At 52.0% G+C, this 57,671-nt stretch carries 52 protein-coding genes, 1 tRNA gene and 2 pseudogenes (2 of these 55 only partly in view); 31 read left to right on the forward strand and 24 right to left on the reverse strand.

Going from position 1 to position 57,671, the window contains the following annotated elements:
• The 4 genes in view from lsrB to lsrA are tightly spaced (at most 42 nt apart) and all read right to left on the reverse strand, a layout consistent with a single transcriptional unit that may run on beyond the window.
• Positions 1-938 carry the 5' portion of an autoinducer 2 ABC transporter substrate-binding protein LsrB gene (lsrB, locus tag IMQ33_RS10540; RefSeq protein ID WP_196062303.1) on the reverse strand. It extends 85 nt beyond the left edge of the window, so 938 of the gene's 1,023 nt are visible here — the first part of the coding sequence; its start codon is at positions 936-938; its stop codon lies beyond the left edge, outside the window.
• A gap of 42 nt (positions 939-980) precedes the next feature.
• Entirely contained in the window at positions 981-1,982 is a 1,002-nt protein-coding gene (lsrD, locus tag IMQ33_RS10545; RefSeq protein ID WP_196062304.1) for an autoinducer 2 ABC transporter permease LsrD, read from the reverse strand.
• On the reverse strand, positions 1,979-3,028 hold the full coding sequence (lsrC, locus tag IMQ33_RS10550; protein WP_196062305.1) for an autoinducer 2 ABC transporter permease LsrC: 1,050 nt from the start codon (positions 3,026-3,028) through the stop codon (positions 1,979-1,981). Before lsrC ends, lsrD begins: the two co-directional genes overlap by 4 nt.
• Entirely contained in the window at positions 3,022-4,587 is a 1,566-nt protein-coding gene (gene lsrA / locus IMQ33_RS10555; protein ID WP_196062306.1) for an autoinducer 2 ABC transporter ATP-binding protein LsrA, read from the reverse strand. The genes lsrC and lsrA overlap by 7 nt, the downstream gene beginning before the upstream one ends.
• Before the next feature lie 249 nt (positions 4,588-4,836).
• On the opposite strand from lsrA, the gene lsrR reads away from it, so the two are divergent.
• The 4 genes and pseudogenes from lsrR (at position 4,837) to IMQ33_RS10570 (ending at position 8,708) form a co-directional block, all read left to right on the forward strand.
• The gene (gene lsrR, locus IMQ33_RS10560) at positions 4,837-5,802 is read left to right on the forward strand and encodes a transcriptional regulator LsrR (protein ID WP_161713778.1); all 966 of its coding nucleotides are present in this window, start codon (positions 4,837-4,839) and stop codon (positions 5,800-5,802) included.
• 69 nt (positions 5,803-5,871) lie between these two features.
• The gene (gene lsrK / locus IMQ33_RS10565; protein ID WP_065685622.1) at positions 5,872-7,464 is read left to right on the forward strand and encodes an autoinducer-2 kinase; all 1,593 of its coding nucleotides are present in this window, start codon (positions 5,872-5,874) and stop codon (positions 7,462-7,464) included.
• 12 nt (positions 7,465-7,476) lie between these two features.
• Positions 7,477-7,584 (forward strand): annotated as a pseudogene (locus IMQ33_RS26160) (cupin domain-containing protein); the annotation flags it as partial.
• Between the two features lie 113 nt (positions 7,585-7,697).
• Positions 7,698-8,708: an AI-2E family transporter gene (locus tag IMQ33_RS10570; protein WP_065685623.1), complete on the forward strand. Its 1,011-nt coding sequence runs from the start codon at positions 7,698-7,700 to the stop codon at positions 8,706-8,708.
• A 106-nt stretch (positions 8,709-8,814) separates the two neighbouring features.
• Here IMQ33_RS10570 and IMQ33_RS10575 read toward each other — a convergent pair.
• Positions 8,815-8,904, reverse strand: a tRNA-Ser gene (locus IMQ33_RS10575).
• Between the two features lie 225 nt (positions 8,905-9,129).
• Between IMQ33_RS10575 and ghrA the strand changes: the two genes are divergently transcribed.
• The 3 genes from ghrA to IMQ33_RS10590 all read left to right on the forward strand — a co-directional run bounded on the left by ghrA (position 9,130) and on the right by IMQ33_RS10590 (position 11,531).
• Positions 9,130-10,071, forward strand: coding sequence for a glyoxylate/hydroxypyruvate reductase GhrA (ghrA, locus tag IMQ33_RS10580; RefSeq protein ID WP_196062307.1), 942 nt, complete (start codon positions 9,130-9,132; stop codon positions 10,069-10,071).
• Between the two features lie 105 nt (positions 10,072-10,176).
• Positions 10,177-10,914 (forward strand): phosphatase, encoded by a 738-nt coding sequence (locus IMQ33_RS10585; RefSeq protein WP_065685625.1) that lies wholly within the window; start codon positions 10,177-10,179, stop codon positions 10,912-10,914.
• Between the two features lie 38 nt (positions 10,915-10,952).
• Positions 10,953-11,531: a molecular chaperone gene (locus IMQ33_RS10590; RefSeq protein ID WP_065685626.1), complete on the forward strand. Its 579-nt coding sequence runs from the start codon at positions 10,953-10,955 to the stop codon at positions 11,529-11,531.
• A 37-nt stretch (positions 11,532-11,568) separates the two neighbouring features.
• Here IMQ33_RS10590 and IMQ33_RS10595 read toward each other — a convergent pair whose 3' ends face one another.
• The 4 genes from IMQ33_RS10595 to mdtH all read right to left on the reverse strand — a co-directional run bounded on the left by IMQ33_RS10595 (position 11,569) and on the right by mdtH (position 15,953).
• A complete protein-coding gene (locus IMQ33_RS10595; protein WP_024530478.1) occupies positions 11,569-12,132 on the reverse strand; it encodes a lipoprotein in 564 nt (187 codons plus the stop codon).
• 144 nt (positions 12,133-12,276) lie between these two features.
• Positions 12,277-13,917, reverse strand: a complete 1,641-nt coding sequence (locus IMQ33_RS10600) for an AarF/ABC1/UbiB kinase family protein (RefSeq protein ID WP_196062308.1) — start codon at positions 13,915-13,917, stop codon at positions 12,277-12,279.
• A 31-nt stretch (positions 13,918-13,948) separates the two neighbouring features.
• A complete protein-coding gene (grxB, locus tag IMQ33_RS10605) occupies positions 13,949-14,596 on the reverse strand; it encodes a glutaredoxin 2 (protein ID WP_065685628.1) in 648 nt (215 codons plus the stop codon).
• A 151-nt stretch (positions 14,597-14,747) separates the two neighbouring features.
• Positions 14,748-15,953: a multidrug efflux MFS transporter MdtH gene (gene mdtH / locus IMQ33_RS10610; RefSeq protein ID WP_196062309.1), complete on the reverse strand. Its 1,206-nt coding sequence runs from the start codon at positions 15,951-15,953 to the stop codon at positions 14,748-14,750.
• Between the two features lie 334 nt (positions 15,954-16,287).
• On the opposite strand from mdtH, the gene rimJ reads away from it, so the two are divergent.
• The 4 genes from rimJ to murJ all read left to right on the forward strand — a co-directional run bounded on the left by rimJ (position 16,288) and on the right by murJ (position 20,092).
• Entirely contained in the window at positions 16,288-16,872 is a 585-nt protein-coding gene (gene rimJ / locus IMQ33_RS10615; protein WP_021181129.1) for a ribosomal protein S5-alanine N-acetyltransferase, read from the forward strand.
• A gap of 10 nt (positions 16,873-16,882) precedes the next feature.
• A complete protein-coding gene (locus IMQ33_RS10620; RefSeq protein ID WP_196062310.1) occupies positions 16,883-17,527 on the forward strand; it encodes a YceH family protein in 645 nt (214 codons plus the stop codon).
• Entirely contained in the window at positions 17,520-18,437 is a 918-nt protein-coding gene (locus IMQ33_RS10625; RefSeq protein ID WP_098930865.1) for a Gfo/Idh/MocA family protein, read from the forward strand. Before IMQ33_RS10620 ends, IMQ33_RS10625 begins: the two co-directional genes overlap by 8 nt.
• 119 nt (positions 18,438-18,556) lie before the next feature.
• The gene (gene murJ, locus IMQ33_RS10630) at positions 18,557-20,092 is read left to right on the forward strand and encodes a murein biosynthesis integral membrane protein MurJ (RefSeq protein WP_024530484.1); all 1,536 of its coding nucleotides are present in this window, start codon (positions 18,557-18,559) and stop codon (positions 20,090-20,092) included.
• 235 nt (positions 20,093-20,327) lie between these two features.
• On the opposite strand, the pseudogene IMQ33_RS10635 reads toward murJ, so the two are convergent.
• Positions 20,328-21,083: pseudogene (locus tag IMQ33_RS10635) on the reverse strand (transposase); the annotation flags it as partial.
• Positions 21,084-21,630: 547 nt separating this feature from the next.
• Between IMQ33_RS10635 and IMQ33_RS10640 the strand changes: the two are divergent.
• From IMQ33_RS10640 to IMQ33_RS10650, 3 genes are read left to right on the forward strand one after another with little or no spacing between them, the layout of a single operon-like run.
• Positions 21,631-22,797 carry a glycosyltransferase gene (locus tag IMQ33_RS10640; protein ID WP_196062311.1) on the forward strand — a complete coding sequence of 389 codons (1,167 nt, stop codon included), beginning with the start codon at positions 21,631-21,633 and terminating at the stop codon, positions 22,795-22,797.
• Entirely contained in the window at positions 22,787-23,149 is a 363-nt protein-coding gene (locus tag IMQ33_RS10645) for a nitrogen fixation protein NifS (RefSeq protein ID WP_186579993.1), read from the forward strand. The genes IMQ33_RS10640 and IMQ33_RS10645 overlap by 11 nt, the downstream gene beginning before the upstream one ends.
• Entirely contained in the window at positions 23,142-23,396 is a 255-nt protein-coding gene (locus IMQ33_RS10650; protein WP_139102415.1) for a hypothetical protein, read from the forward strand. Before IMQ33_RS10645 ends, IMQ33_RS10650 begins: the two co-directional genes overlap by 8 nt.
• A gap of 503 nt (positions 23,397-23,899) precedes the next feature.
• On the opposite strand, the gene argS is transcribed toward IMQ33_RS10650, so the two are convergent.
• Complete coding sequence (gene argS / locus IMQ33_RS10655; RefSeq protein WP_196062312.1) at positions 23,900-25,630, reverse strand: arginine--tRNA ligase; 1,731 nt, start codon at positions 25,628-25,630, stop codon at positions 23,900-23,902.
• Between the two features lie 859 nt (positions 25,631-26,489).
• Between argS and IMQ33_RS10660 the strand changes: the two genes are divergently transcribed.
• The 3 genes from IMQ33_RS10660 (at position 26,490) to IMQ33_RS10670 (ending at position 29,305) form a co-directional block, all read left to right on the forward strand.
• Positions 26,490-27,059 (forward strand): VOC family protein, encoded by a 570-nt coding sequence (locus tag IMQ33_RS10660; protein ID WP_065685635.1) that lies wholly within the window; start codon positions 26,490-26,492, stop codon positions 27,057-27,059.
• Between the two features lie 234 nt (positions 27,060-27,293).
• Positions 27,294-28,040, forward strand: coding sequence for a copper homeostasis protein CutC (gene cutC, locus IMQ33_RS10665; RefSeq protein WP_065685636.1), 747 nt, complete (start codon positions 27,294-27,296; stop codon positions 28,038-28,040).
• A gap of 767 nt (positions 28,041-28,807) precedes the next feature.
• The gene (locus IMQ33_RS10670; RefSeq protein WP_196062313.1) at positions 28,808-29,305 is read left to right on the forward strand and encodes a hypothetical protein; all 498 of its coding nucleotides are present in this window, start codon (positions 28,808-28,810) and stop codon (positions 29,303-29,305) included.
• A 58-nt stretch (positions 29,306-29,363) separates the two neighbouring features.
• Here the strand turns inward: IMQ33_RS10670 and cmoB are convergent, their stop codons facing one another.
• The 5 genes from cmoB to IMQ33_RS10695 all read right to left on the reverse strand — a co-directional run bounded on the left by cmoB (position 29,364) and on the right by IMQ33_RS10695 (position 33,133).
• Positions 29,364-30,335 carry a tRNA 5-methoxyuridine(34)/uridine 5-oxyacetic acid(34) synthase CmoB gene (cmoB, locus tag IMQ33_RS10675; RefSeq protein WP_098930871.1) on the reverse strand — a complete coding sequence of 324 codons (972 nt, stop codon included), beginning with the start codon at positions 30,333-30,335 and terminating at the stop codon, positions 29,364-29,366.
• The gene (gene cmoA, locus IMQ33_RS10680) at positions 30,332-31,075 is read right to left on the reverse strand and encodes a carboxy-S-adenosyl-L-methionine synthase CmoA (protein WP_021806664.1); all 744 of its coding nucleotides are present in this window, start codon (positions 31,073-31,075) and stop codon (positions 30,332-30,334) included. Before cmoA ends, cmoB begins: the two co-directional genes overlap by 4 nt.
• 95 nt (positions 31,076-31,170) lie before the next feature.
• Complete coding sequence (locus IMQ33_RS10685; RefSeq protein ID WP_196062314.1) at positions 31,171-31,566, reverse strand: MAPEG family protein; 396 nt, start codon at positions 31,564-31,566, stop codon at positions 31,171-31,173.
• Positions 31,567-31,667: 101 nt separating this feature from the next.
• On the reverse strand, positions 31,668-32,483 hold the full coding sequence (locus IMQ33_RS10690; protein WP_196062319.1) for a DUF72 domain-containing protein: 816 nt from the start codon (positions 32,481-32,483) through the stop codon (positions 31,668-31,670).
• A 77-nt stretch (positions 32,484-32,560) separates the two neighbouring features.
• Positions 32,561-33,133 carry a hydrolase gene (locus tag IMQ33_RS10695; RefSeq protein WP_065685641.1) on the reverse strand — a complete coding sequence of 191 codons (573 nt, stop codon included), beginning with the start codon at positions 33,131-33,133 and terminating at the stop codon, positions 32,561-32,563.
• 240 nt (positions 33,134-33,373) lie between these two features.
• On the opposite strand from IMQ33_RS10695, the gene IMQ33_RS10700 reads away from it, so the two are divergent.
• The 7 genes from IMQ33_RS10700 (at position 33,374) to ruvB (ending at position 39,032) form a co-directional block, all read left to right on the forward strand.
• The gene (locus tag IMQ33_RS10700; protein ID WP_196062320.1) at positions 33,374-33,565 is read left to right on the forward strand and encodes an FmdB family zinc ribbon protein; all 192 of its coding nucleotides are present in this window, start codon (positions 33,374-33,376) and stop codon (positions 33,563-33,565) included.
• Between the two features lie 82 nt (positions 33,566-33,647).
• Positions 33,648-35,432 (forward strand): aspartate--tRNA ligase, encoded by a 1,785-nt coding sequence (gene aspS, locus IMQ33_RS10705; RefSeq protein ID WP_024528729.1) that lies wholly within the window; start codon positions 33,648-33,650, stop codon positions 35,430-35,432.
• Positions 35,432-35,878 carry a dihydroneopterin triphosphate diphosphatase gene (gene nudB / locus IMQ33_RS10710; protein ID WP_065685642.1) on the forward strand — a complete coding sequence of 149 codons (447 nt, stop codon included), beginning with the start codon at positions 35,432-35,434 and terminating at the stop codon, positions 35,876-35,878. The genes aspS and nudB overlap by 1 nt, the downstream gene beginning before the upstream one ends.
• A 21-nt stretch (positions 35,879-35,899) precedes the next feature.
• The gene (locus tag IMQ33_RS10715) at positions 35,900-36,643 is read left to right on the forward strand and encodes a YebC/PmpR family DNA-binding transcriptional regulator (protein ID WP_021181145.1); all 744 of its coding nucleotides are present in this window, start codon (positions 35,900-35,902) and stop codon (positions 36,641-36,643) included.
• 67 nt (positions 36,644-36,710) lie between these two features.
• Positions 36,711-37,232, forward strand: coding sequence for a crossover junction endodeoxyribonuclease RuvC (gene ruvC / locus IMQ33_RS10720; protein WP_021181146.1), 522 nt, complete (start codon positions 36,711-36,713; stop codon positions 37,230-37,232).
• 159 nt (positions 37,233-37,391) lie between these two features.
• The gene (ruvA, locus tag IMQ33_RS10725) at positions 37,392-38,006 is read left to right on the forward strand and encodes a Holliday junction branch migration protein RuvA (protein ID WP_021806658.1); all 615 of its coding nucleotides are present in this window, start codon (positions 37,392-37,394) and stop codon (positions 38,004-38,006) included.
• Between the two features lie 18 nt (positions 38,007-38,024).
• The gene (gene ruvB, locus IMQ33_RS10730) at positions 38,025-39,032 is read left to right on the forward strand and encodes a Holliday junction branch migration DNA helicase RuvB (RefSeq protein ID WP_024486543.1); all 1,008 of its coding nucleotides are present in this window, start codon (positions 38,025-38,027) and stop codon (positions 39,030-39,032) included.
• A gap of 42 nt (positions 39,033-39,074) precedes the next feature.
• Here ruvB and znuB read toward each other — a convergent pair whose 3' ends face one another.
• Entirely contained in the window at positions 39,075-39,860 is a 786-nt protein-coding gene (gene znuB / locus IMQ33_RS10735) for a zinc ABC transporter permease subunit ZnuB (protein WP_065685643.1), read from the reverse strand.
• Positions 39,857-40,615, reverse strand: a complete 759-nt coding sequence (gene znuC, locus IMQ33_RS10740; RefSeq protein WP_024528731.1) for a zinc ABC transporter ATP-binding protein ZnuC — start codon at positions 40,613-40,615, stop codon at positions 39,857-39,859. The genes znuB and znuC overlap by 4 nt, the downstream gene beginning before the upstream one ends.
• A 78-nt stretch (positions 40,616-40,693) precedes the next feature.
• On the opposite strand from znuC, the gene znuA reads away from it, so the two are divergent.
• The 3 genes from znuA to lpxM all read left to right on the forward strand — a co-directional run bounded on the left by znuA (position 40,694) and on the right by lpxM (position 44,138).
• Complete coding sequence (gene znuA / locus IMQ33_RS10745; protein ID WP_098931932.1) at positions 40,694-41,635, forward strand: zinc ABC transporter substrate-binding protein ZnuA; 942 nt, start codon at positions 40,694-40,696, stop codon at positions 41,633-41,635.
• 21 nt (positions 41,636-41,656) lie between these two features.
• Positions 41,657-42,979 (forward strand): murein DD-endopeptidase MepM, encoded by a 1,323-nt coding sequence (gene mepM / locus IMQ33_RS10750; RefSeq protein ID WP_024528733.1) that lies wholly within the window; start codon positions 41,657-41,659, stop codon positions 42,977-42,979.
• A 190-nt stretch (positions 42,980-43,169) separates the two neighbouring features.
• On the forward strand, positions 43,170-44,138 hold the full coding sequence (gene lpxM, locus IMQ33_RS10755) for a lauroyl-Kdo(2)-lipid IV(A) myristoyltransferase (RefSeq protein WP_196062315.1): 969 nt from the start codon (positions 43,170-43,172) through the stop codon (positions 44,136-44,138).
• A gap of 328 nt (positions 44,139-44,466) precedes the next feature.
• Here the strand turns inward: lpxM and IMQ33_RS10760 are convergent, their stop codons facing one another.
• The 3 genes from IMQ33_RS10760 to IMQ33_RS10770 form a co-directional block, all read right to left on the reverse strand.
• On the reverse strand, positions 44,467-45,348 hold the full coding sequence (locus IMQ33_RS10760; protein WP_196062316.1) for a leucine-rich repeat domain-containing protein: 882 nt from the start codon (positions 45,346-45,348) through the stop codon (positions 44,467-44,469).
• 75 nt (positions 45,349-45,423) lie between these two features.
• Positions 45,424-46,866: a pyruvate kinase gene (gene pyk, locus IMQ33_RS10765; RefSeq protein WP_021181157.1), complete on the reverse strand. Its 1,443-nt coding sequence runs from the start codon at positions 46,864-46,866 to the stop codon at positions 45,424-45,426.
• Between the two features lie 190 nt (positions 46,867-47,056).
• Complete coding sequence (locus IMQ33_RS10770; protein ID WP_037376120.1) at positions 47,057-47,923, reverse strand: MurR/RpiR family transcriptional regulator; 867 nt, start codon at positions 47,921-47,923, stop codon at positions 47,057-47,059.
• 392 nt (positions 47,924-48,315) lie between these two features.
• Between IMQ33_RS10770 and zwf the strand changes: the two genes are divergently transcribed.
• The 4 genes from zwf to IMQ33_RS10790 all read left to right on the forward strand — a co-directional run bounded on the left by zwf (position 48,316) and on the right by IMQ33_RS10790 (position 54,422).
• Complete coding sequence (zwf, locus tag IMQ33_RS10775; protein ID WP_065685647.1) at positions 48,316-49,791, forward strand: glucose-6-phosphate dehydrogenase; 1,476 nt, start codon at positions 48,316-48,318, stop codon at positions 49,789-49,791.
• A gap of 287 nt (positions 49,792-50,078) precedes the next feature.
• Positions 50,079-50,720, forward strand: coding sequence for a bifunctional 4-hydroxy-2-oxoglutarate aldolase/2-dehydro-3-deoxy-phosphogluconate aldolase (locus tag IMQ33_RS10780; RefSeq protein ID WP_021181159.1), 642 nt, complete (start codon positions 50,079-50,081; stop codon positions 50,718-50,720).
• Between the two features lie 323 nt (positions 50,721-51,043).
• Positions 51,044-52,330: an HlyD family secretion protein gene (locus IMQ33_RS10785; protein WP_173409190.1), complete on the forward strand. Its 1,287-nt coding sequence runs from the start codon at positions 51,044-51,046 to the stop codon at positions 52,328-52,330.
• Positions 52,323-54,422: a peptidase domain-containing ABC transporter gene (locus tag IMQ33_RS10790; protein WP_196062317.1), complete on the forward strand. Its 2,100-nt coding sequence runs from the start codon at positions 52,323-52,325 to the stop codon at positions 54,420-54,422. Before IMQ33_RS10785 ends, IMQ33_RS10790 begins: the two co-directional genes overlap by 8 nt.
• Before the next feature lie 444 nt (positions 54,423-54,866).
• Here IMQ33_RS10790 and IMQ33_RS10795 read toward each other — a convergent pair whose 3' ends face one another.
• From IMQ33_RS10795 to IMQ33_RS10805, 3 genes are all read right to left on the reverse strand, one after another.
• Positions 54,867-56,441: a TcdA/TcdB catalytic glycosyltransferase domain-containing protein gene (locus tag IMQ33_RS10795; protein ID WP_196062318.1), complete on the reverse strand. Its 1,575-nt coding sequence runs from the start codon at positions 56,439-56,441 to the stop codon at positions 54,867-54,869.
• 48 nt (positions 56,442-56,489) lie between these two features.
• Complete coding sequence (locus IMQ33_RS10800) at positions 56,490-56,666, reverse strand: hypothetical protein (RefSeq protein ID WP_173409193.1); 177 nt, start codon at positions 56,664-56,666, stop codon at positions 56,490-56,492.
• Positions 56,667-56,928: 262 nt separating this feature from the next.
• Positions 56,929-57,671: the end of a non-ribosomal peptide synthetase gene (locus IMQ33_RS10805; RefSeq protein ID WP_196062457.1), read on the reverse strand. It continues 3,424 nt past the right edge of the window; 743 of the gene's 4,167 nt are visible here — the last part of the coding sequence; the start codon falls outside the window, past its right edge — the gene reads right to left on this strand; the stop codon is at positions 56,929-56,931.

Genomic DNA, 57,671 nt, shown 5'->3' on the forward strand with positions numbered 1-57,671 from the left:
TTGTAGCCTTGTACGCTGTTTGGTGAGACCTCTACCTGACCCAGGCCAGGGATATCGAGCTTGTCGCCCACCTTCAATTCGCCGTTTTTCAGCAGGGCGTTGGCCACGTAAACCGAGATTTTCCCCTGTTCGACCACATCCCACAGGCCGAACTCTTTAACCGTGCCGCGCTGAATATAGGGGCGCATGACGTTTGGAGTGCTGAACCCCACAATCGCCACGTTGTCACGCTTGAGGTTCTCTGCTGCCTGAGCGGATGCGGGCAGGGCATTGGCATCCGGGGCTATGATGGCGTCCAGATCGCCATAGGCTTTCAGGATCCCTTCGGCGGTTTGCAGTGACTTGGTGGCATCGTTGTAACCAAACTGTGTGGTGACCACTTCCCAGCCGGGATGGTCTTTCTCGATTTTACGCTTGGCTTCATTCACCCATTGGTTTTGATCCGTGACCGTCGGGCTGGAGTAGAAGAAGGCAACCTTGGCCTTATCTTTCTTCACCTGATTGGCTGCCATATCGACCAGCATGCCCCCGAGTTGGGCTGGTGTACCCTGATTGATGTAGTAAGAGCGACATTCCGGCTTGGTGTCTGAGTCCCAGGTTAATACCTTCACGCCACGCTGCATGGCACGTTTTAACGCCGGGCACAGCCCTTCCGGGGAGACGGCAGAGACGATAATGGCGTTATAGCCCTGGTTAACGAAGTTGTTGATCAACTGCACCTGACCGGAAACGCTTGGCTCTGTTGGCCCATCGTAGGTTACGTCAACGCCCAGCTCTTTCCCCGCCTCTAATGCTCCATTACCTCCGCTGGTAAAAAAGCCGACGCCCACCAGTTTGGGAATAAAGGCAATGCGCTCTGCCGCCTGTACGCCAATGCTTAGCGAAGCCATGCCGAGTACGCTTAAAAGTGCGATCTTTTTGATACGTTGTAGGGTCATGTTTTTCTCCGTATATCGCGTTGTCAGAAGATGTGTCCTGGCTCAAACCTGATGAGTGCTGCGTCGTCGTTGGAGCCACTCTCTGATTTGATGCCGATGCAGGCTGATGGAGCGGCCCACGACGACAATAATCAGTAGCGCCCCGGAAAGTGCGCTGGAGATCTGGTTGGGTACGCCGGCCATTTGTAATCCCTGTTGCAGATAGCCGACCAGCAAGACGGCTACGGCGGTACCGATAATGGAACCAGAGCCGCCGTAAATATTCGCCCCGCCAAGCACTACCGCCGTGATGGCTGGCATCAGGAAGGAGGCGCCAAGATCGGAACGTGCCGAACCAAAGTAGGAAACCAGCAGCACCGCAGCGATAGCTGAAGCCAATCCGCTCATCGCATAGAGTGCGCACAGCGTTCGGTTAACCGGGATCGCACTGTATTGCGCCACGCGCTGGCTTTGGCCAATCAGGAAGATGTTGCGCCCAGCGTGCGTCCGGTGCATCAGTAGCCAGCACAGCAGGACACAGACGGTAAATAAGGCCAGGGGGACAGGCAGGCCAAACACCGTCAGGTTGGCGAAATCGGTAAAGGCCATCGGAAAGCCGCCGATGCCTTCATAGCCGGTGGCACCAGAGATGCCTGAAAGCAGCAGGGCGCTACCGCCAAACAGATAAAGGGTGCCGAGGGTGATCACCAGAGGATTGATACCGGTATAGATGATCAATCCGGCGTTGATCAAACCGCATAGCGCTCCCAAGGCCAGGGTTATCGCTATGGCGAGCGGCAAAGGCATCCCCGCTTGGAACATCACCCCTAAAGCAATGGCGCACAGGCCAATGGTGGAACCAAATGAAATATCAATGCCACCACTGACGATCACCATGGTTAACGGCAGTGCCACAATGCCAATACAGATAAAATCACTGGTGCTGAACAACAGGACATTCATATCCAGCATGCGCGGATTAACCCCCCCGAACGCCAGGATCTCAATCAACAGCAGGGCGGCCAGCGTCAGTTCCCAGCCGAAACGTCGCCATTGTGCCATCATGCGATCTCCCGTTTTTTTCCCGGTGCAGGGAGTTGGGTGGAGTGAGGGGATGGCTGCGATGAGGCCGGGGGATCGATAAACCGGGCATATTTTTGGCGGCGAATATTCTTTTGCAGAGCGCAGCGTAAGCGGCCATCAAACACCAGAACCCCCAACAAAACCAGGCCAGCGATAAAGTCGTTCCACCAGGCAGGAATGCGCAACAGAACCAGCACGCTGTCGATCTGCGTCAGGAAATAGGCACCCAGAATGGCACCCACCACCGTGCCAGACCCGCCAAGCAGGCTGATACCCCCCAGCACGCAGGCAGCAATGGCTTTCATTTCCAGACCGGTGCCGGTCTGGTTGGGAATAAAGCCTATCTGTGCAGCAAACACGATCCCGGCGAGCGCCGCCATCAGCCCATTAAGTGAGAAAGCGATGATACGAATGGCTTCGGTGCGGATCCCGAGTTGACGAGCGCCCTGCAGGTTGTCACCGGTGGCATAGAAACTGCGACCGAAAGAGGTTTTCAACAGCAACCATGCCATTGATGCCAGCAGCAGTAAGGTTAACCAGCCAATCGGCGAGATCCCCAACAGTACCGGCGAAGAAAGCTGCTTGAGCGAGCTTGGCAACCCCTCGATCCATTTACCGCCGGTCCACAGCAGCATGATGCCGCGATACAGACCCAGGGTCCCCAGGGTGGCGACAATGGCAGGAATTTTAAACCAGGCGACCAGCACTCCATTAAAAAAACCTGCCAGCAAGCCGAGCAATAGCGTGGCGGTAAAGGCGACGGGCAAGCTGTACCCGGCATTGAGCGTTATCCCGAGCAACACAGCACACATCCCGGTGATTGAACCGACGGAGACATCAATGTTACGGGTCAGCATGACCAGTGCCGCGCCGATGGCCAGCAGCATCAGGATTTGTGAACTGCTGAAGATCATGGTCAGCGTCTGGAAACTGAAATAGCTACTATCAATACAACCCAGTAGCGCAAACAGGCCGATAATGGCCAGCAGCGCCGTCAGCTCTCTGTTGTTTTGTATCATCTTCAGCATGGTGTCTCCCCGTTGGCACGAGGTTGATGGGAGGGAGATACGGCGTGTTGTTCGCCAAAGGCCATATGCATGATGGTATCCACAGAAATCTCGTCGCCGCACAGTGCGTTGCTTGCCACCTCGCCCTGGTGCATGATGCAGACCCGATCGGCCATCATGGCTATCTCTTCGAGATCGGATGAAATAAACAGGATGGCGACATGCTGCTGGGCAATACTGCGAATGAGCTGATAGATATCGTTGCGTGCGCCGACGTCGACACCGCGGGTTGGTTCATCGACAATCAGCAACTGTGGCGCTGCCTCCAGGCATTTGGCGATCAGTATTTTTTGTTGATTACCGCCAGACAGGGTGCGGGCCGGCTGTTCCGGGTGGCTGAATTTGATATCCAGCGCCCGGCGATAACGTTCAAGCGTGGCGTTGTCACGCAGTGGATGGGCCCAGAACCCTCCGTGATTGTGGGTCAGAGCACAGACGTTCCAGGATAACGAGGAGTCCAGATATAGCCCGGAGGACTGCCGGTCTTCAGGCAAATAGACCAGCCCATGCTGCAAGCGCTGGCGGGTGTTCAGTTTTGCGATGTCTTCATCATTGAGCATGATGCTGCCCGCACTGGCTGGGCGCAATCCATACAGCGTTTCAGCCAGCTCCGTGCGCCCTGAACCTACCAAGCCAGCCAGGCCAAGTATTTCCCCTGCGTGGACGTTGAAAGTAACCTGCCGGAAGCCTTCACCAGTAAGCTCCTTCAGCTGCAATACGGCTTTGCCCTGAGGATTGGCGGGCCGATTGCCAGGCAGTTCAAGCCAGAGTTTCTGGCTGGCGGAGAGATCCACATTACGGGCCGCTGGGGTGATTGCCTGAATTATCTCATCCGTGGTCAGCGAGGTGGTTTTCCCCGTCAGGGCGATTTTGCCGTCACGCATTACGCTGACGCGATCGGCAATCTGGCGTATTTCCGGCAGCTTATGGGAAATAAAGACAATACCGACACTTTTGCCAAGCAGTTCATGCAGGCGGGCAAATAACCGGTCCGTTTCGGCAGGCGTCAGTGACGCCGTGGGTTCATCCAGGATCAGGATCTGAGAATCACGCATTAAGCCCCGCATGATCTCAACGATTTGGCGGTCAGCCACATCCAGCGAGCCTGCCATACTGCTGGGCTCAAGCTTGCATCCCAACAGTTCAAGTAACTGCTGCATTTTTGCCACAGTGGCCCGCTTGGCAGGAAGGCCAAACAGAATGTTCTCTTTAACCGACAGGCTGGGAAACAACAGCGGTTCCTGCGGCACCAGATATATCCCCAACTGATGCGCTTTTACCGGGGTCAGGTTGACACAACGCTGGCCATTGATCTCGATAAAACCGCCGTCCGGTTGTACCACGCCAGCAATGATCTTCATCAGCGTTGATTTTCCTGCGCCATTACCTCCGAGCAGGGCATGTACCTCCCCGGCATGCAGAGTAAAGTCGATGCCTTTCAGTACCTCGACACCGGAATAGTGCTTATTGATATTTTGTACGCAGAGCAGAGGTGGAGCTGGGTATTCACCGGTTTGCATCTTGCCTCCGTTCACTCGAAGATGAGGGACTGAGTTGAACAAATATTTTTTAGAAAACTAAATGTTCATAACCTTAGTCAGGGTTTGGCGATAAAACCATCATGGGGATCACGTTTTTTGAATAATTGTTTACTATGAAAACCGATGTTCAAATTTGGTGTATATTTGTGGCATGACTCACAGCTATTGTTGAGCGATGGCGGAACAATTGTGTTCAAGGTTTAAAAATGTTCAAAGAGAAGCGGATTTATGACGATAAATGACAGCGCATTGGTCACCGAACATGGCATGTGTGAGGAGGAGCAGGTCGCCCGTATCGCCTGGTTCTACTACCACGATGGTTTGACGCAGAGCGAGATCAGCACCCGGCTTGGTCTGACGCGCCTTAAGGTTTCACGTTTGCTGGAAAAAGGGCATCAGTCCGGGATCATTCGGGTGCAGATTAACTCCCGCTTTGAAGGGTGCCTACAATATGAAGATGCATTGAAAAAGCATTTTGACCTGAAGAACATTCGCGTATTGCCCGCCTTGGCCGAAGCCGATGACAGCGCGAGGCTGGGGATCGGTGCGGCACACATGCTGATGGAGTCTCTGGAGCCGCAGCAACTGTTGGCGGCAGGGTTTGGCGAGGCGACCATGAGCACGTTGAAAAGGCTCAGCGGCTTCATATCTTCGCAGCAAATTCGCCTGGTCACGCTTTCCGGTGGTGTAGGGCCTTATATGACCGGGATTGGTCAGTTGGATGCCGCCTGCAGCGTCAGCATGATCCCAGCCCCGTTGCGCGCTTCGTCTGCCGATATTGCTCGCACTCTGCGGGATGAAAATAGCGTCAGGGACGTGCTGCTGGCGGCCCAGGCTGCCGATGTCGCTGTAGTAGGGATCGGGGCGGTGAGTCAAAAAGATGCCGCCACCATTTTACGCGCTGGCTATATCACCGAAGGCGAGCAACTGATGATTGGCCGCAAAGGCGCCGTTGGCGATATTCTCGGCTACTTTTTTGATGCCAGCGGCGAAATTATTCCCGACATGCAAATTCATCAAGAACTGATAGGGCTGAGCTTGAGCGCGCTTGCCACCATACCTACCGTTGTCGGGGTTGCGGGGGGAGTACCAAAAGCCGAAGCGATCGTGGCGGCATTGAAGGGCGGCTATATCAACGCGTTAGTCACCGATCAGGACACGGCGGCAGAAATGCTTAAACTTATTGGAAAGTAAAGGTCATTAGCGATGTAACAGACTGTCTCACTGCCACACCTTGAAGCAACATCAGCCGAGGACAAACACATGGCTCGACTCTGTACTCCTGTCACATCAGGCCAATACCTGATGGCTCTGGATGCCGGCACCGGCAGCATTAGAGCGGTAATTTTTGATTTGGAAGGCAATCAAGTCTCAGTAGGGCAAGCCGAATGGTTACATTTGGCGGTCCCTGATGTACCGGGCTCCATGGAATTCGATCTTGCCAAAAACTGGCACCTCACCTGCCAATGCATCCATCAGGCGTTAAAGATGGCGGCCATTGCGCCGGAGGCGATTGTGTCCGTGGCTGCGTGTTCAATGCGTGAAGGGATTGTGATCTATGATGCAGAAGGTCAGCCGATCTGGGCATGCGCCAACGTAGATGCACGGGCAACGCGTGAGGTCAGCGAGTTAAAAGAGATCCACAACCACACTTTTGAAGATGAGGTTTACCGTTGTTCAGGGCAGACGCTGGCACTCAGCGCAATGCCTCGGCTGCTGTGGTTGGCGCACTACCGCCCTGATATCTATCGCCAGGCAGCCGCGGTCACCATGATCAGTGACTGGCTGGCTTATATGCTCAGCGGTGAACTTGCGGTCGATCCGTCAAATGCCGGGACTACCGGGTTGCTTGATCTGGTCACGCGAGACTGGAGAAAAGGCCTGTTGGAAATGGCGGGCCTGCGTTCGGACATTCTTTCACCGGTCAAAGAGACGGGAACGCCGTTGGGGGTGGTGACGGACACCGCTGCCGCACTGTCAGGCCTGAGGGCTGGCACTCCGGTGATTGTCGGGGGCGGCGATGTCCAACTGGGGTGCGTGGGTCTTGGCATCGTCAGACCGGCGCAGACTGCCGTATTAGGGGGAACGTTCTGGCAGCAGGTGGTGAACCTTCCTGCACCGGTGACCGATCCCAATATGAATGTGCGCATTAACCCCCATGTGATCCCGGGCATGGTCCAGGCTGAATCCATCAGCTTTTTTACCGGGCTGACCATGCGCTGGTTCCGTGATGCCTTCTGCGCCGAGGAGAAGCTGGTTGGTGAACGTCTGGGTGTGGATACCTATGCCTTGCTGGAGGATATGGCCAGGCGAGTACCATCAGGTGCTCATGGCGTTATGCCCATCTTCTCCGATGTCATGCGCTTTAAGAACTGGTATCACGCCGCTCCCTCATTTATCAACCTGTCGATCGATCCGGAAAAGTGCAACAAAGCTACGTTGTTCCGCGCCCTTGAAGAGAACGCGGCCATCGTGTCGGCCTGTAACCTACAACAAATCGCCGAATTCTCAGGTGTCAAAGCCGATTCACTGGTGTTTGCAGGTGGCGGTTCAAAAGGCACGCTTTGGAGCCAGATCCTGGCCGATGTCACCGGACTGACCGTACGAGTCCCGGTGGTTAAGGAAGCGACTGCGCTGGGATGTGCTATTGCGGCTGGCGTGGGGGTAGGGGTCTATTCGTCGTTGGCGGATGCGGGGGAGAGCCTGGTGCGTTGGGATAGGGAACATACCCCGAATCCAGAAAACAGTGAGGTTTATCAACAGGCACGTCAAAAATGGCTGGAGGTGTATCTGGATCAACTTGGTTTGGTCGATCACGGGTTGACGACGTCAATGTGGAAGGCTCCCGGTCTTTGAAGGAGGATAATCATCATCAAGACCAATGAGATATCTCACGACTATCGCTTTGCAGACCATGGCCCTAAATACCTGATCCGTGGCCCGCAGTGCGATATGGGCGTCGTGGTGTTGCAGCCATTCTTGAAGTTAGGTGATTTTAGGTTGTCGCGATCTGTTTGGCATGATAAATAAAACCTAATACTAAAACAGGTACTTAAAAACCCAATCCTCTCAAGGGCAAGCGAGTAACAATGCAGATAATGAATGTCAAACAGGCCAGGATAATCAGTTTCATCTTTGTGATGGGGGGGATCCTGCTGCTGTTACCGTTGCATCTTCTTACCTGCTTTATGGCGGGTTTTCTGGTTTACGAGATCGTGAATATCCTTACGCCACATTTTCAGAAGGTGATTGGCGGACATCGGGCCAGATGGCTGGTTGTGGCGGTGATCAGTACTTTGGTGGTCGGCCTGTTGATCACCATTGTGGGGAGTATCGTTGGCTATCTGATGCAGGATATGAAGAATATCTCTGGCATCAACACCCGTATTGCTTTCATCCTGCAGGATGTCCAGCAAGAGGTGGCAAAATATATGCCGGGCTATCTGCCGTTGAGTGTGGAAGAGCTGAAGAACGAGATCCTGAGCCGACTGCAACAGCACATAGCTCTGTTACAGACGATGGGCAAGAGCGTACTGCATGGCCTGGTGACCATGCTGATCGGGATGGTGCTCGGTGCCATAGTCTCACTGTATAACATTGATAGCAGCGAAGATCGGCCATTACTGAAAAGTGAGCTGATGAAAAGGATTTCGCTGCTGTCTCAGGCGTTCCGCAATATTGTGTTTGCTCAGGTTAAAATATCGGCAATCAATACCTTCTTCTCGGCTATCTTTATCCTTGGTGTGCTACCGCTGTGTGGGATCCATATCCCGTTGGCGAAAACGCTGGTGGTGTTTACCTTTATCTTTGGCCTGCTGCCGGTGATCGGTAATCTGATCTCCAATACCATTGTTTTCATCTCTGGCCTGTCGGTTTCACTCGGAGTGGCACTGATTGCGCTGCTCTACCTGATCGTAATCCACAAGTTTGAGTATTTCCTCAACGCCCGTATTGTCGGCACTAAAATCAGGGCTAACTCTTGGGAGATCTTGCTGGCGATGTTGGTCTTTGAGGCAGCATTCGGTCTGGCTGGTGTGGTTGCCGCTCCTATCTATTACGCCTATCTGAAAAGTGAACTCAGGGAAGCTAAGCTGATTTGAGGGCGAGTCTTTTTTTCGAACCCTGTCGAGGATTCTCACCCTTCCCTGTGCGGGGAATATGCAAAAAAAAAAGTCTGAACGTGAGTTCAGACTTTTTCTTCGAATATGGCGGTGAGGGAGGGGTTCGAACCCTCGATACACTTACGCGTATACACACTTTCCAGGCGTGCTCCTTCAGCCACTCAGACACCTCACCGTTTTGTCATCGGCAACGGTTTACGCTGTCGACGGGCGCTAATGTAGGAGAATCTGATCCCAGCGTCAATAGCCTTGTGCCATAACCGCGTGCGTTTAGCCAAACTTCCAGCAATTTGCTGATTTGTCGCGCGATAATTCCGCCTTCTCCCTGCCAGTTTATTCTTGCATCGTGCGGCAAAGCGCGAAAGGATAGCTAAAAATCCACCCAAGAAGGGAACCGGCAGTGAATATTATTTTCTATCACCCGTTTTTTGATGCGCAAGATTGGCTTGCAGGAATGGCGAAGCGCTTACCACAGGCGAATATCCGGGCATGGCAGTTGGGGGACGATCGCCCGGCGGACTACGCGCTAGTATGGCGGCCACCTTATGAAATGCTGGCCAACCGCCGAGATCTGAAAGGGATCTTTGCTCTGGGGGCTGGCGTAGACGCCATCCTTGAACAGGAGCGCCAGCATCCCGGCAGCCTACCGGCGGGAGTGCCGGTAATCCGGCTTGAGGATACCGGCATGGCGCAGCAGATGGATGAATACGCGCTGGCTGGCGTGTTGCGCTATTTTCGTCGTTTTGATGAGTATCAGTTGCAGCAACAACAGCAGAACTGGTTGCCGCTTGAGCCTCATCAGCAGAGTGATTTTACCATCGGCATTCTGGGCGCAGGGGTGTTGGGGAAAAGCGTAGCGCAAAAGCTGGTGGCGTTCGGATTTAACGTCCGTTGCTGGAGCCGCAGCCCCAAGCAGATTGAGCACGTACAGAGTTTTGCCGGGCAACCTCAGCTAGCGGCGTTTCTTGATGGCACGCGCTTGCTGATCAACCTGCTGCCCAATACGCCTGAAACGGCGGGTATCCTTAACCGCCAGCTGTTCAGCCGTTTGGTGCCAGGCGCCTACTTGATCAACATTGCTCGCGGTGCCCATCTGGTGGAGGACGATTTGCTGGCGATGTTGGCACAAGGGCAACTGACGGCCGCCATGCTTGACGTCTTCGTCAACGAACCTTTGCCGTCCGCTCATGCCTTCTGGCGTCATCCTCGTGTCACTTTTACCCCGCATATTGCTGCTGTGACCCTGCCGGAACAGGCGATGGATCAGGTTAGCGCCAATCTCCTGCGGCTTGAAGCGGGTGAACAGCCTTCAGGCCTGGTTGATATTCAGCGTGGCTATTGATGCTTTCACAACCCGCTAACATGTCGATAGCCGCGTTAACTGCTATCATGAACAAGGATTGGCCGCCATCCGCTGACTCTGGCGAGCGCCTAAGAAGGAGAAAGAATGTACCCCGTTGATTTACATATGCATACCGTAGCCAGTACCCATGCCTATAGCACCCTGCACGACTATATCGCCGAAGCGAAACACAAAGGTATCAAACTGTTCGCCATCACCGACCACGGGCCGGATATGGCCGATGCGCCACACTATTGGCACTTTATGAACATGCGTGTGTGGCCACGCTTGGTGGATGGCATTGGCATTCTGCGTGGCATTGAAGCCAATATCAAAAACTTGGCCGGTGATATCGACTGCACCGGACCCATGCTTAACGAAATCGATCTGATTATTGCCGGGTTCCATGAGCCGGTATTTGCACCTCAGGATCGGGCTGCCAACACCGAGGCGATGATTGCCGCCATGGCGCAGGGGGATGTCCATATCATCAGCCATCCGGGCAATCCCAAATATCCGGTCGATATCCCGGCGATAGCGGCAGCGGCAGCCAAATATCAGGTAGCGCTGGAGCTGAATAACTCTTCGTTTATTCATTCCCGTAAGGGCAGTGAATCAAATTGCCGTGCGATAGCTGCCGCAGTGCGTGACGCTGGCGGCTGGCTGGCATTAGGCTCTGACTCGCACGTGGCTTTTGCTCTCGGTGGTTTTGAACACTGCGAGCGTATCCTTGAAGAGGTGAGTTTCCCGCAGGAGCGCATTTTAAATGTGTCACCGCGCCGGATCCTGAACTTTCTTGAGCAGCGTGGCAGACCGGCAATTGCGGAATTAGCCGATCTGTGACATCGTCACGGCAAATTTTAGTTTTATAGGGTGTTATCATGAATGAGTTTTCCGTTGTCTGCCGGGTGTTAGGCACGCTGTTTTACCGCCAGCCGCAGGATCCGTTGTTGGAGCCGCTGTTTACCTTGATCAAGGAGGGCAAACTGCAACAGCACTGGCCGCTCGAGCAGGACGAACTGCTGACTCGTTTGCAACAGCATTGTACCGATCCGCAGCTAGCCGCCGATTTTAACGCTCTGTTTGTCGGCAGCGAGTGCAGCGTCTCACCACTGCGTTCGTCCTACGTTGAAGGTGCCAGCGAAGCGGACGTGCGGGTATTTCTCCAGCAGCGTGGGATGCCATTAGGCGAGGCGCCAGCCGATCATTTCGGTTCGCTGCTGCTGGCCGCCTCCTGGCTGGAAGATCAGTCGCAGGAAGATGAAGTCCAGGCGCAAATCACGCTGTTTAACGAGTTCTTGCTGCCTTGGTGTGGCCGCTTCCTGGGTAAGGTTGAAGCACACGCCACCAGCGGTTTTTACCGTACTTTGGCAGAGATCGCTCGCCATGCCATCGCAGCTATGTGTGATGAGCTAGCAGAGTATGAGCAAGGTGAAGAAGCGCAGGACGAAGAAGAGTAAATGTGAGAGGGCGCAGCCTAGACTGCGCCCAAAAGAATTAATCGGTGAACGGGATCACCAACTGACCGGGCTTCACTTCCAACCCTTTAGCCAGCTTGAGTGCCATGGCTTCCGTTTTGCTCTTATCCGCGTCGAGAACATACACTGGCTTCTGATCGAAATACGATTTCAACGACTGATTCAGGTAAGGCGATAGAGCCTTCATCACCGTATCCATCTTCTCCGGCTGCACCTGGTAATCGACCAACTCCATGTCTTTGAGGAAGATCGCTCCTTTCTCGCGGTCGTAGACCGGTTGCGCCTTCAACGTTAGCTGCAAATCGGCGGCCTGTGGGCCGAGGATCGAAGTGATATTGACCTTGGCATTGCCGGAAAGCGTTACCTTATTAGGTTCTGTACGACCAATCTGGCTCTGCAACTGGGTTAACACGATATTGGCATCAACCAACCCTGGAACGCCGATCTGCTTTTGGTAGTCGTTATGTTTTTGCAGGTAATTATTCACTTCCTGCTCGCTGACGCTGTATTGGGTAAGCTGGTTACAACCGATAAGCGTACCGGCAACGACCAGGGCGGCCACGCCCATCAGGATCTTCTTCATTCAAACCTCGTAAAACGAAAATGCGGTAGACTTTGATTGTTGCAAACCAAAGGTGACCGCCAGCAAAGAAAAATTTCAGCTCGCAGGATAACAGATGACGCGGCGCAAAGGGTTTTTTACCTAGTCGGATAAGGCTGAAATTACCTATCGCCGCAGCCGCCATACCAACAGCACCACGCCTCCCAGACAGGTTAGCCCACCGAGCGCGGGGAATAGAGGAATGCCCCAAAGCTGGCTGGTGGAGCGCATCAGATAAGGAGCCAGGCCCAGTGCGAATGCCGCCGTGACGATCGCAATGGCCAGCGTGACCGCTGCGCGTTCCAGAGCCTTGCTCAGTTGGTTGAGGTTCTTGACGTTGATTTCGGCATCGATCTTGCCTTGCTTTAACCGGCGCATCAGCAAGCGAATGGCCTGCGGCAGTTCCTCTCCGGCATCCAGCGCCTCACCACCCAGCAATATAGCACGACGGCGCAGCGCTTCGGGTGTATAGCGCTGGAGCATCACCTGGCGCAGCATCGGTTTCAGGGTGGCAACGATATCAAAGGCGGGGTCCAGGCGGTGTAAAACGCCATCTGCGGTGATCAGCGCCTTGAACAGCAGCACCAGATCGGGTGGTAATGGCAGTTGATGCTCACGGGCCATCACTAACAGGTCGGTGAGTGCCTTGCCTAACGTCAGAGTACTCGAGGCCTGCTTATCGAGAAAGTTTTGCGCCGCCTGTTCCAGATCGATCAGATCCAGCTCCTGGCTGTCAGACCAGGCGATCAGCGTATTGACGATGCCGTCGCTCTGGCGCTCCGCGATGGCCTGCAGCAACAGCAGAAGCTGGTTACGTCGCCGTTCCGACAGTTGGCCAACCATGCCAAAATCGATAAACCCTACGTGGTTGTCGCCCAAGGCCATCACGTTACCGGGATGAGGATCGGCGTGATAAAGCCGATGTTCCAGCACCATGGTCATAAAGGCCTGCGCGCCACGCTGTGCCAGCAACGGGCCGTCGAATCCGGCAGCGGCTAATTGCTGCGGATTTTCTGGTGCGATGCCGGGCAGATATTGTTGTACCAGCAGGCGTTTTGACGAGTGCTGCCAATAAATTTTCGGGATCACCACTTCGGGCTGTTTGGCAAAGTGTTCCGCAACCCGATCGCAATTATTACCTTCATGCGTCAGATCCAGCTCGTGATTGAGCGCGGTGGCTAGCGTTTGTACCATCTGGTGCGGGCGATAACGCGCCAGCGCCGGGCTTTGTTGCTCCACGGTTTCGGCCAGATAGGCCAACAGGCGTAGATCGGCATGAATGGTTTTGGCTAATCCAGGGCGCAACACTTTTACTACCACCTGCTCGCCACTGTGTAGGCGGGCGCGGTAGATTTGCGCCATGGAGGCGGCGGCTAGCGGGATCGGATCGAATTGGGCAAATACCTGCTGAGGGTCACCGCCCAGATCGGCGGTGATCTGCGCGGCCAGCTTTTCCCAGGGTAGGGTTGTCGCCTGGCTATGCAGGCGCTCCAACTCGTCGGTCCAGCGCTGCTCCAGCAGGTCGGTGCGGGTGGCCAGGATCTGGCCGAATTTAACGAAGGTTGGCCCCAGGGCTTCCAGGGCCGCGCGCAGGCGTTCTGGCAATGTCTGATTATCGACCTCCACGCCGCCGCTGCTCAGGCCGCCCAGCATCTTGCCTAACCCTAGCAGCCTGATGACATCCTGCAAACCGTAGCGGATCAGTACGGATGAGATTTCTTGCAGCCTGACGCGGTCACGAGCGGTGACAAAAAACATTTTTAGCATCTGCGCGTGACTCCTTTATCGCCGGTGTGGATCATTGCTCCATATCGAACAGCAACGGAATATCAACGCGCTGCGCCATGCGGTTGCGGTAAGCCTCCACGTTATCCGGCAGGGCGACACCGGCCACGATCGATAGCGAGCGCAACAGCGGGAACAGATGGATATCATCTTCACTGAGAGTGCCGTTGACCGCTTCCGATGACTGGATCAGCGGGGAAAGCGTGGCCAGATCTTCTTCCAACTGGGCGATCAGATCAGCGCTGTCGGCCAGTAACACGGCAAAATCACCGCTGGCCGCCTGTTTTTTGTCGCTGAAATAGCGGCGTGCGTTGTCAGTGGCGAACTCTTCGAAATCGGCATTGGCAAAGCGCGGTAACAGCAGTTTGTTGACGTAGGTGGCAGTGTGTTGCAACCACGTGGCGATGGCCGGATTGGTTTTCCCCGTCAGTAGCGGTTTTCCGTCCAGGTTATCGACGTAATGCACGATATCCATGCTTTCGGGCAGATAGCTACCGTCGTCTTTTTGCAGGATTGGCGCCATTTTCTTGCCGATCATGCTGATGGGGGTGATTTCGTCATCGCTTAGCAGGGTCACCAAACGCACCGGTAAATCCTTGAGGCCGAATATCATGCGGGCCTTTACGCAGAATGGGCAATGATCGTAAATAAACAGTTTCATGCATGCTCCTGTTGTCGGGTGTAGCAGCCAGTTTTAGTGGGATGATGCGCCATCATAAGCCTTTCTGCGCCAATTTTTGTACTATCAGGATAGCAACTTTGGCAGATTAGGTCGCCAGAGACTGGGCGCAAGGGATGCGCCCGGGCAAAAATCAGCCACCACGGAGGATCGCGGGGGCTGCGGTACGCGGATTAAATTGCCAGTACAAGGCCAACAGCGTGATAAAGCCTACCAGCCCCAGCAGGAACCAGGGCAACTCTGGCATGCCCATCGCATTGCCGGTGTCATACATCCAGCCACCGCCGGTATAACCCAATGCGCCACCGAGTGCCAACCCCAGGCGGCTAAAGCCCATATAGCTGCCGCGTGCTCGAGAGTCGGCCAGCGAGGCACTCAGGGTTTCTCGCGCTGGTTCTGCGATGATCGATCCCAGGTAGAAGCAGCAGATCAGAGTAAACACCGCTTGCAGGCTGGTGGCAAAGCCTACGGGCAGCAGGCTGAGGGTCATTAGCAACAAGCCGGCCATCAGGCGTTGTTCCAACCGGAAGTGTTTTTCGCTCCAGCGTGCCAGCGGGTATAGCAATGAAAGCGATAGCGCAGCTTCTATGGCGTACATCCATTTGACCGCCGACGGCGAACCAGCGATCTCGTTGACCATGATTGGCAGCATCAACATCACCTGTACCGATAACATGTAATAGCCGGTCAACGTCAACACATAGGTCAGGAAGCGGCGATCGCGCAGCACGCGCATCATGCCTTCTTTCATCGGTGCCCGTATGGTAGAGATCCGGTAATTAGGTAACAGCCAGGCATTCCAACCGGCGGCCAACACGAAAATACCCGAGCCCACCCAACAGACGAAATGGAAGTCGTACTGCAGCAGCCAACTGCCGATTAACGCACCGATCACGGCACCGGCGCTGTCTTGCATCATCAGCAGCGAATAAAAACGGCTGCGTTCATGTGGACGGGTCAGTTTGATCACCAGCGCGGTACGGGGCGGATCGAACAGGGTGCCGCCAAGGGCGGACAGCGCGCAGGAAAACCACAGTATCCAGGGTTGATCGGCCATCGCCATGGTGGCAAAGCCCGCCGCACGCAGCAGCATGCCGGTGACGATCATCGGTTTGGCGCCAAAACGGTCGGCAATCGCTCCACCAAAAATCCCCAATCCCTGTTGAATGAGCTGGCGTAATCCCAGTGCCAGGCCCACGACCACGGCCGCCCAGCCAAGTTGATCGACAAAGCGAATAGAAATAAGTGGGAAGACGACGAAAAAGCCTAAAACCACCAACAGGTTATCGAACAATAAAAAATACTTACCCAAGCTCCGAGCTTGCGATACCAGAGACATGCTTCACCACGAGCAGTTAAAAGGAGAGAAAGACTACCCGGTTATTCTCTACCCAATACGTGATGTCTGATAGGGGGGTGATAGATAATATTTTTTAATCGTCAATACGTTACCTGAGTGGCAAAACTACACTTAAAAATGGGCAAAACAGCTAACTGGCTATTTACTGAGCGCTCAGGGGCTTACCCGCCGGGCTGGCTACGGTTATATTACCGGGGGAATACGCGGTTTTACGCCGACAGTCTGCCATGAGTCATGTGAGATAATGCCTGACCCTGTAGATGTTGACCCAATCAATACTTCTTATCGAACCGTTCTGACCGCGGGGGAAATGATGTTTGGCTATCGCTCTGCATCACCGAAAATACGTCTTACCACCGATCGGCTGGTTGTCCGTTTAGTTCACGAACGCGATGCCTACCGCCTGGCCGAATACTATGCCGAAAACAGGGCGTTCCTGAAGCCCTGGGAACCGGTGCGCGATGATAGCCACTGTTACCCCTCTGGCTGGCAAGCCCGCCTGGGTATGATCACGGAAATGCAAAAGCAGGGCAGTGCCTACTATTTTATCCTGCTCGATCCGGAAGAACTCCATGTGTGCGGCGTCGCCAACTTCAGCAATGTGCTGCGCGGCTCGTTCCATGCCTGCTTCCTGGGATATTCCCTGGGTGAAAAGTGGCAAGGGCAGGGGCTGATGTACGAAGCGTTGCAAACGGCCATCCGCTATATGCAGCGTCAACAGCGGATGCATCGCATTATGGCCAACTATATGCCGCATAACCAGCGCAGCGGTGCGTTGCTGACCCGGCTCGGCTTTGAACGCGAAGGCTATGCCAAGGATTACCTGCTGATCGACGGACAGTGGCAGGATCATGTGCTGACCGCATTGACCAATAAAGAGTGGCAACCGCCACGCTGAGGCCGTAACAATGAAATATGAATTAAATGCCAAAGAAGCCCGAGTGATCGGTTGCATGATGGAAAAGCAGGTGACCACGCCTGACCAATATCCCCTTTCCCTCAATGCCATTACGCTGGCCTGTAATCAAAAAACCAACCGTGAGCCGGTGATGGACCTGTCGGAAAGCGAAGTCCAGCAGCAGCTTGATTTGCTGCTGAGAAGGCACTTCCTGCGTACCTTAAGTGGTTTTGGTAATCGGGTCGTGAAGTATGAGCAGCGTTTTTGCAACTCCGAGTTCGGCCAACTGAAACTGTCACCGGCCGAAGTGGCGGTGATTGCGACCCTGCTATTACGTGGCGCACAGACGCCGGGTGAACTGCGTACTCGCACCAACCGGATGCATGAATTCAACGACGTCAGCGAAGTGGAAGAGGTGTTGCAACAGTTGTCGACCCGTGAGGATGGGCCGTTCGTGGTACGTTTGCCGCGTGAGCCAGGCAAGCGTGAGAGCCGCTTTATGCACCTGTTCAGCGGCCAGATTGATGCGGTTCCGGTTGAAGCTGAGGAGGCCAATGCGGGTGAATTGACTGAACGCGTAGTGCGTCTGGAGGCCGAAGTCGCTGAATTGAAACAACAGGTGCAGCAGCTGCTGGCGCGGGGTTCACATGAGTAAACTTCGTATCGGGGTCGTGGGTTTAGGTGGCATCGCGCAAAAGGCTTACCTGCCAATTCTTTCTCAAGCGGTGGACTGGCAGCTTATAGGCGGCTTTTCACCTAATCAGCAAAAAGCCCAGCCGGTATGCGATAGCTATCGTATGCCTTATTTCTCTCGTCTTGATAGCCTGGCACAACAGTGTGATGCAGTGTTCGTGCACAGCAGCACGGCTAGCCATTTTCAGGTAGTGGGTGAGCTGTTGGCGCAGGGCGTTCACGTCTACGTGGATAAACCGCTGGCGGAAACGTTGGAACAGGGCGAGCAACTGATCGAACTGGCCGCAAAGCAGGGTGTGGCACTGATGGTGGGCTTCAATCGCCGTTTTGCGCCGCTGTATCGCCAGTTGAAACAGCAAATGCAGCTACCGGCCTCGATCCGTATGGATAAACACCGCGCCGATAGCGTAGGGCCAAAGGATCTGCGTTTTACCCTGCTGGATGACTATCTGCACGTGGTGGATACCGCGCTGTGGTTGGGAGGCGGGAACGCCAGCTTGCAGAGTGGCCAGTTGCGAGCAAACGAAGCGGGCGAGATGCTTTACGCGGAACACCACTTTGCCTGCGGTGACACCATCGTTACGACCAGCATGCACCGGCGTGCTGGCAGCCAACGGGAGAGCGTGCAGGCAGTTACCAACGGTGCGGTCTATCAGCTGAACGATATGCGCCAATGGCTGCGGGAAGACCCGCAAGGCGTGCTCGAGAAACCCGCCCCAGGCTGGCAAACCACGCTGGAACAACGCGGTTTTGCCGGTGCGGTGCACCATTTTATTCAGTCCATCAGCAACCAGACCGCGCCGGAAACTGCCGGAGAACAGGCCATTTACGCCCAGCGATTGATCGAGAAAATGCTGCGCGATGCCAGTTAACCCCATGTAACATATGGCGGTAGCTATTAGCGGCGTGGAGCCGTAGACTAACGCCACTCAACTGACGCCTGCCGATGCAGGCGTTGATATTTACCCGTCGTACTCATCAGAATAACCACATGAATCTACTTAAATCACTGGCAGCCGTTAGCTCGATGACCATGTTTTCACGGGTGCTGGGCTTTGCGCGTGATGCCATTGTGGCACGCGTTTTTGGGGCAGGGATGGCTACGGATGCTTTCTTTGTGGCGTTCAAACTGCCAAACCTTTTACGGCGCATCTTTGCTGAGGGGGCTTTCTCCCAGGCGTTTGTGCCGATCCTGGCGGAATACAAAAGCCAGCAGGGGGAAGAGGCGACGCGCACCTTTGTCGCCTACGTTTCCGGCCTGTTGACGCTGGTACTGGCGGTAGTGACCGTACTTGGCATGCTGGCCGCGCCCTGGGTGATTTTTATTACGGCGCCGGGGTTTACTGATACGCCGGATAAGTTTGCCCTGACCTCGTCACTGTTACGTATCACCTTCCCTTATATCCTGTTGATTTCGCTGGCCTCGCTGGTAGGGGCGATCCTTAACACCTGGAACCGTTTCTCCATTCCGGCCTTTGCGCCAACGCTGTTGAACGTCAGCATGATCGGCTTTGCGCTGTTTGCCGCACCGTACTTCAATCCGCCGGTGCTGGCTTTGGCCTGGGCGGTGGTAGTTGGGGGCGTGCTGCAACTGGGTTATCAATTGCCACATCTCAAGAAAATTGGGATGCTGGTTTTGCCGCGCCTGAAGCTGAATGACGCAGGCGTATGGCGGGTCATGCGCCAGATGGGGCCAGCGATCCTGGGGGTTTCGGTCAGCCAGATCTCGCTGATCATCAACACCATCTTTGCTTCGTTCCTGGTCTCCGGCTCAGTTTCGTGGATGTATTATGCCGATCGCCTGATGGAGTTCCCGTCTGGGGTGTTGGGCGTGGCATTGGGAACCATCCTGCTACCGTCCTTGGCGAAGAGTTTCTCCAGCGGTAACCATGACCAATATAACCGCCTGATGGATTGGGGCCTGCGTCTGTGCTTTGTGCTGGCTTTGCCGAGTGCCATTGCGTTAGGCATCCTAGCCAAGCCGCTAACCGTCTCGCTGTTCCAGTACGGCAAGTTTTCCGCCTTTGATGCGGCGATGACCCAGCGTGCGCTGGTAGCCTATTCGGTTGGTTTGATGGGCCTGATCGTGGTGAAAGTGTTGGCACCGGGTTTCTACTCGCGCCAAGACATCAAAACGCCGGTTAAGATTGCCATCATTACGCTGATCCTGACTCAGGTGATGAACCTGATATTTATTGGCCCACTGAAGCATGCCGGGCTTTCGTTATCGATTGGTCTGGGAGCCTGCCTGAATGCTTCGCTGCTCTATTGGCAACTGCGCAAGCAGGATATTTTCCAACCGCAACCCGGCTGGGCGATGTTCCTGTTCAAGCTGGTAGTCGCCGTACTGGTGATGGCTGCGGTGTTGCTTGGCGTGATGTGGCTGATGCCGGAATGGGATCAGGGCAATATGCTGGCTCGCTTACTGCGTCTGTCGGTCGTGGTGGCTGCGGGGATTGTTGCCTACTTCGCGGTGTTGGGGATCCTTGGTTTCCGCCCTAGAGACTTCGCTCGTCGGGTAGATTGACTTCCAACTGCTACTCACCCGATAACAAAAAGGTCGCTAATGCGACCTCAGACTGCTGACTAATCCCACTTTTTCAGGTGGGGTTCTTCTTTTTTAGCGACCGCAGGTCGCGATCGCAATATTTTTCCATAATCACATCAGTTGATCTGACTTGCCGTCGATAGAAGCCTTCTGCTCCTCCTGAACCTCGTTAAGCCACATATAAAGACGATAAAGAAGCTCCAACAGCGCCATCTTCCGTCAGATGGCACACCGCCGAGGTAAAATAACCCGCATCCACACCCACGGTGACCGTATCACGACTGAACCGCTCCACCTGCCGCGCCAGCCTGCCGATGAACGGCTGGCTGCCATGCACGTTGTCCAAAGTGACATGGGTATCCAAGATGATGCCGTGCTTGTCGTCCACCGTGCGATGGTCCAGATTGAAGAAGCCCTTCGGCTTATTGTCCCGGTGCATAAAAGCTGCTTTTCGGGGCGGTGGTGCTGATTTTGGTGTTTTTAACCGTGTCATTTTTGGGGACTTTTCTTGCGGCGGGCAGCGATTTTTTTCGCGTTGCTTCCTGTCGGCCTCCACGGCATCATTCAGCTGTGTGAAGTATTCACTGACACCTTCAGGGCGCAGTTCATTCACGGCCTTGCGCGGGTTGGCATCGGCTTTCAGATGAGTACTGTCGGTGTAAAGCACACATCCGTTTGCCATGCTGCCATTGAGAGCCTGCCCTATGGTCTGGATGGTCTGGATTTCCTTGACCAAACGGCGTGCGGAAGGAACACCGAAGAGGTAGCCCAACAGCATCACTTTAATCAGACGAATGGGGTCGATAGCGGGTCTGCCATTATAGGGGCAATAGAGGTGAGCAACGGCATCGCGGATAAATTCAAAATCGATGGCGGCATCATTTTTGCACACCAGATGGTCTTCGGGAACCAGTTGATCAAGGGGGATGGTTTTAATCTGGTATTGCTGGGGAGAGGGTTCTTTAAGCATGGCAGTCAGTCCGTTTTTTCACTGACTTTGTCAGCAATCTGAGGTCGCTAACGCGACCTGAGGCTTATGTAAATTGTTACTAATGTCACTTGCCATTGCTGAAAAAATGTTGGCGGCAACCCTATTTATACCTAGTTAATACGCACGGATTATCCTTTCACATACACTATGTTGATCATGTAGAAACCAGACTTTTGAAGACCATTAAATTTTTAATGGAGAACAGGGGGTTAAATAAGCTAATAACTGCGAATATTACTCATGCCGGGATCTAAATCGCTTTGCTTAAAATAGCGTATTTTGACCAATATTCAATTGGGTATGTGTTTATGAAGGATGGCGCGCTCGACGTTAGGAGGATAGTAGTTTTATAAGTCAGAATAGCTGTTAATGATGTGTTCATTGTTAGAAAAAAACGTAATAACATGAATCGCATCACATTTTTGACCTTAAAACGCGCTTTTATGTGTATTTTACACGGCGTTATTGATAATGATAATAAATATCATCTACGGAAGGCGATAGGAATCAATAAAGGGAGGCTTGAATGAATGACTTTGAAAGCAACGTGACAGTAGCAGCGGCGATTATTGTCAAAAATGAAGAGCGCTGTATTGCTCGCTGCATCGACAGCTTACTTCCACTTTTTCAAGAAATAATCGTTGTTGATACAGGATCAACAGATAATACGCTTAAAATATTAAATAGCTATTTAGCTGATGGAGTTAAAATATTTCATACGGAATGGGAAGATAGCTTTTCAAAACCAAGAAATCTTGCCATAAGCAAGTCAATATCTAATTATATTTTTTTTGTTGATGCAGATGAATATGTTGTTTCTTCAAAGCATGAAGTTTCAAAGATATTTGTAAAAATAAATAGAAATAACAATAGAGACCTTGTTGCAATTTGTCCGAAAATTAAAAATCATGATGGTGATATATCAAAGAATATACGAAGAGGATTTGCTAATAATGGAGGTTTTTTCTATTTTGGATATGTCCATGAAGAGTTAAGGCGAAAAGACAAAAATAGGATAATTGACATCAGTGTTGATATTATTATCAATCACGATGGTTATACTCGTGATGTTTTAAAAGCCAAAGGAAAATATTATAGAAATAAACAGCTGAATTTAAAAAACTTATCTAAAGAGCCTTTGTATCTTCGCTGGAAATTCTTTTACTACAGAGATTGCTTCGAGGGGACTCCACCCGATGAAATTTATAAAGGCTTAGCGAAAGCAATAAAATGCGAAGAGTTAGAACCGTTAAGCAGGACAAATATAAAGATGGAAGCCTATACCTTTTCCATCCTTGATCTGATGGCGAAAGCAAAACTAAGTATGATGGATAATGATAACGAATTTTATGAGGTGATTGAGCTCATGGATGCTATCATTCCTTATAATAGCAATGGTTTTTACTATAAACTTATTTATGAATTATTCAAATGGAAATGCAAGTGTAGAGTATCAATCAAAGAAATTATAGAGTATAAAAGAAAAAATAAAAAAGTCCATGAGGGAATGGTTCATTCAGAGGGGTTACATATTGATGCTGCGCTTTCATTTTATCTTAATGAGATTGGTATGGTGAAACAGGCAAGAAAGCTATTGCTAAGTGTTAGGGATAATGGATTTTCCACGGGGATTGTTAATCAATACTTGAACAGTACAAACACACTAAATTATGAGGGTGATAATGGTAAGTAAAAGAATTTACTTTATTTACAGGCCCAGCCCGACATTTGGTCGGTCTCCTATCCAAGGTGCAGGTGGCGGTTTGTTCGGTTTTTACAAAGAAGATAAATACATTACAGCTTTGCAGGATTATCTAAATAAAAAAAATCTCAACTGGCTCGTTGAGCGGGATGATACTGAATCAGATATAGAGAAACTTATAGAGCAAAATGCTCAATTACTGGTTTGCGCACCCGGATTACGCTTCCAGTTCTATCGTAATGGTTTTGATAAAAAAAATATTATTTATCTTAGCACAATGGAATATGTGAGCAATAATATTAACCCTGTTGTTAAACGAATAAGGGAAATAAGTAATGAATAAATATCATGATTTAGTTTTAAGAGAAATAACAGATGAAATTGAATTGATGTCCGTTGGTGGCAGTGGTGGTGGCAGTGGGCAATGGGAAACTGGAGCGGCAGGGGTTTGGGCCGGAGTTATGGATGGGTTAGGCTATAGTTGTTCATTACCTGGTGGATTTTATGGCCCAGGTACTTCTGTAGCAACAGGTTCCGGAACTTGTGTAGGAGGTAACATGGGATCGTCTGATCCCATATGGGGAAATTGAGAAGAGCCTAATCAAACAAACGTAAACTGATAGGATTATATTAAATAATGGTTCGTGGACTAACAGAATGCCATTTTAAAAAAATACTAATTCTACTTTTTGCAATATTAGCCCGGCGTTTCGCCGGGCTAACCACCAAACTGACTATTGAGGAAGATAAACACACTAAGCTATCCTGCGAAATTGAGCAATTAGTCTAAAACCGACTGGGCTTATTGAAATACACGCCAACAGCGCGGAGGAGCAAGGCTGATGATAGTATCAATGGGACATATCAGAAGTCCTTGGGGATGTCATTAACATCAAGGATCATGAGTTCATATTGGTACTGATGAGTGAGAGTTTTTTATATGGAAGCCAGTCCGTTATTGGCACTGGCCTTAGTAGAGTCAAGCTTTGATCGTCAGACAAGAACCTTGTCAGCAACCTGAGAAGTCGGTAACGCGACCTTCTTCAGATTGATGACAAAGGCTAGATGGGAGCGCATGCAGCGTCCCTACATGTTACATGCGTTCGACGGTTTCGATCCCGAGCGTATCCAGACCGGTTTTCAACGTTTTGGCGGTCAGCAGAGCCAACTTCAGGCGGCTCTGACGGGCCTCTTCGCTTTCGGCGTTGAGGATCTGGCAATGCTCGTAGAAGCCAGAGAACAGCCCCGCCAGGTCATACAGATAGGTACACATCACGTGCGGCGTACCTTCACGGGCGACCACGGTGAGGGTTTCTTCGAACTGTAGCAGGCGAGTTGCCAGCGCGACTTCACGCTCTTCGGTCATCACCAAAGGCAGCGTCAGGTTGCTTTCGTCCACACCAGCACGCTTGAACACTGAGGCGACGCGAGTATAGGCATATTGCATGTACGGCGCTGTGTTGCCCTCGAAGGTCAGCATGTTATCCCAATCGAAGATGTAGTCCGTGGTACGGCTTTTCGACAGATCGGCATATTTCACTGCACCGATGCCGACCGCGTTAGCCACGTTCTGCATTTCGTCGGCAGGCATATCCGGGTTCTTCTCGGCAATCAGTTTGCTGGCGCGTTCAACGGCTTCATCCAGCAGATCGGAGAGTTTGATGGTGCCGCCTGAACGGGTCTTGAACGGCTTGCCGTCTTTCCCCAGCATCATGCCGAACATGTGGTGTTCCAGCGAGACGGAGTCTGGCACGTAACCTGCTTTGCGCACGATAGTCCAGGCTTGCATCAGATGCTGATGCTGGCGCGAGTCGATGTAATAGAGAACACGATCGGCACCCAGGGTCTCGAAACGGTATTTGGCGCAGGCGATATCGGTAGTGGTATACAGGTAACCGCCATCTTTCTTCTGGATGATGACACCCATCGGATCGCCGTCTTTATTCTTGTACTCGTCCAGAAACACCACGGTGGCGCCTTCGCTTTCTACCGCCAGGCCTTTCGCCTTGAGATCGGCAACGATGCCCGGCAGCATGGCGTTGTACAGGCTTTCGCCCATGACGTCATCTTCGGTCAGGGTGACATTCAGACGGTTATAGGTCAGTTGGTTCTGCGCCATGGTGATGTCCACCAGCTTGCGCCACATCTTCAGGCAGTATTCGTCGCCGCCTTGCAGTTTGACCACGTAACCACGGGCGCGCAGAGCGAAATCTTCGTCTTCGTCGTAGTTTTTCTTGGCTTCGCGGTAAAATTGCTCCAGATCCGACAGCCCCATATCGCTGGCGTGCTCGTTTTGCATCTTTTCCAGGTAGGCGATCAGCATGCCGAACTGGGTACCCCAGTCGCCCACATGGTTGGCGCGCACCACTTTATGGCCCAGGAATTCCTGAGTACGGGCAGCAGCATCGCCAATAATGGTGGAGCGCAGGTGGCCCACGTGCATTTCTTTCGCTACGTTGGGCGCAGAATAGTCGATCACGATGGTTTGCGGCTTAACGGGGGCAATGCCCAGCTTAGCTGCGGCCAGGGTGGCATCGGCCTGGCGGGCAACCCATTCGCTGTTCAGGAAGATATTGATAAAGCCCGGGCCGGCAATTTCCACTTTGCTGCTGATGTCACCCAGGTCAAGCAGTTGCACGACTTTCTCTGCCAGTTGTCGTGGCGGCATACCAAGATTTTTGGCAACGGACATCACGCCGTTGGCCTGATAGTCACCAAACTGTGCTTTCGCGGACTGACGAACCTGAGCTTCGCAATCGGCAGGTGCGCCTGCGGCAATCAGCGCCTGGCTGACCTTATCTGATAGAAGAGCCTGAATATTCACCGGGTTACCTTAAATGACAAACGAGGGCCGTGCAGTACGCCCTCCGGATCAAAAGGTGGTTTTACTCTGTTGGCCTGCAAAACGCCTTGGCGCACAACTTGCAGTCCAGCAGGGACGACGCCGCACATTGCAGGCGACGCTCAACCACAAAACAGCCTGCAATTGTAACCGATTGACGGCACCGCGTCAGTAGTTGACGCGGGCTGGCATGGTGAAAGATAGGGAAAAGTGAAGACCAAAAAGGTAAGTAGGTGAATCAAACCGTTCGCTGTCATGGGTTTGATGGGAACGGATTAATGGAGGCTTTAACGCTTTTTATTGCCTCGGCCAGAGCGTAACACACTATTCTGGCGAGTTTTGAAATGGCGATAAATCGCGTAGCCAGCAATGGCTATTAAAACAAGGGATATACCTAACAGGGTCATGTTTATTTATCCAAAATCAAATGCTCTCCTAACCTAACTTATTAACGTCACCTAATCAATTATAAGAATGCTGTTTAGGATTGTTCGCATGATTATCTTTTTTTGATAATAAAAACATTATGTTACATCGATGTTTGAGTGGGGTGTAAATTTAATTTCAAGCGATTTTTATACATTGGCCTTGAGAAAGAGTAAAACGACAAATCGTTAGGGAAACTTAAGGGTTTTAATGGTGGCTTAATTAAACATGATATAAGATGATTCTTGATTATTTCTTGCTCCATGAAGGATAGTTCGGTCTAAAATAGGCACCAGCGCAAAAGTGGCAACATTATGTTCATCCAATAGGTTTTTATTCTCTGAACCATAGCCTCCAGGCGATTCGACGTGTAGATTATTGGCCTGCCAAAGATCCTGGAGAGCCTGAGAAACTTATGACTAGCTTGTCATCGATCGCTGAACTTAACGACCTGACGCTGGATTTGCCTCGCTTTGAACTGGCGCTGGAACAATTTGCACAACGGCTCCATCTTGAGCTGGTAAAATTCAGCGCAGACCATATCTCGCTGCGTTGCCATCAGAACAGCACCGCCGATCGTTGGCGGCAGGGGTTGCTGCAATGCGGATCGCTGCTTTCGGAAACGATGATTAACGGCAGGCCGATTTGCCTGTTTGATCTCCATGAACCACTGAAGGTTGGCCCTTGGCAGATTGATTGTATCGAGCTGCCATACCCAGGTGAGAAGCGCTATCCGCATGAAGGATGGGAACATGTAGAGCTGGTGCTAAGCGGCGATCCCGCTACCCTGTATGCCCGCGCCCTGGAACATCTGGCGGACGAAGCCTTGCTGCTACCTGGCATCAAACTCAAGCAGAGCTCACCTAAAGGTGAGGGCGAGCGCCTGGCCAATCCGACCTTGGCGATCACCGATGGCAATGTCACCATCAAATTCCATCCGCATCATATTCGTGACATCGTGGCCAGTGAACGGGTGAAACAGTAGCCTGTCTTTCGTTGCCTGTTCCGAATGGAGGGTTAGGGGAAAAAATGATGCGTTCGCGTTATTTATCAGACTTAACGCCGCCACTGTGACTGCGATCGATCCATTCATCAAAATTGAGTGCCATAGTTAGCACCTTGTGCCGTTAAGACTTTTATCAGATTGTCATCCTATGGCCTATAGGGCGGCGGGTAAAACGTTTGCTGTAGCATTTTTGACCGTTATCTGGGGGTAACAATAATGAAGCTGGAAGTTTGTTGCTATAGCGTCGACTGTGCCATGACAGCAGAACATGCGGGCGCTGACCGCATAGAATTGTGTGCCAGCCAGAGTGAGGGCGGGTTGACGCCGAGCTTTGGATCGTTGCGACTGGCTCGGGAGCGGGTAACGATACCCGTTCATCCAATAGTGCGACCGCGCGGGGGCGATTTCTGTTACAGCTCCGTCGATTTCGAGATTATGAAGAACGACGTGGCGCAAATCCGCGAGATGGGTTTTGCCGGCGTGGTTATCGGCATGTTGGACGACGAAGGGCATATCGATCTTGCCCGGATGCGCGAGGTGATGAAATTAAGCGGTGATATGGCGGTGACCTTCCATCGCGCGTTCGATATGTGTCATAACCCGATGGTGGCGCTGGAACAACTGACGCAGCTCGGCGTGGCACGCATTCTGACCTCTGGGCAGCAGCAGAATGCCGAGTTGGGTTTGCCGCTCTTGCGCGACTTGGTGCATGCCAGCAAGGGGCCGGTGATCATGGCCGGTGCAGGTGTCCGTTTGAGCAATATGCACAAGTTTGTGGATATCGGTATTCAGGAATTGCACAGCTCGGCCGGGCATACTGTGCCTTCCACCATGCGTTACCGTAAGGCGGGTGTCACCATGTGTGCCGATAATGAGTTTGACGAATTCAGCCACTACTGCGTGGATGGTGAAACGGTCGAGGCGATGAAGAATGCGTTGGCCATGCTGACTCCTGCCTAGTGAGATCGTAGGGGCCGCATGCTGAGACCGTTTAGCACTGGCCCAACGTTGTGAGCCCTGTTTGAAGCCCCGAATATTCGGGGCTTTTTGCCTCTGTGCGCAAAAAAAGCCCTGAACAGGGTAGAGGTGCTCAGGGCAAACAGGTTCAATACTTCACTGGTGTTGGCGCGATACCAACACTTTAACTCTAGTTAACGATGAGCCACTGCCTTAAGTTTAAATATTGATAAAATGTAACTGGCAGCGGTGGCTTATCGCAGGCTCTCCACCCAGTGAAAAATGGCCGAGAGCATTTGCACGGTGCCGCCGATATTGAATATGACGGCTGTCCCTATGCCGGTCATGATGGTAAGCAATGCCATCAACAGTCTGTCAACGCCTCGCATTAACCATCCTTATGAATATATTGAATTTTGTCCAGTCTACCACACCAGAGAAGGCGTTCATCCCTGAACGCTGAGCCCCGATTGGTTTTCCCCGCGATTGTATTGCCAACGCTGACACACATGGCAGAAAGCGACACGTAGCCGTCGAGACGATACCGTTTGTTGGTGCTGGTGCTCAAGCCGCACGAAACAAGATCAACTGCTTTTGGTCAGGAGGATACATGAGAGTTTATGTTGTGTGGTTAATGTTGGTTTGTTGTTCATTATCGGGCTGTGTTGCGGCCTATTATCGTTAATGGAGGAGGGGAGATGCGTTATTTACTGATCGTTGGGCTTGTCATGTCGTTAACGGCTTGCGCCACGCTGTATTACAGGTGAACGATGAGATATTTTATTTTTTTGCTGGCGTTGGCATTGAGTGGCTGTGTTTCGGTGTATGGCCCAACTAAAACCGGTAACCAGCCCGGCAGTGCGGCTGAAACTGCCGCTGGCGAGCCGACTGCTGGTGCGAAGCCCACCTTGATAGGCAACCGTAAGCCGGATGAATTGTTAACCCGTACCGAGGCAATTTTTGCGCAGAAAGGGTTAAAGGCCACCGTTGTCGACCCGCATTTGGGGATCGTTGGCACGACGGGCAATGATGCCGAGCTGGCCAGCCTGTATCTGATTTGTTCAGACCAGCCGGGGCCGTCTAATCTGAATGTTACCTACCGGATCCTGGTGCAGATTTTTAGCGCTGGAGAAGGGACTAACGTGATGGTGCAAGTCAATGGCGTTGCGGGGCTAGTGGCGGGAGATGGCAACGACAAGGTCAAGCCTTTCGAGTGTTCATCCAGCGGAGTGTTTGAAAAGGATCTGCTACAGGCTTTGAGAAAATAGCTATGCAACTAAAAGGGCGTAGCATTGCTACGCCCCTACATAGTGAGTTGATTAAGGCTTACGGTTTTTTGGCGATCAGCACGGCGCGGATCGGTGCCGGGTAACCTTCAACCGTTTTGGTTGGATCTTTGGGATCGAGAAACTCGGCCAGTGACTCGCTGGTCATCCAGTCGGTGCGGCGCTGCTCTTCGGTGCTGGTTGGGCAGATATCGGCAATCCTGACGTCCACAAATCCGCATTTCTCCAGCCAGCACTTCAGCGCTTCGGCAGACGGAATAAAGTAGACGTTACGCATCTGCGCGTAGCGGTCGCCCGGCACCAATACCTGATGACGATCGCCTGGTACAACCAGCGTTTCCAACACCAGTTCGCCCTCGGAGACCAGCTGGTTTTTCAACTGATACAGGTGATCCAACGGGGAGCGGCGGTGATAAAGCACGCCCATCGAGAAAACGGTGTCGAACGCGGCCAGCTCGGGCAGTTGTTCAATACCCAACGGCAACACATGAGCGCGTTGATCGCCTCCCAGCAGTTTACGTACCGCTTCAAACTGGCACAGGAACAGCTGCATCGGATCGATACCGACCGCCAGATGTGCTCCGGCACCGACCATGCGCCACAGATGGTAACCGCTGCCGCAACCTACATCCAGAATGGTACGGCCAGCCAGCGGAGAAATATGCGGTAGCACCCGATCCCACTTCCAGTCGGAGTGCCATTCGGTATCGATATCGATGCCGTAAAGTGAGAAAGGCCCTTTGCGCCACGGCATCAACGTACGCAGCATTTTCTCGATGCCTTCGAGCTGGCCAGGTGATAGCGGTTGTTCCATCCCGGCACGCACGCCATGCAATAAATCCAACTGGGTTGGCGTGAGGGAAGGTAGATGTTCTACCGAATTGAACCACTGCTTGAACTTGCCATGCAGCGATTCACGCTGCCAAGCGGTGATTTGTGCCGGCAGCGTATCCAGCCAGTGGCTCAGCGGGCTTTTGGCGATGCGCTGGTAGAAGTCTCCAAACTCGATCATGCGGTTTCTCCTGATTTCAGGGCGATCAACGAGCCGAAGTTGAAACATTGGAACCAGACTTCTGCATGTTCAAAACCGGCTTGCCGGAGGCGCGCTTTATGCGCTTCGACCGAATCGGTCAGCATCACGTTTTCCAACATGCTGCGCTTTTGGCTGATTTCCAATTCGCTGTAGCCGTTGGCTCGTTTGAAGTCGTGGTGCATGTTGAACAACAGTTCACCGACGTCCGCATCCTCAAAGCTGAATTTCTCTGACAGCACCAAGGCGCCGCCCGGACGTAGCCCGCGATATACCTGTTCGAGCAGGCGTAGCCGATCGGCCGGTTCAAGAAACTGTAGGGTGAAGTTCAGCACCACCATTGAGGCGTTTTCGATGGTAATGTCTAAAATGTCCGCCTCAATGACGTCGACCGGCGTATCAGCGCGAAACGCATCAAGATGGCGACGGCAGCGCTCTACCATCGCGGGGGAATTATCGACCGCAATAATCTGACAACCTTCGACGCTGATGTTCCTGCGCATCGATAGCGTGGCCGCGCCGAGCGAGCACCCCAGGTCATACACCCGGCTGTGCGGCTGGACAAAGCGTTCGGCCAGCATGCCAATCATCGAAATGATATTGGAGTAGCCCGGAACGGAACGCTGGATCATGTCTGGGAAGACTTCAGCAACGCGCTCGTCGAAGGTCCAGTCGCCCAGTTTGGCGATCGGGGCGGAAAAAAGAGTATCGCGGTTTGGCATAGCGGCAAATCAGGTCAGAATTCGAAGGGGCGTATACTAACAGAAAAGCGGCGCAGGCAGAAGCAGGCGGCGTGGCCGCCTGAGCAGAGGGGATATCAGTGCAAACTGATGATAATGTCCCACGGCAGATAAACGATGTTGGCTATCACCATCAGTATCAGAGAAATATAAGTAGCCGCCATACCCGAACGGCGCCAGCGGACTTCACGGTTACGTAAACCGTAGTAGTGAACCAGCCGGCCTGCCATCAGCAGCAAACCACACAGATGCACCATCCAGACTTCGGCACCGTTCATCTCCATGATCACCAACAGGATGGCGGCGATCGGGATGTACTCCACGGCGTTACCGTGCACGCGGATCGCGGTCTGCAGCTCATAGAACCCGCCGTCACCATAGGCGACCCGGTACTGCATTCTCAACCTGACCACGTCATAAGAGAGTTTGATCAACAACAATGCGCCAAGCACCACATAGAGCGCGCTTACCATTCTTAACTCCATTCGTAACCAAATCTGGCAACGAGCATCATAACTGCCATCATCGCGACTGTCGCGAGGAAATATCCTATGGGCCCCATCAGATTAATAGGTTAAAACAAGGCTTCTTGCTCTGGCCAGCCCGGAGGCATCGATAAATTCGGAATTATGCCGTATAACCCTTGCCAGATTTTCTGTGCCTGCTGCGGTGAATCGCTGTTATCTGGCGTGTGAATAAACAGGTAGGGCTGATGTTGTTGCGCCCAGTCAGGCAGCCTCTGTTGCCAGGACTCGAACCAGCGCTGATTGTCCGCCAGCACGTCACCGCCGATAAAGCGGATCAACGGGTTGTTGGCCGTTACCACTGCATGTACCGGCAGCTTGGGCTTTTTCTGTTGTGCATCGCGGATCGCCGGGCTGTGTGGTTTTGCATGGTGCAGCGGGCGGCTATCGAGGATGGTGCGGTTAATGCCGCGTTGGTGCAAACCCTGATTCAGTTGGCGTTCTGCGTCACCCTTGGCGAAAAATTCCAGATGGCGGACCTCGACTCCGTAGGTAAACTCCGGCGGTAAGGCATCAAGAAAAGCCCATAGAATGCCCAGATGCTCGGGTGCAAAGGCGGCGGGCAACTGCAACCACAGCTGTCCGATACGCCCTTCAAGGGGGCGCAGGCAATCATAAAACGCCTTGATATCGGCTTCACAGCCGCGCAGTGCTGCTTTATGGCTGATCGCTGACGGGAATTTAAAGCAAAAACGGAAATCATCGCCGGTCATATCGCGCCAGCGATGGACAATTTCCACCTTGGGCAACGCGTAGAAGGTGGTGTTACCTTCCACGCAGTTGAAGTAGCGGCTGTAGTCCGCCAGATCGCGCAGGCCGATGCGGTTCCAGGCCGGATGTTGCCATTGCGGTAGTCCAATATAAATCAACGGTCATCTTCCCTGCTTTACATTTTGGCAACAACGTTAACGTTATCTGCGCCGCCTTTCAAGTTACGCCGGGCTTATAGCGCCGCAAGGATTTCACTGGTGCTACGCACACGGGCAATACGCGGGAAGATATTATCGAAGGCGAATTGGTGCATCTCGGCGCTGTAGGTGCTGCACATGTCTTCGGCAATCACCAACTCGTAGCCATGTTCCCAGGCTGCACGAGCGGTAGACTCCACGCCAATATTGGTGGCGATACCGCCCAATACCACCGACTTGATACCCCGACGGCGCAGTTGCAGGTCCAGATCGGTGCCATAGAATGCGCCCCATTGACGTTTGGTGATCAACACATCGCTGTCTTGAACTGCCAGCGCTTCGGGGAATTCCCACCAGGACGCTGGCAGCCCGCCGACCGGAGACGGTGAAGGTTTATCTACCGGTTGCTTGAGCGCTTCGGCAAAGGAATCAGACCAGCCGACGCGCACCAGAAACACGGGGGCATTCAACGCGCGAAAGCGTCCTGCCAGATGGGCCGCATGGGTGACGACTTGGCTGGCACTGTGCGGGCCAGCGGCGTAAGGTAAAATGCCGTGTTGCAGATCGATCAGCACCAGGGCGGTGGTTTGTGCATCAAGTTTCAGCATTGGGAGCGTCTCAGGGTTAAAGTGGATTTAAGGTTGTGCTACTGGCATTTGAAAGACGACGGGTATACAGGCTACGTGATAAAACTGCTGCTGGTTAATGGGAAATTTGTTAACCGATGTGTTGTTTGCTACTGATAGATGCGATTTAGCGTTGCAACAATGCCGTGTTCGCTCTTATCTGGCGCATGAATTTCCTTTATAATGGCCGCCTTTTTTCACCAATCTTTAATCCAGCGATCTATGCCGATTTATGAATATGCATGTGGCTCATGCCAACATCGATTAGAGAAACTACAAAAATTTTCCGACGCGCCGTTGATTCAATGCCCGGCGTGTGGGCAGCCCGCACTGACCAAGTTGATCTCTGCCAGCGGTTTCCAGTTAAAGGGCACCGGCTGGTATGCAACAGACTTCAAACCGGGTGATAAATAACAATTCGTCAGATAACAGCCGTGCGGAAACAGCAACTGCTGCCAACCTCCGGCGGAATCGGCTTAAGTCAAAAGGATAGCGTATGCGTACTGAATATTGCGGGCAGTTGAATCTGGCCCACGTCGGCCAGGAAGTCACTTTGTGTGGTTGGGTCAACCGCCGCCGCGATCTGGGTGGCCTGATCTTTATTGATATGCGTGACCGCGAAGGCATCGTGCAGGTGTTCTTCGATCCGGATCAGAAAGCGGCCTTCGACAAAGCCTTCGAACTGCGTAACGAGTTCTGCATCCAGATCGTCGGTACCGTGCGTGCGCGCCCGGAAAGTCAGGCCAACAAGGATATGGCGACTGGCGAAGTTGAGGTGTTTGCTCACGCGCTGGAGATCATCAACCGCTCCGAACCGCTGCCGTTGGACTCGAACCAGACCAACAGCGAAGAAGCGCGTCTGAAATATCGCTACCTGGATCTGCGTCGCCCGGAAATGGCCGACCGCCTGAAAACCCGTGCCAAGATCACCAGCTTTGTGCGCCGCTTTATGGACAGCCACGGTTTCCTGGATATCGAAACCCCCATGCTGACCAAAGCCACGCCGGAAGGTGCCCGTGACTATCTGGTACCAAGCCGCGTACATAAAGGTAAGTTCTACGCGTTGCCGCAGTCCCCACAGTTGTTCAAACAGCTGCTGATGATGTCTGGCTTCGACCGTTACTACCAGATCGTCAAGTGCTTCCGTGACGAAGACTTGCGCGCCGATCGCCAGCCGGAATTCACCCAGATCGACGTGGAAACCTCTTTCATGAGCGCCGAGCAGGTGCGTGAAGTGATGGAGCAACTGGTGCATGAGCTGTGGCTGGACGTGAAGGGCGTCGATCTGGGTAAATTCCCGATCATGACCTTTGCCGAAGCGATGCGCCGTTACGGTTCCGATAAGCCAGACCTGCGTAACCCGCTGGAGCTGGTGGACGTTGCCGACTTGGTCAAAGACGTTGAGTTCAAAGTATTCTCTGGCCCGGCGAACGATGCCAAAGGCCGCGTGGCCGCGATTTGTGTTCCGGGTGGCGCACAGCTGACCCGTAAGCAGATCGACGAATACGGCGCTTTCGTTAATATCTACGGTGCCAAAGGTTTGGCATGGCTGAAGGTTAACGATCGTGCTGCGGGTATGGAAGGCGTGCAAAGCCCGATTGCCAAATTCCTCAGTGCCGAAGTGCTGGAAGCGATCCTGGCGCGCACCAATGCGCAAACCGGCGACATTCTGTTCTTCGGTGCCGACAGCTTTAAAATCGTTACCGACGCCATGGGCGCGCTGCGCTTGAAAATCGGCCGCGATCTTGGCCTGACCAAGCTCGACAGCTGGGCACCGCTGTGGGTGGTCGATTTCCCAATGTTCGAAGAGGACGGCGAGGGTGGCCTGGCGGCGATGCACCATCCGTTTACCGCACCGCGCGATATGAGCCCGGAAGAGCTGCAAAAAGATCCTACCTCAGCTATCGCCAATGCCTACGATATGGTGCTGAACGGCTATGAAGTGGGTGGCGGTTCCGTGCGTATTCACCGCAGTGAAATGCAGCAAACCGTCTTCGGCATCCTTGGCATCAATGAGCAAGAACAACGCGAGAAGTTCGGCTTCCTGCTGGATGCGCTGAAGTACGGTACGCCTCCGCACGCCGGTTTGGCCTTCGGTCTGGATCGTCTGGTGATGTTGGTGACCGGTACCGAGAACATCCGTGACGTTATCGCCTTCCCGAAAACCACCGCGGCGGCCTGTCTGATGACCGATGCACCAAGCTTCGCGAATCCGGCTTCGTTGCAGGAGCTGGCGATCAGCGTAGTGAAGAAAGCCTCAGCCGAACAAGAGAGCGAGTGATGAATTACAAGCGGCCCGAGTCTATTCTGGTGGTGATTTATGCAAAATCCAGTGGCCGGGTGCTGATGTTACAGCGGCGTGATGATACGGAGTTCTGGCAGTCGGTGACCGGCAGCCTTGAGGACGCCGAATCGCCGCCGCATGCCGCACAGCGCGAAGTCATGGAAGAGATTGGCATCGATATCGCAGCAGAGGGGCTGCCGTTGGTCGATTGCCAGCGCTGTGTGGAATTTGAACTCTTTGTCCATTTGCGACACCGCTATGCGCCGGGAACCACGCGTAATAAAGAGCACTGGTTCTGTCTGGCGTTACCTGATGAGCGCGATCCGGTCTTGACCGAACATCATGCTTACCAATGGCTTGAGGCGTCCGAGGCGGTCAAACTGACCAAGTCCTGGAGTAATCAGCAGGCGATTGAAGAGTTTGTGATCCATTCTGTCCAGTAGTTCTTTTTGGAGATATTTTTTATGGCAGGTCATAGTAAATGGGCCAACACCAAACACCGCAAAGCTGCACAAGATTCCAAACGCGGTAAGATTTTCACCAAAATTATCCGTGAGTTGGTGACTGCCGCCAAATTGGGCGGCGGCGATCCGGGTTCGAACCCGCGTCTGCGTGCGGCTATCGATAAAGCGCTGTCAAACAACATGACGCGCGATACCCTGAACCGTGCTATCGCCCGTGGCGTAGGCGGCGATGATGATACCAATATGGAAACCATCATCTATGAAGGTTACGGCCCTGGCGGCACCGCGGTAATGATCGAGTGCCTGAGCGACAACCGTAACCGTACCGTGGCAGAAGTGCGCCATGCCTTCACCAAGTGTGGTGGCAACCTGGGTACCGACGGTTCCGTGGCCTATCTGTTCACCAAAAAAGGCGTGATCACCTATGCACCGGGTCTGGATGAAGACACAGTGATGGAAGCCGCGCTGGAAGCGGGTGCCGAAGATATCCAGACCTATGACGATGGTGCCATTGACGTCTTCACCGCCTGGGAAAATCTGGGTGAAGTGAAAGACGCGTTGACCGCCGCAGGTTTTGAGGCAGACTCGGCCGAGGTTTCCATGATCCCGTCCACCAAAGCGGATATGGATGCGGAAACTGCGCCTAAGTTACTGCGCTTGATCGACATGCTGGAAGACTGTGACGACGTGCAGGAGGTTTACCATAACGGTGAGATCTCCGACGAGATCGCTGCAACGTTGTAATGCAGGTGAATGATGGCGTTGCCAACCGGCAACGCCAGGCAACAATCAATGCAGGGTGGTGGTAGCAATGGCGATCATACTGGGTATCGATCCCGGCTCGCGCGTCACCGGCTATGGCCTGATCCGCCAGCAGGGCCGCCAACTGACCTATGTTGCCAGCGGTTGTATTCGTACCGTGGTGGATGATATGCCAACGCGCCTGAAGCTGATTTATGCCGGCGTGAGCGAAATCATCACCCAGTTTCAACCGGACTTCTTTGCCATCGAACAGGTGTTTATGGCCAAGAACCCGGACTCGGCGCTTAAGCTGGGGCAGGCGCGGGGCGTGGCGATCGTTGCCGCCGTCAATCAAAACCTGGAAGTGTTTGAGTACGCGGCGCGCCAGGTGAAGCAGACGGTGGTCGGTACCGGTGCGGCAGAAAAGTCTCAGGTGCAGCATATGGTGCGCTCATTGCTGAAGCTGTCTGCCAATCCACAGGCGGATGCTGCGGATGCGTTGGCTATCGCCATTACCCACTGCCACCTCAGCCAGAACGTGCTGCGCATGAGTGAAGGGCGGTTGAATCTGGCGCGCGGGCGTTTGCGTTAGGGATCTGTAACGTAAGGGCGCCGCATGCTGCGCCTGACGAGGCATGGCCGTTTTGTTATCAATCGGAGGCTGGATATTCATCCAGCCTTTTTTATGGTATAAGCTGTATCAATACTGCGTGGCAGTGCGCCACGTACAGGGATCCATTCAGGAGGGGTAATGATAGGTCGTCTCAGAGGAATTATTCTGGAAAAGCAGCCACCGCTGGTGTTACTTGAAACCAATGGCGTCGGGTATGAAGTGCATATGCCGATGACCTGCTTTTACGAGCTGCCGGAGCTGGGGCAAGAGGCTATCGTGTTTACCCAATTCGTGGTGCGTGAAGATGCACAGCTGCTGTATGGGTTCAATGATAAGCAAGAGCGAGCGCTGTTCCGTGAGCTGATTAAAGTTAATGGCGTAGGGCCAAAACTGGCGCTAGCGATCCTTTCAGGCATGTCCGCCCAGCAGTTTGTCAGCGCGGTAGAACGTGAAGAGATCACTACATTGATCAAATTGCCAGGCGTGGGTAAGAAAACTGCCGAGCGTCTGGTCGTCGAAATGAAAGACCGCTTCAAAGGTCTGAACGGCGATCTGTTCAACAACAGCAGCGAAATTCCCCTGCCGGCCAGTGCGGCCAAAGCGGCGGAGATGGATATTGAAGCCGAAGCGGCCTCTGCGCTGGTGGCCTTGGGCTATAAGCCACAGGAAGCCAGCCGGATGGTCAGCAAGGTTGCCAAGCCGGGTGCGGATTGCGAGGCATTAATCCGCGAAGCATTACGTGCCGCACTGTAGGCCGGAAAGGGGTAGACCATGATTGAAGCCGACCGCCTGATCTCTGCCGAGCCGTTCAATGAAGAAGAGGTGCTGGATCGCGCGATCCGTCCTAAGCTGCTGACGGAGTACGTTGGCCAGCCGCACGTGCGTGAGCAGATGGAAATCTTTATTCAGGCTGCCAAGCAGCGCGGCGATGCATTGGACCATCTATTGATCTTCGGGCCACCAGGGTTGGGTAAAACCACCTTGGCCAACATCGTGGCCAATGAGATGGGCGTTAACTTGCGTACCACTTCTGGTCCGGTGCTGGAAAAAGCTGGGGATCTGGCGGCAATGCTGACCAACCTGGAGCCCCATGACGTCCTGTTTATCGACGAAATCCACCGTCTTTCGCCGGTAGTGGAAGAGATCCTGTATCCAGCGATGGAAGACTATCAGTTGGATATCATGATCGGTGAAGGCCCGGCGGCGCGCTCGATCAAGCTCGACCTGCCTCCGTTCACCCTGGTTGGAGCCACCACGCGGGCCGGTTCCTTGACCTCGCCATTACGCGATCGCTTCGGCATCGTGCAGCGTTTAGAGTTCTATCAGGTGGCCGATCTGGAGCATATCGTTTCCCGCAGTGCCAACTGCCTGGGGCTGGATCTGTCTACCGATGGGGCGCATGAAGTGGCACGTCGCGCCCGCGGTACACCGCGTATTGCCAACCGTTTGCTGCGCCGCGTGCGCGACTTTGCCGAAGTTCGTGCCAACGGGGTGATCAATGGTGAAGTGGCCATGCAGGCGTTGGATATGCTGAACGTCGATGCGGAGGGTTTCGACTATATGGATCGCAAGCTGTTGCTGGCGATCATCGACAAGTTTACCGGTGGTCCGGTGGGGTTGGATAACCTGGCGGCGGCAATCGGTGAAGAGCGTGAAACGATAGAAGACGTGATCGAACCTTTCCTGATCCAACAGGGGTTTATTCAGCGTACTCCGCGTGGCCGAATGGCGACCAATCATGCCTATAAGCACTTTGGTATCGAGCGGGAAGAGAAGTAGAAATCCAGGATTTACGCCAGGGGAGCCCCTGGCGTAATGAGATTAAGCCTGCTGCTTTTTCGACAGGCTGAGAACAAACAGCACCGCAGCGCTTAACACTACCGAAGGCCCCGCTGGCGTATCGTAAAACGCCGAGAAGGTCAGCCCACCTGTGACCGCAATTATCCCTACCAATACCGCATAACCGGCCATTTGTTCCGGAGTACGTGCAAAACGCCGTGCGGTTGCCGCCGGGATAATCAGTAGCGACGTAATAATCAGCGCGCCGACAAATTTCATGGCCAGCCCGATGGTCAAGGCGGTGACCAGCATCAAGATGGTGCGTGCGCGGGGCAGGTTAACGCCATCGACATGTGCCATCTCCGGGCTGATGGTCATCGATAACAGATCGCGCCATTGCCACCAGAGCACCAGCAGCACAATCACCACGCCGGTGCCGATCATCCAGATATCGCTGATCGTCACCGACAGCAAATCCCCAAACAGATATGCCATCAGATCTACGCGCACGTTGGACATCAGCGCGACCACCACCAGACCCAGCGATAGTGCGCTATGCGCCATAATGCCGAGCAGCGTATCGATCGATAGCTGCGGGCGGCGCTCCAGCCAAACCAGCACCATGGCCAACACCAGCGTGACGGCAATCACGGCGTAAAACGGATTGACGTCCAGCAATAAGCCGAAGGCAACGCCAAGCAGCGATGCATGTGCCAGCGTATCGCCAAAGTAAGACATCCGACGCCAGACCACAAAGGAACCCAACGGGCCCGCGGCAGCAGCCAGCAGCACACCGGCCAGCCAGCCGGGCAATAACAGTTCAATCATGCCTCACGGCCCCCGGTTTTTTTCAGCACAATTCTGCCTTGCAGGTCGTGACGGTGATTATGGTGATGGCGATAGATCGCCAACTGCTCAGCGCCCCGGTTACCGAACATGGCGATAAACTCCGGGTGCATTGACACCACTTCTGGCGTGCCGGAGCAGCAGATATGTTGGTTCAGGCACAGGACGTCGTCGGTTTTGGCCATCACTAGATGCAGGTCATGGGAAACCATCAGCACCGCGCAGCCCAGCTCTTTGCGCAATTGGTCGATCAGGTCGTATAACGCCAACTGGCCGTTAACGTCCACCCCTTGCGTGGGCTCATCCAGCACCAACAACTGCGGTTGATTCAACAGCGCTCGTGCCAGTAACACCCGCTGGTTTTCGCCGCCGGACAGTTTTTGCATAGGCTGTTCAAGCAGGTGCGCAGCCTGTACGCGCTTGAGCGCGGGCAAGATATCGGCCTTTTTTACCCCGGGTTTGAGCCGCATAAAGCGGTTGACGGTCAAGGGCAGGGTGGCATCGAGATGCAGCTTTTGCGGCACATAGCCAATGCGCAGCCCAGGCAGACGTTCCAGCGTGCCTTCCGTTGGGGCAATTAAGCCCAGCACTACGCGAACCAGCGTTGACTTGCCGGCCCCGTTAGGCCCGAGGAGCGTCAGAATACGACCCGGTTGCAGGTTGAGAGAGATATTCGTCAGTACCCGCCGGGTACCAAAAGAAACAGAGATATTTTTTAGCGTTGCCAGTGTAGACATATCGTGATTACATTTTGCAGAACTAACCGAATGTTATAATATCACGCTTCTTTGCTGAAAACGACGGGATTACTGATGATGGGACAGAAAAATAAATGGCTGCAACGCACTCTGCTGGCGGCGGCTTTGGTAATGGCGGGCAATGCAACGGCCGCCGTAGTGACCTCTATCCGCCCGCTGGGCTTTATCGCATCCGCTATCGCAGATGGGGTCACACCTACCGAGATTTTATTACCGGACGGCGCCTCGCCCCACGACTTCGCCTTGCGCCCGTCGGACATTCAGCGGCTGCGTAGCGCCGACCTGGTGCTTTGGGTCGGGCCAGATATGGAGGCTTTTCTGACCAAATCCCTGACGCAACTGCCCGCCAATAGGCAATTGGCGATCGGTGAACTGCCTGCGGTACAGCCGTTGTTGATGAAAGGCGATGACGATCATGACCATGATCATGCAGCCGAAGCGCATAGTCATGCGGATGGCGACGATGGACATGACCATCATCACGGTGACTATAATATGCACGTTTGGCTGTCGCCAGAGGTGGCAAAAGTGACCGCGATCGCGATTCACGACAGATTATTGGAACTTATGCCGCAAAAGAAGGACAAATTAGACGCAAACCTGCGCCAGTTCGAGGATCAGCTAGCGCAAACTGATAAAAATCTTGTTAAGATGCTAACGCCTGTGCAAGGTAAGGGATATTTTGTTTTTCATGACGCTTATGGCTACTTTGAAAAACACTTCGGCTTGAGCCCACTGGGCCATTTTACCGTTAATCCCGAAATTCAACCTGGCGCACAGCGTTTACACCAAATTCGAACACAGTTGGTTGAGCAGAAAGCAGTCTGCGTTTTTGCTGAGCCACAATTCAGACCGGCCGTAATTAATGCCGTTGCCAAGGGTACCACTGTGCGTTCTGGAACGCTGGACCCGTTGGGCACCGGCATCGAACTGGGGAAAGACAGCTACGGGAACTTCCTGACAGCGCTGTCCAACCAGTACGTGAGCTGCCTGAAGTAAAGATTATGAGGATATTATTGAGTGCAGAAGATAGTCCGAACTATCACTCTGGCGTATAACAACCTGCCACGGCCCCATCGCGTAATGCTAGGGTCGTTGACAGTCGTTACGTTGGCCGTCGCTGTTTGGCGGCCTTCCGTTTATCACCCAGAACATAACCCTATCGTTAAAAGCGTCGAGTTGGAAGCCAACCAGTTAAGGGCATTGCAGCCCGAAGCCAGTGAACCTATTGATGCCGACCAACCTACACCCGATGATGACATCCCTGAGGATGAGCTGGACCAGAAGGTCGCCGGAGAGGAAGGTGTGCATGAATATGTGGTTTCTACCGGTGATACGCTCGGCAGTATTCTGACTCAGTACGGCATCGAAATGTCGGATGTTTCGCTGCTGGCTTCGCAGAACCGAGATTTGCGTAACCTGAAAATCGGCCAGCAACTCTCCTGGACGCTTACCGAAGATGGCGATCTTAAGCGCCTGACCTGGGAGGTTTCACGCCGTGAAACCCGTACCTATGATCGCGTAGGCAATTCCTTTAAAGAAACCAAGGAAACCCAGAAGGGTGAATGGCGCAACAGCGTGCTGAGCGGCAAGCTGAACGGCAGCTTTGTCAGCAGTGCCTCGGCGGCTGGCCTGACCCGTGCCGAGATCAATGCGGTGATCAAAGCCCTGCAATGGCAGCTTGATTTTCGCAAGCTGCGCAAAGGCGATCAGTTCGCGGTGTTGATGTCGCGCGAAGAGTTTGACGGCAAGAGCGAGCAAAGCCAACTGTTGGGCGTACGCATGCGCAGCAGCGGCAAAGATTACTTCGCTATCCGCGCCGATGACGGCAAGTTCTACGATCGTCAGGGTTCCGGTCTTGCACGTGGCTTTATGCGTTTCCCGACCATGAAGCAGTTCCGTATTTCTTCCAACTTTAATCCACGCCGCGTAAATCCGGTGACCGGGCGCATTGCACCGCATAAAGGCGTCGACTTCGCCATGCCGGTCGGCACGCCAGTGTTGGCGGTGGGTGACGGTGAAGTGGTGATCGCCAAGCGCAGTGGCGCGGCAGGTAACTATGTGGCGATCCGTCATGGCCGCCAATACACCACGCGCTATATGCACTTGAAAAAGCTGTTGGTCAAGCCAGGGCAGAAGGTTAAACGTGGCGATCGCATTGCGCTTTCCGGTAACACCGGCCGCTCTACCGGCCCACATTTGCACTATGAAATGTGGACTAACCAGCAAGCGGTTAACCCATTGACGGCTAAATTGCCTCGCTCTGAAGGGCTGATGGGTAAAGATCGCAGCGATTACCTGGCACAAGTGAAGGAAGTGGTGCCACAGCTGCAGCTGGATTAACCATCGCTACCCCTTATGTTTTCCCATCGGCCTGATTTCGGGCCGATGTTTTTATTAGTGCCTGCACGAGAAAACGATAGCTGCATTTTGTCAGTGAACGGTGATGGTTTTAACCTGGCTCACCCACCTGACTGCAACTAGGTATATAGTTTATGTCTTCCGAGCAGGTGCGTTGAATAAAGAGCCGGTCATGCAAAACGAGAAGAAATCGAACGTAGAGTTCATCCCACAATTTGATAAAGCCTTCTATCATCCGCGCTACTGGGGCGTTTGGTTGGGAACCGGGCTGATGGCCGGTATTTCTCTGGTCCCTGCTCGAATACGAGATCCATTACTGGGTGCGATTGGTAAACTGGCTGGCAAGGTTGCGAAAGGGGCTCGACGCCGCGCCCGTATCAATCTGCTTTATTGCATGCCGGAACTGCCAGAACAGCAACGCGAACAAATTATCGATGAGATGTTTGCCACCGCGCCACAATCGATGATCCTGATGGCGGAACTGGCCTGTACCAAACCGGAAAAGGTGCTCAAGCGCGTGCGTTGGCACGGTGAAGACGTGCTGGATAAAATTCGTGAGGAAGGTCGCAACGTGATTTTCCTGGTGCCACACGGCTGGGCCGTCGATGTGCCAGCGATGCTGATGGCTGCGCGTGGGCAACCCATGGCAGCGATGTTCCATAACCAGAGCAACCCACTGGTCGACTATCTGTGGAATAGTGTGCGCCGCAAGTTTGGCGGCCGTATGCACGCCCGCAACGATGGCATCAAGCCTTTTATCAGTTCGGTGCGCCATGGTTATTGGGGCTATTATCTGCCTGACCAAGATCACGGTGCTGAACACAGTGAATTTGTGGATTTCTTTGCGACCTATAAAGCCACATTGCCTGCGGTTGGCCGCTTGATGAAAGTCTGCAAAGCGGCGATCGTGCCGCTATTCCCGGTTTACGACGGTAAAACCAGCACGCTGGACATTTATATCCGTGAGCCGATGGATGATCTGGCCGAAGCCGACGATGTTCGCATTGCGCGCCGCATGAACGAAGAAGTGGAAAACCTGGTGGGTCCTAATCCGGAACAATATACCTGGATTTTGAAGCTGCTGAAAACGCGCAAGGAAGGTGAGATTGAACCTTACTCGCGGGACGATTTATATCGTTAAGGCAGTTTTTCCACTTCAACCGACTCGTACTCCAGGGGCGTTACACGTGCTGCTAAATGGACGCAGCACGTGTAACGCCCGTACAGTCTAGCCTTTTCGTTTCTCACAATTTCAGCAACTTTTGACAATCTGCAACGACGGACCAGCTCCTTGCCTCTCGGCAGGTGATAAGCTAACCACAGTTATCTAGGCGTTAGAATTGGCCCCGGGTTGATGTTATCGACTCGGGGCCTTTCTCTTTGTATCCATCACTTTGGCTTCAGATACCAAGATCCAGAGCACCCATGCGTAGTATATTCATCAACCGCAGTGGATTTTGGGCAGACTCTTAACAATGCACCATACAGCCCTGTTGGATCAGCGGTTCAAGCACCGCTGGATAATGGTCGAAATCATTCCAACGCAGATCCAATCGCCGCAGATTTTTCATTTGCGCCATGCTTGTCGGTAATTCGCTTAATCGGTTCGCACGCAAGTCTAATGAAACCAGTGAACTCAATGCACCAAAGTCTTCAGGCAACCGGGATAACTGGTTGAAACGCAGATTGAGGGTGGTCAGCTTGGGCAACTGGCAGAATTGATCGGGTAAGTACGCAATGGCGTTGTTTTCCAAATCCATCACCTGTAACTCCGACAGTTGAGCGATCTCACTGGGCAGGGTAGTGAGACGGTTTTTCATCAGGTGTAATTCACGCAACTGGCTTAACAAACCGATTTCGGAGGGCAACGCGGTGATGGCGTTATTGTAGAGGCGCAACTCTTGTAGCGAGGCCAGAGCACATAGCGCCGATGGGATCTCTGTCAGTTGATTATCCGTCAGATTCAGGTAGCACAATGCTTGTAGTTGGCGCAGCGAATCAGGCAACTGGCTAAAGCCGTTATCACTTAAATACAGATACTTTAATTCACGCAACTCTCCGATTTCGGCTGGAATTGTTGCTGCCTGATTGTGGCCAAAATCCAGCATCTGCAACTGGTTTAACATGCCGATTTCAACGGGGAACAGGGCAATCTGGTTGCAGGAAATATTTAGCACCTTCAGGTTGCGATGGTGAAAAATCTGCTCGGGGAAGCGGGTCAGGCAATTATTGTACAGGCTGATTTTTTGCAGGCAGGTGCCGCTGAGATCTTCACTATCCAGATTGGCCAATTGCCGCCCATCAAGATCCAGCGAGCCATAAGTATATTGCTGATGATGTTGATGCAGCATAAAGAGGTTCCCCAAATAGCAATAAAAAAGCCAGTCAGCGTAAACCGACCGGCCTTAACATTAAATGCGCGGTGTTCAGTCTACGCGCAGGATACGGCTGGTATTGGTGGTGCCCACGGTGCTCATGACGTCACCTTGGGTAACCAGCACCAGATCGCCAGACACTAGGTAACCTTTATCACGCAGACGGGCGATAGCGTCATTAGCGGCGGCAACGCCATCGCTGTGGCTGCCGAAGTAGACCGGGGTGACACCGCGGTATAGCGCCGTCAGGTTCAGCGTGTGCTCATGGCGTGACATGGCGAAGATCGGCAAGCCGGAGCTGATACGCGACATCATTAGCGCGGTGCGGCCAGATTCGGTCATGGCGATGATGGCGGTAACCCCTTTAAGGTGGTTAGCGGCATACATGGTCGACATGGCGATGGCTTCTTCGATATTGTCGAACTGCACGTCCAGACGGTGCTTGGATACGTTGATGCTTGGGATTTTCTCTGCGCCCAGGCAAACACGCGCCATGGCGGCTACCGTTTCGGCTGGATACTGGCCCGCAGCGGTTTCGGCAGACAGCATGACCGCATCGGTACCATCCAGCACGGCGTTCGCCACGTCCATCACTTCGGCACGGGTCGGCATCGGGTTAGTGATCATCGATTCCATCATCTGCGTGGCGGTGATCACCGCACGGTTCAGCGTACGGGCGCGACGGATCAGTTTCTTCTGGATACCCACCAGCTCCGGGTCGCCAATTTCGACGCCCAGATCGCCACGGGCAACCATGACCACGTCGGAAGCCAGGATGATGTCATCCATCGCTTCGTCGCTGCATACGGCTTCAGCACGTTCTACTTTTGACACGATTTTGGCGTTGCAGCCTGCGTCACGTGCCAAGCGGCGAGCATAGTTCAGGTCTTCACCGGTACGTGGGAAGGAGACGGCCAGGTAGTCGACGCCAATTTTGGCGGCGATCAGGATATCGGCTTTGTCTTTTTCGGTCAGAGCTTCGGCAGAAAGGCCGCCGCCCAGTTTGTTGATGCCTTTATTGTTCGACAGCGGGCCACCTACGGTGACTTCGGTGAACACTTTCATGCCCTGAACTTCCAGCACTTTCAGCTGTACGCGGCCATCGTCCAGCAGCAGCACATCGCCAGGAACCACGTCCGCAGGCAGGCCTTTATAGTCGATACCGACTTTTTCTTTATCGCCTTCACCCTTGGTCAGGTTGGCATCCAACAGGAATTTATCGCCGATGTTAAGGAAAATCTTGCCTTCCTTAAAGGTGGACACGCGGATTTTTGGCCCTTGAAGATCGCCCAGGATAGCGACATGACGCCCCAGCTTGGCCGCAATCTCACGCACTTTATCTGCCCGTGCCTGATGGTCTTCTGCATTGCCGTGGGAAAAGTTAAGCCGAACTACGTTCGCACCAGCAGCAATAATCTTTTCCAGATTATTGTCGCGGTCGGTAGCCGGACCCAGTGTGGTAACGATTTTGGTTCTTCTGAGCCGTCTGGTCATGTATTACTCCGTTGACTTGTGACGCAAGTATTGGTGTTGCTGAACGTCAGATAACGAAACCGGATGAGGGGGCCGACGCTTTTCGCCTACCCAATGTTCATCTGGGTTATCTGTATGAACGAGCTATCAGGGTACAACTATAATCCCGCGGGTCAACTTGTGATCTGACCGGCGGTTTTTAAAACCGTTTTCAGTCGAAACTGTTGGGTACGATCCCTTTATCAAAGCGCGATTCTTTCAACGCTTCCTTGACCCGCTTCAAGTTATCTCTGAATTTAGCCCCTCGACGCAAGGTAAATCCGGTGGCCAGCACGTCAATCAGGGTTAACTGCGCAATTCGGGACACCATTGGCATATAAACATCGGTATCTTCTGGCACGTCTAGCAGCAGGGGGAGGGTCGCAGCTTGGGCCAACGGTGTATCTTTCGAGGTGATGGCGATGACCGTGGCGTCATTCTCTCGTGCCAGATGCGCCATCTCGACCAGATTCTTGGTGCGCCCGGTATGGGAGATTAGTACAACGACATCTCCCTCGACGGAGTTCATGCAGCTCATGCGCTGCATGACGATATCGTCAAAATAGACCACCGGAATATTGAAGCGGAAAAATTTGTTCATGGCGTCGTGTGCCACGGCAGCAGAGGCCCCCAGGCCGAAGAACGAGATTTTTTTTGCCTGGGTAAGCAGATCAACCGCACGATTGATTGCGGTAATGTCGAGATTTGCCTTTACTGTATCCAGGCTGGCCATCACCGACTCAAAGATCTTACTGGTATAAGCGGCAACGGTGTCGTTTTCTTCGACATTGCGGTTTACATAGGGTGTACCGTTAGCCAGGCTTTGTGCCAGATGCAGTTTGAAATCGGGGAACCCTTTGGTTTCAAGGCGGCGGCAAAAGCGGTTAACGGTCGGCTCACTGACATCGGCCAGTTTGGCCAGCCGGGCAATGCTGGAGTGAATAGCAGTTTGTGGGGAGGCCAGGATCACCTCGGCGACTTTCCTTTCCGATTTGCTCAGGAGCTCCAGATGGCTCTGGATTTTTTCCAGCGTATTCATATAACGAGAGTCACTCATGGTTTATACCTGCCGGACACCGGCTGTCGCTGGCGATCCATAGGGTATGTCGATTTCAATCAAAGGAGAAATCAATCCGGTTTAATGAAAATATACTACGTGCTGGTAAGCGTTGGCAGTGTCGACAAGGGATAAGCTGGCTTTTTTCACCAGAACATGACCTGTGTCTAACTTTCATAATGGTAAAAGAGTGTCAAAAAAGACAGAAAATTACAGTTTTCCCTGTTGCCAGCAGCGTTAGCGCCGCGACGGGGATAACGCCGTAGTTTCTGGGGCTTTTTTTCTGCTTTTGATCCGGGTTTACTGGCCGTAGCGAAAGAGAGTACATTAGTAATGTAAGAAAATTACAAATATCCTGCATCGAGGAGATGAACATGGCGGTAACCTCTACAGCCCAGGCCTGTGACCTGGTTATTTTCGGCGCAAAAGGCGATCTGGCGCGTCGTAAACTGCTGCCTTCCCTGTACCAGTTAGAGAAAGCCGGTCACATCCACCCGGATACCCGTATCATCGGGGTAGGCCGTGCCGAGTGGGATAAAGAAGCTTATACCAAGGTGGTCAAGGAAGCCTTGGGCACCTTTATGAAAGAAAAGCTGGACGATGAGCTTTGGGCCACGCTGAGCGCACGCCTGGACTTCTGCAATCTGGACGTCAACGACAGCAAGCACTTCGCCGAGTTGGGCAAGATGCTGGACCAGAAACATCGTACCACCATCAACTATTTCGCCATGCCGCCAAGCACCTTTGGCGCCATCTGCAAGGGTCTGGGCGAGGCCAAGCTGAATAAAGAGCCGGCGCGCGTGGTGATGGAAAAGCCACTTGGTACTGACCTGGCATCCTCACGAGTGATCAACGATCAGGTTGCTGAGTACTTTAACGAATCCCAGGTTTACCGCATCGACCACTATCTGGGCAAAGAGACGGTACTGAACCTGCTGGCGCTGCGCTTTGCCAACTCCCTGTTTGCTTCCAACTGGGACAACCGCACCATCGATCACGTGCAGATCACCGTGGCGGAAGAGGTGGGTATTGAAGGGCGCTGGGGTTACTTCGATCAGGCCGGGCAGATGCGCGACATGATCCAGAACCACCTGTTGCAGATCCTGACCATGATCGCCATGTCACCACCGGCGGATCTGACCACTGACCGTATCCGTGATGAGAAAGTGAAAGTGCTGCGCTCGCTGCGCCGTATCAATCAGACCAATGTCCGGGAAACCACCGTGCGCGGCCAGTACACCGCAGGCTTCGTGCAGGGTAAAAAAGTGCCGGGCTACCTGGAAGAGGAAGGGGCAAACAAGAGCAGCAACACCGAGACTTTTGTGTCCATCCGCGTCGATATCGACAACTGGCAATGGGCCGGTGTGCCGTTCTATCTGCGCACCGGTAAGCGTTTGCCGACCAAATGTTCAGAAGTGGTGGTGTACTTTAAAAACCCACCGTTGAACCTGTTCCGTGACTCCTATCAACAACTGCCGCAGAACAAGCTGACCATTCGCCTGCAGCCGGACGAAGGGATCGAAATCCAGGTACTGAACAAGGTGCCGGGGCTGGATCACAAACATCGTTTGCAAACCACCAAGCTGGATCTGAGTTTCTCGGAAACCTTCAATCAGGAACACGTGGCCGATGCCTATGAGCGTCTGCTGCTGGAAACCATGCGCGGCATTCAGGCGCTGTTTGTGCGTCGTGACGAAGTGGAGGAAGCCTGGAAGTGGGTTGACTCAATCATGGATGCCTGGAAAGCGGACAACGAAGCACCTAAGCCATACCAGTCTGGGACTTGGGGGCCGGTGGCTTCCGTCGCGATGATCACTCGCGATGGCCGTTCGTGGAACGAATTCGAATAAGCAGTAGTTAACCTGTTCCCTCTCCCTCTCCCTCTCCCAAAAGGAGAGGGAACCGACCGAGCTCCCCGCTACCCTGGTGTTCTTTCTGAAGCCAGAGGTAGATTGAGAGCGATTGATTATCGTAGAGGCCTGGGGTGAGGGGCTGGTAACACGTCAACAGAATTAGCCTAGGTGACCGGCGTCAGCCTGTCTGCTGGCTTTTAGCGGTGCGATCGGAATCTGCAGCGATGCGGAGCCCTGTGGCAGGGGCGTGCCAACACCAACCGAAAGTAATGGAGAGAATGACGATGAAAAACTGGAAAACCAGTGCAGAACAGATCCTGACGGCAGGCCCCGTAGTCCCGGTGATTGTGATTAACAAACTGGAACACGCTGTGCCGTTGGCCAAAGCACTGGTTGCGGGTGGCGTGCGCGTGTTGGAAGTGACGCTGCGTACCGCCTGTGCGATGGACGCGATTCGTGCGATCGCCAAAGAAGTTCCTGATGCCATCATTGGTGCGGGCACGGTGATCAATCCACAGCAGTTGCAAGAAGTCACCGAGGCCGGTGCACAGTTTGCCATCAGCCCTGGCCTGACCGCCGATCTGCTGAAAGCCGCCACCGCAGGCAGCATTCCGTTGATCCCGGGTATCAGCACCGTTTCCGAGCTGATGTTGGGGATGGATTATGGCCTGCGCGAGTTTAAATTCTTCCCAGCGGAAGCCAATGGCGGCGTCAAGGCGCTGCAAGCCATTGCCGGGCCGTTCTCGCAGGTACGCTTCTGCCCAACCGGTGGCATCACGCCAAACAACTACCGTGACTATCTGGCACTGAAAAGCGTGCTGTGCATCGGTGGTTCCTGGTTAGTGCCTGCGGATGCGCTGGAAAGCGGCGACTATGCTCGCATCACCGAATTGGCGCGTGAAGCCGTCAAAGGTGCTACCGCCTAAACCCGCGTTCGCTCCTGCTGATGCCAATCCTCTGTGATTGGCATTTTTTTTGCCTGTAAATACCACAACTTCACATTTTGCGGTGGTTGCTATCAACTTACTGAATGGATTCCCTGATGGAGCAGGGCCTAAAGCTATGGGGCGTGAAAAAGATTGAATTATGGCAGATCGCTATATATGATAATGAGAATTGTTATCCTTGCGATACTGTTTGCAAAATGAGTCAGCATGTCTAACCCGCTGGGTACATTTCTGGCAGTATCTTAACGTATATATTTTCGGGTCAGGATTGGCTTGAAATATTTTTCCGGTAAATAGATTTTATGCGGGATTTATTCAGACAGGAAGTCACAGAACATCAACGGGCCAAATGGGCTGGCAAAGCGTTATTGATAACGGGTATGCCTGCTTGGTGCTTCGGCGTTTTATCGCTATTGTTTCTTCTTGTCTTTCTTGCCTTCCTTATATTGGGTAGCTACACCCGCCGCATCAATGTGTATGGAGAAATAACTACCTTTCCTCGCTCGGTAAACGTGTTTGCGCCACAACAGGGATTCATCGCAGAGCGTTTTGTCGGCATTGGCGATGTGGTCAAAAAGGGTCAGCGCCTATATCAACTAGATGTCAGCCGTGTGACGGATACCGGCAAAGTCAGCGCCAATACGCGTTTGGCGCTGGAAAACCAGGTACAGCATGTCGATAGCATTATTTTGAAGCTACAAGACAATAAACGTATGACGTTGGAGAATTTACACCAGCAAAAGCAGCAGTATCAAGCGGCCCATTCGCAATCCAAACAGTTGCTGAATAACGCACGCGAAGGGGTTGATTTTGCTCAAGATAACATGCGCTCATATAAGGAATATCAACGACGCGGCTTGATAACCAAAGATCAGCTTAACGGGCAGACATATTCATTTTATCAGCAACAGAGTCTGTTCCAAAATTTGTATAGTCAGCATATCCAGGAATCACTGCAAATAACTATTCTGGAAAGTGATATTGTTACGCGCGCAGCGGATTTTGATAACCAGATTTCTCAGTACCAGTTTCAGCGTAATGATTTACAGCGTCAATTGGCTGAAGCAGATGCCAGCGGAGCGTTGATAGTTAACGCACCAACCGATGGTCGTATCGAGTCTCTAAGCGTTACGCCAGGACAAATGGTCAGTAGTGGCGATAGTTTGGTGCAGATTATCCCTCATAGCGATGCGATTTATCAGTTAGTGCTGTGGTTGCCGAACAGTAGCGTACCCTATGTCTCTGCGAATGATGCCATCAACATTCGCTATGACGCTTTTCCCTACGAAAAATTTGGACAATTTCCTGGCAAGATCGATAGCATTGCTTATGTTCCTGCCTCCGTTCAAGAAATGTCCACTTACAGCAGTTCTCCCGTGCATCAAACGGCCGCGCAGACGGCATCTTATTACAAGGCCATCATCGCGCTGGAAAAAACGCACATCAGTTATCAGGGCAAAGTGCTGCAGTTGACTAACGGTATGTTTGCCCAGTCGACGCTTTTCCTGGAGAAAAGGCCCTTGTATCAATGGATGTTTTCGCCTTTTTACGATATGAAAAAAAGTCTGATGGGACCGATAAATGACTGATTATTATTTCGCGACGCTGACTGGAAGATTGAACTTGGCACTTGGTAGAAAGGTGCCGCAGATCCTGCAAGCGGAGGCATCTGAATGCGGTTTGGCTAGCTTGGCGATGGTGTGTCATTACCACGGGTTGCAAATCGACCTGTTCAATCTGCGCAACCGCTACGGCTTTTCTTCACGTGGGGCAACGATGGCCTCATTGATCGATATCGCAAATGCACTGAGGTTACAATCGCGCGCACTGTCACTGAACATCGACGAACTTAAGGTGTTGAAAATGCCCTGTATCCTCCATTGGGATATGAAGCACTTCGTTGTGCTGGTCAGTATCAGCCGCGGACGAGCGGTGATCCACGATCCGGCTTTCGGGCGTAAGGTGATGGAATTGCATGAGCTCTCGCGGCACTTCACCGGGGTAGCACTCGAACTGTGGCCCGACAGCGAATTTCAACCAATCAAGCAGCAGAGCAGGTTACGTTTTCGCAAGCTCATGGCCAACGTGCACGGCCTCAAGGGGGCATTGTTTAAGATCTTCTGTCTTTCGATAGTGATTGAAGCCATCAACCTGTTGCTGCCGGTTGGCACGCAGTTGGTTATGGATCATGTCATCCTGGCTGGTGACCATGACCTTTTGGCTTTGATATGCATAGGATTGTTGTGCTTCATTTTATTCCGTACTGGCGTATCCATGCTGAGAACGTGGATTTCCATTGTTATGGGGGCGCTGATAGACGTACAGTGGAAGGCGGGGGTTTTCGATCATCTGCTGAAACTGCCTCTTTCTTTTTTCGAAAAGCGCAAGCTGGGTGATATTCAATCCCGCTTCGGTTCGCTGGATACAATCAGAACCACCTTCACCACCAGCATCGTCAGCAGCATTATCGATGGCATCATGTCAGTAGGCGTGTTTATTATGATGTTGCTTTATGGCGGTTGGCTAGTGTGGGTGGTGCTCGGCTTCACGGCGGTATACATCATCTTACGGCTATCGACATACCAATATCATCGGCAACTGTCGGAAGAGCAACTGGTAAAGGGCGCGCGGGCAAGTTCTCACTTTATGGAGACGTTGTATAGCATTGGTACCTTAAAAGCATTGGGATTATCCGAGACTCGGGCACAGTTTTGGTTAAACCTGAATGTGGAAACGATTAACGCTGGTATCAAGTTAACCAAGCTGAATATGATGTTTGGCGGGCTTGGCGCGTTTATTGCCACCTGCGATCAGGTGATCATTCTGTGGTTAGGGGCTGCGTTAGTGATCGACAATCAAATGACGCTCGGGATGTTTGTTGCTTTCAACGCTTATCGAGGTCAATTTTCTGACCGTGCCAGCAGCCTGATCGACATGATGCTCCAGTTGCGTATGCTAAGTTTGCATAATGAAAGGATAGCGGATATCGTATTATCGCCGCCGGAACAGCAAATGCCAATTCGCCAGCTATTTGCTAAAGGCCAGGCGGTGGAACTTCAGATTCGAAATCTACGTTATCAATACGATCGTCTAGCCAAGCCTATTATTGCCGACTTAAACCTCAGCATCGCGGCGGGTGAAAGTGTAGCGATCGTCGGTCCATCCGGTGTGGGCAAGACCACGTTGATGAAATTGATGTGCGGATTGCTGACGCCGGATGAAGGCGCGATTCTGGTTGATGGCTTGGATATCAGCAATATCGGTGTGAATAATTATCGCCAGTGTATTGCCTGCGTGTTGCAGGATGACAAGTTGCTGGCAGGTTCGATTGCTGAAAATATTTCGGGATTTGATGCTGAGTGGGATTTTCAGCGTATTGAGGCTTGTGCCCGCCGATGCAATATGCATGACGATATTCAAAAGATGCCAATGGGATACGAAACGTTAATTGGGGAGTTGGGGGGCAGTTTATCTGGTGGACAGAAGCAGCGATTGTTGATCGCGCGTGCACTTTATCGCAGGCCAAGTATATTGTTTATGGACGAGGCAACTAGCCATTTGGATCTGAAAAATGAGGTGCATATCAATGATGCTATTGCGAAAATGAATATTACCCGCGTTATCATCGCGCATCGCCCTTCGACGATTGCCTCAGCGGACAGAGTCATTACGTTAGTGTGAAAATAGGGATGGTGTGATCAAATACTTTTATCTCTATGTGTAAATATTAATTTAAGGTGGCGTAAAGCTATGAAATCCTATGCATTAATAATTTCACATAATCCTGATAATACAAGCGGTATCATTTATGCTAGCCAGTGATGCGGGTGAGGTATTGAGCTTGTTGGCCAATAACGGCTGAACTTGGCTGTTATCTATAATACATTTAAACGTATGTAAGTGATCTAAATAACATATTTTGGTGGTTTATTTATTGAACTATTATCTTTAAAATGTTATCTTTTCTATTCCATTAATAGGAAATGGAGGTTTTATGTTTTTAGTTCTGATGGTCTTACAGTTCGTTGTCGCTTTTTTCGCATATGATTATTGTGAAAAAAGATTAGCTAGATTAGATAGTAAATAACCTAAATAAGCAGGGTCGTCATTTTTCGACTCTGCTTTCTATTTCATCCACGATGAAGCTAGGCCTGACTCTGTTTCCATCGTCTGTTCGGTGAAGGATAAGTGAGTATTTAAAAATCCTAATAATGCAGACTCCGGTATATCTTGTGGTAATTCCAAGGTGTCAATTATTGTTAAGAAAATTGCTCTTAGTAGAACCCCAGGGCCTGAGATATTCAATGTTACCCTCGAATTGTTTTTGTATCCATCAAGAGCATAATTGAAAATAAAGTCACTCTGGATGTTTTTTTCTACCAATCTAAATATTTTTCTATAATTTTCATTTATAATTTTTAACGATAGGTCTATTGTTGTTGAATTTCTGTTGGCGACTATAACGTTACTAAAAAATACATTGATATTTTTTTTATGTCTACTGAGTAGAGGTATGTCGAAAGGGATTTTTATTTCTTTCAAACTGCAGAATACACTGTTACTTCCAGTGCTGCATAAATCCTTTTTTATGGCATTGAATAATGCTGGATTATCGAAGGAGTCATTGCTCTCAAACGTTTTTCTTTCTTTATTTTCTATCTGCCAAAATTTTTCAAATGTCATTGTGTTTTTCATTGCCTCTATTTTTTCATTGTGTTGATCATGCAGATTATTATCAGTTAAATATCTATCAGTATGTGGGAAATCAATGTTTATTTTAGGTAGCGTATCGATATCAATATAAATTCCACCGAACTCTGATAGAACCAGTAGTCTTATCACATCCGATGCTGCGGCGAGATTAGTTCTATAGAATATTTCAAAATTGTAAATTTTAAGTCTCCCCCTGTTTTCATATTTACTGATTAGGGTGTTAATATCCATTATTTTTATGTTTCGATAGCTTGACTTGATGTTAACAAATTCTTTACGTGCTTTATTTATACAACGGCTCGAGAATTTTTTACCTGATACATCAGTAAGATATTCTGCTATTATTTCGTCATTAAATATATGTCTCTCCTGTGAAAAGTACCAACATTGGTGTTGTACTCGCAATGCTTCGTCCTTTGACGTTTCATCGGAACGCAATGTTGCTTTTTTTGCTTTCAATAGCTCACCTGCTAAGAGTGTTTTGGGATCCATCCATAACATAACACGATAGTCATTATTACGCTTTGCCCATAACTCAACATGCTTGAGTTGAATTTTTGATATTTCACCAATCCAAATAAAGTGAATTAATTTGTTGTTTAATTCTTTGTGTGTATTTGATTTGAAAGCGAGTTGGTATAAGGCTAATAGCTTTTTTTTCAGGATGTACATAGGAATGTCATGAAAATTATTTTCTATAGAAATAAGTAACTCATCGATAAAAATAAGACTTTTCAAAATATTGCTGGCGATCCCTGACTCATAAGCGATAGCTGCATGGCTAAATGTTTCGGCGATGGAATTTATGTTGGCTTCTTTACTGTTGTACGATGACTTAGATATAATTTCAACGTAAACAGTTTTAAGTATGTCTAATAGGATTAATAGTTCATTGCTGTGCTTCCCTTTTATTTCATTAGGTTTAATTATATAGCTATAAAAAATTTTTTCTCGCAGTGTGGCTATTTTATCGCTTAGCTTTTTCATTTGTCATAATGCCCTCCTTTAAGGAGGGCATTCTCAATGGTTAAATGTTCAGTTCTGGTTAAAGTGGCTGTTATTTGAAGAGCCATTATTACTAGGTACTCTTGAACCTATAATGGTGCCAGCATTTGTGCTTGGGCTGTTATTGCCTAAACCAGATGCTCCAGCAAGAATACCGCTGTAACCACCAGAAACGTTTTCAAGAAATTCCTTATCTAATTCCTTCATGTTAATCTCTCTATATTTAGTGTGTTATTTCGAGGGTTGGTGTGCATAACCCGCATGTTGCAATGCTCTGACTGAATTGGTTTTTTACATAAGGATTAGATATATCGAATGTTCGATTTTCTCTAATTAAGTAAAAACCGAGCGAAATCAGACACGGATAGGATTAATTTTTTGGTACACCTCCTGTTATAAAATAGTATTTGATAATGTTAAAAACCAAATGTGTCAAATAAAAATAGCTGCTAAATATTTGGTATGTTCTCTATCGCATTTCTTCTATCAGACATTGCAAATTGAGCAATAGAGATTTCAACGTATTATTAAGAAATGTGCTGTCAAGAATGTTGTAATGCGTTTCTGCGCAACAGGTGATACTAACATTATGAGATGATTGTGCTCTCCACCTCTGTGAAAGGTCGGGTTGTTTACGTAATCGTTCCTGGTTAAGCCATAACGTCAACGGAATGTTGAGTTTCGGTAGTTCACCTGCGCTATCAGTCAGTTCGAACGATTTTTTTATCGCCAAACAAAAGGCTTCAGCATGCTCAAGCGTAATTTTTTCAGCAAGGACAGACTGATTCAAAACGAAGTGCCCCCTGACTTCGTCGATAGCATTGCTCTGAGGTGGCGTTTTTCCAGGCTGGTATAAACGACGAGCTATACCGAGAGAGTCGAAAAGGTTTAGATAACACTGTGCGACGCTAAAGTGACGTTTCTTCGACGGGGATGACGACGGTAAACTGCTGTCGATGACGACAGCATGCGCAAATGACTCGCCTTGCTGTGTGGCTAAGGCCGCCATATGGATGGCTAATTGACCGCCCAACGACCAACCTGCGATCACTGCCGATGCACGTTCGCTTTGTGGAATGCTAGCTAAATGCGCGGCAGCCAACTGCTGCATGGTCACGGAGACGCTGTCTCCTGGCCCCGCCAATCCCGGACTGGCGATCGTTCTGACGTTGGCATAAGGAGACAACTTCTGTATCAATCTGCTGTATTGGT

Origin of the sequence: Serratia sp. Res13-Sevr-LER1-36-b, assembly GCF_015673035.1 — a bacterium.
GTDB classification, from domain to species: Bacteria; Pseudomonadota; Gammaproteobacteria; order Enterobacterales; family Enterobacteriaceae; genus Chania; species Chania fonticola_C.

Excerpts from the sequence above, each read along its gene's own strand:
- IMQ33_RS10760 (WP_196062316.1), bottom strand. The coding sequence starts at position 45,348 with ATGCTGCATCAACATCATCAGCAATATACTTATGGCTCGCTGGATCTT.
- znuC (WP_024528731.1), bottom strand. The coding sequence starts at position 40,615 with ATGTCTACACTGGCAACGCTAAAAAATATCTCTGTTTCTTTTGGTACC.
- IMQ33_RS10585 (WP_065685625.1), top strand. The coding sequence starts at position 10,177 with ATGTACCCCGTTGATTTACATATGCATACCGTAGCCAGTACCCATGCC.
- IMQ33_RS10785 (WP_173409190.1), top strand. The coding sequence starts at position 51,044 with ATGCGGGATTTATTCAGACAGGAAGTCACAGAACATCAACGGGCCAAA.
- grxB (WP_065685628.1), bottom strand. The coding sequence starts at position 14,596 with ATGAAACTGTTTATTTACGATCATTGCCCATTCTGCGTAAAGGCCCGC.
- IMQ33_RS10620 (WP_196062310.1), top strand. The coding sequence starts at position 16,883 with ATGAAATATGAATTAAATGCCAAAGAAGCCCGAGTGATCGGTTGCATG.
- IMQ33_RS10790 (WP_196062317.1), top strand. The coding sequence starts at position 52,323 with ATGACTGATTATTATTTCGCGACGCTGACTGGAAGATTGAACTTGGCA.
- IMQ33_RS10590 (WP_065685626.1), top strand. The coding sequence starts at position 10,953 with ATGAATGAGTTTTCCGTTGTCTGCCGGGTGTTAGGCACGCTGTTTTAC.
- IMQ33_RS10770 (WP_037376120.1), bottom strand. The coding sequence starts at position 47,923 with ATGAATACGCTGGAAAAAATCCAGAGCCATCTGGAGCTCCTGAGCAAA.
- nudB (WP_065685642.1), top strand. The coding sequence starts at position 35,432 with ATGAATTACAAGCGGCCCGAGTCTATTCTGGTGGTGATTTATGCAAAA.
- IMQ33_RS10795 (WP_196062318.1), bottom strand. The coding sequence starts at position 56,441 with ATGAAAAAGCTAAGCGATAAAATAGCCACACTGCGAGAAAAAATTTTT.
- IMQ33_RS10595 (WP_024530478.1), bottom strand. The coding sequence starts at position 12,132 with ATGAAGAAGATCCTGATGGGCGTGGCCGCCCTGGTCGTTGCCGGTACG.
- IMQ33_RS10800 (WP_173409193.1), bottom strand. The coding sequence starts at position 56,666 with ATGAAGGAATTAGATAAGGAATTTCTTGAAAACGTTTCTGGTGGTTAC.
- pyk (WP_021181157.1), bottom strand. The coding sequence starts at position 46,866 with ATGACCAGACGGCTCAGAAGAACCAAAATCGTTACCACACTGGGTCCG.
- rimJ (WP_021181129.1), top strand. The coding sequence starts at position 16,288 with ATGTTTGGCTATCGCTCTGCATCACCGAAAATACGTCTTACCACCGAT.
- murJ (WP_024530484.1), top strand. The coding sequence starts at position 18,557 with ATGAATCTACTTAAATCACTGGCAGCCGTTAGCTCGATGACCATGTTT.
- IMQ33_RS10660 (WP_065685635.1), top strand. The coding sequence starts at position 26,490 with ATGACTAGCTTGTCATCGATCGCTGAACTTAACGACCTGACGCTGGAT.
- lsrR (WP_161713778.1), top strand. The coding sequence starts at position 4,837 with ATGACGATAAATGACAGCGCATTGGTCACCGAACATGGCATGTGTGAG.
- zwf (WP_065685647.1), top strand. The coding sequence starts at position 48,316 with ATGGCGGTAACCTCTACAGCCCAGGCCTGTGACCTGGTTATTTTCGGC.
- lsrC (WP_196062305.1), bottom strand. The coding sequence starts at position 3,028 with ATGCTGAAGATGATACAAAACAACAGAGAGCTGACGGCGCTGCTGGCC.
- IMQ33_RS10640 (WP_196062311.1), top strand. The coding sequence starts at position 21,631 with ATGAATGACTTTGAAAGCAACGTGACAGTAGCAGCGGCGATTATTGTC.
- znuA (WP_098931932.1), top strand. The coding sequence starts at position 40,694 with ATGGGACAGAAAAATAAATGGCTGCAACGCACTCTGCTGGCGGCGGCT.
- mdtH (WP_196062309.1), bottom strand. The coding sequence starts at position 15,953 with ATGTCTCTGGTATCGCAAGCTCGGAGCTTGGGTAAGTATTTTTTATTG.
- ruvB (WP_024486543.1), top strand. The coding sequence starts at position 38,025 with ATGATTGAAGCCGACCGCCTGATCTCTGCCGAGCCGTTCAATGAAGAA.
- IMQ33_RS10570 (WP_065685623.1), top strand. The coding sequence starts at position 7,698 with ATGCAGATAATGAATGTCAAACAGGCCAGGATAATCAGTTTCATCTTT.
- IMQ33_RS10780 (WP_021181159.1), top strand. The coding sequence starts at position 50,079 with ATGAAAAACTGGAAAACCAGTGCAGAACAGATCCTGACGGCAGGCCCC.
- ruvC (WP_021181146.1), top strand. The coding sequence starts at position 36,711 with ATGGCGATCATACTGGGTATCGATCCCGGCTCGCGCGTCACCGGCTAT.
- cmoA (WP_021806664.1), bottom strand. The coding sequence starts at position 31,075 with ATGCCAAACCGCGATACTCTTTTTTCCGCCCCGATCGCCAAACTGGGC.
- aspS (WP_024528729.1), top strand. The coding sequence starts at position 33,648 with ATGCGTACTGAATATTGCGGGCAGTTGAATCTGGCCCACGTCGGCCAG.
- IMQ33_RS10670 (WP_196062313.1), top strand. The coding sequence starts at position 28,808 with ATGAGATATTTTATTTTTTTGCTGGCGTTGGCATTGAGTGGCTGTGTT.
- IMQ33_RS10600 (WP_196062308.1), bottom strand. The coding sequence starts at position 13,917 with ATGCTAAAAATGTTTTTTGTCACCGCTCGTGACCGCGTCAGGCTGCAA.
- IMQ33_RS10695 (WP_065685641.1), bottom strand. The coding sequence starts at position 33,133 with ATGCTGAAACTTGATGCACAAACCACCGCCCTGGTGCTGATCGATCTG.
- lsrK (WP_065685622.1), top strand. The coding sequence starts at position 5,872 with ATGGCTCGACTCTGTACTCCTGTCACATCAGGCCAATACCTGATGGCT.
- IMQ33_RS10650 (WP_139102415.1), top strand. The coding sequence starts at position 23,142 with ATGAATAAATATCATGATTTAGTTTTAAGAGAAATAACAGATGAAATT.
- IMQ33_RS10700 (WP_196062320.1), top strand. The coding sequence starts at position 33,374 with ATGCCGATTTATGAATATGCATGTGGCTCATGCCAACATCGATTAGAG.
- lsrA (WP_196062306.1), bottom strand. The coding sequence starts at position 4,587 with ATGCAAACCGGTGAATACCCAGCTCCACCTCTGCTCTGCGTACAAAAT.
- IMQ33_RS10685 (WP_196062314.1), bottom strand. The coding sequence starts at position 31,566 with ATGGTAAGCGCGCTCTATGTGGTGCTTGGCGCATTGTTGTTGATCAAA.
- IMQ33_RS10645 (WP_186579993.1), top strand. The coding sequence starts at position 22,787 with ATGGTAAGTAAAAGAATTTACTTTATTTACAGGCCCAGCCCGACATTT.
- lpxM (WP_196062315.1), top strand. The coding sequence starts at position 43,170 with ATGCAAAACGAGAAGAAATCGAACGTAGAGTTCATCCCACAATTTGAT.
- IMQ33_RS10625 (WP_098930865.1), top strand. The coding sequence starts at position 17,520 with ATGAGTAAACTTCGTATCGGGGTCGTGGGTTTAGGTGGCATCGCGCAA.
- IMQ33_RS10715 (WP_021181145.1), top strand. The coding sequence starts at position 35,900 with ATGGCAGGTCATAGTAAATGGGCCAACACCAAACACCGCAAAGCTGCA.
- znuB (WP_065685643.1), bottom strand. The coding sequence starts at position 39,860 with ATGATTGAACTGTTATTGCCCGGCTGGCTGGCCGGTGTGCTGCTGGCT.
- lsrD (WP_196062304.1), bottom strand. The coding sequence starts at position 1,982 with ATGATGGCACAATGGCGACGTTTCGGCTGGGAACTGACGCTGGCCGCC.
- ruvA (WP_021806658.1), top strand. The coding sequence starts at position 37,392 with ATGATAGGTCGTCTCAGAGGAATTATTCTGGAAAAGCAGCCACCGCTG.
- cmoB (WP_098930871.1), bottom strand. The coding sequence starts at position 30,335 with ATGATCGAGTTTGGAGACTTCTACCAGCGCATCGCCAAAAGCCCGCTG.